General features: G+C 55.8%; 38 protein-coding genes. 12 read left to right on the top strand and 26 right to left on the bottom strand.

The window, feature by feature from the left end; genetic code table 11:
- Both OSO_RS0125790 and OSO_RS48565 read right to left on the bottom strand, forming a co-directional pair.
- The coding region (locus OSO_RS0125790) for a transposase family protein (RefSeq protein WP_010585931.1) at positions 1–408 on the bottom strand (408 nt) is incomplete at its 3' end.
- A gap of 351 nt (positions 409–759) precedes the next feature.
- Positions 760–1,377, bottom strand: a complete 618-nt coding sequence (locus OSO_RS48565; RefSeq protein WP_010585930.1) for a hypothetical protein — start codon at positions 1,375–1,377, stop codon at positions 760–762.
- A 212-nt stretch (positions 1,378–1,589) separates the two neighbouring features.
- Here OSO_RS48565 and OSO_RS0125775 point away from each other — a divergent pair, with 212 nt between their 5' ends.
- Positions 1,590–2,228, top strand: coding sequence for a flavin reductase family protein (locus OSO_RS0125775; RefSeq protein ID WP_010585929.1), 639 nt, complete (start codon positions 1,590–1,592; stop codon positions 2,226–2,228).
- A 402-nt stretch (positions 2,229–2,630) separates the two neighbouring features.
- Here OSO_RS0125775 and OSO_RS0125765 read toward each other — a convergent pair whose 3' ends face one another.
- Positions 2,631–4,409 (bottom strand): arylsulfatase, encoded by a 1,779-nt coding sequence (locus OSO_RS0125765; protein WP_010585928.1) that lies wholly within the window; start codon positions 4,407–4,409, stop codon positions 2,631–2,633.
- A 386-nt stretch (positions 4,410–4,795) separates the two neighbouring features.
- Here OSO_RS0125765 and OSO_RS0125755 point away from each other — a divergent pair, with 386 nt between their 5' ends.
- On the top strand, positions 4,796–5,203 hold the full coding sequence (locus OSO_RS0125755) for a hypothetical protein (protein ID WP_010585926.1): 408 nt from the start codon (positions 4,796–4,798) through the stop codon (positions 5,201–5,203).
- A gap of 144 nt (positions 5,204–5,347) precedes the next feature.
- A complete protein-coding gene (locus OSO_RS0125750) occupies positions 5,348–6,634 on the top strand; it encodes a hypothetical protein (protein WP_010585925.1) in 1,287 nt (428 codons plus the stop codon).
- A gap of 99 nt (positions 6,635–6,733) precedes the next feature.
- Here OSO_RS0125750 and OSO_RS0125745 read toward each other — a convergent pair whose 3' ends face one another.
- Positions 6,734–7,978 carry an MFS transporter gene (locus tag OSO_RS0125745; protein WP_390511169.1) on the bottom strand — a complete coding sequence of 415 codons (1,245 nt, stop codon included), beginning with the start codon at positions 7,976–7,978 and terminating at the stop codon, positions 6,734–6,736.
- Positions 7,979–8,024: 46 nt separating this feature from the next.
- Positions 8,025–8,855, bottom strand: coding sequence for an aldo/keto reductase (locus tag OSO_RS0125740; protein ID WP_010585923.1), 831 nt, complete (start codon positions 8,853–8,855; stop codon positions 8,025–8,027).
- A gap of 312 nt (positions 8,856–9,167) precedes the next feature.
- Here OSO_RS0125740 and OSO_RS0125735 point away from each other — a divergent pair, with 312 nt between their 5' ends.
- Together OSO_RS0125735 and OSO_RS0125725 are read left to right on the top strand one after the other, a co-directional pair.
- The gene (locus OSO_RS0125735) at positions 9,168–10,289 is read left to right on the top strand and encodes a GntR family transcriptional regulator (RefSeq protein WP_010585922.1); all 1,122 of its coding nucleotides are present in this window, start codon (positions 9,168–9,170) and stop codon (positions 10,287–10,289) included.
- Between the two features lie 317 nt (positions 10,290–10,606).
- Positions 10,607–11,134, top strand: a complete 528-nt coding sequence (locus OSO_RS0125725; RefSeq protein WP_010585920.1) for a C39 family peptidase — start codon at positions 10,607–10,609, stop codon at positions 11,132–11,134.
- Between the two features lie 260 nt (positions 11,135–11,394).
- Here OSO_RS0125725 and OSO_RS48560 read toward each other — a convergent pair whose 3' ends face one another.
- Positions 11,395–12,162, bottom strand: coding sequence for a hypothetical protein (locus OSO_RS48560; protein ID WP_010585919.1), 768 nt, complete (start codon positions 12,160–12,162; stop codon positions 11,395–11,397).
- A 249-nt stretch (positions 12,163–12,411) separates the two neighbouring features.
- Here OSO_RS48560 and OSO_RS0125715 point away from each other — a divergent pair, with 249 nt between their 5' ends.
- Positions 12,412–14,460 (top strand): HEAT repeat domain-containing protein, encoded by a 2,049-nt coding sequence (locus OSO_RS0125715; protein ID WP_010585918.1) that lies wholly within the window; start codon positions 12,412–12,414, stop codon positions 14,458–14,460.
- Positions 14,461–14,621: 161 nt separating this feature from the next.
- Complete coding sequence (locus OSO_RS0125710; RefSeq protein WP_237729336.1) at positions 14,622–15,107, top strand: hypothetical protein; 486 nt, start codon at positions 14,622–14,624, stop codon at positions 15,105–15,107.
- Positions 15,108–15,168: 61 nt separating this feature from the next.
- Here the strand turns inward: OSO_RS0125710 and OSO_RS0125705 are convergent, their stop codons facing one another.
- The 13 genes from OSO_RS0125705 to nhaR form a co-directional block, all read right to left on the bottom strand.
- On the bottom strand, positions 15,169–17,304 hold the full coding sequence (locus tag OSO_RS0125705; RefSeq protein WP_010585916.1) for a penicillin acylase family protein: 2,136 nt from the start codon (positions 17,302–17,304) through the stop codon (positions 15,169–15,171).
- A gap of 255 nt (positions 17,305–17,559) precedes the next feature.
- A complete protein-coding gene (cheB, locus tag OSO_RS0125700) occupies positions 17,560–18,603 on the bottom strand; it encodes a chemotaxis-specific protein-glutamate methyltransferase CheB (protein ID WP_010585915.1) in 1,044 nt (347 codons plus the stop codon).
- Between the two features lie 13 nt (positions 18,604–18,616).
- Entirely contained in the window at positions 18,617–18,982 is a 366-nt protein-coding gene (locus tag OSO_RS0125695) for a response regulator (protein ID WP_202799975.1), read from the bottom strand.
- A 54-nt stretch (positions 18,983–19,036) separates the two neighbouring features.
- Entirely contained in the window at positions 19,037–19,534 is a 498-nt protein-coding gene (locus OSO_RS0125690; RefSeq protein ID WP_010585913.1) for a chemotaxis protein CheD, read from the bottom strand.
- An 18-nt stretch (positions 19,535–19,552) separates the two neighbouring features.
- The gene (locus tag OSO_RS0125685) at positions 19,553–20,185 is read right to left on the bottom strand and encodes a CheC, inhibitor of MCP methylation (RefSeq protein WP_010585912.1); all 633 of its coding nucleotides are present in this window, start codon (positions 20,183–20,185) and stop codon (positions 19,553–19,555) included.
- A 51-nt stretch (positions 20,186–20,236) separates the two neighbouring features.
- Positions 20,237–22,588: a chemotaxis protein CheA gene (locus OSO_RS0125680; RefSeq protein WP_010585911.1), complete on the bottom strand. Its 2,352-nt coding sequence runs from the start codon at positions 22,586–22,588 to the stop codon at positions 20,237–20,239.
- A gap of 107 nt (positions 22,589–22,695) precedes the next feature.
- Positions 22,696–23,523 (bottom strand): CheR family methyltransferase, encoded by an 828-nt coding sequence (locus OSO_RS0125675; RefSeq protein WP_010585910.1) that lies wholly within the window; start codon positions 23,521–23,523, stop codon positions 22,696–22,698.
- A gap of 76 nt (positions 23,524–23,599) precedes the next feature.
- Entirely contained in the window at positions 23,600–25,342 is a 1,743-nt protein-coding gene (locus tag OSO_RS45125) for a methyl-accepting chemotaxis protein (RefSeq protein ID WP_010585909.1), read from the bottom strand.
- 167 nt (positions 25,343–25,509) lie between these two features.
- On the bottom strand, positions 25,510–26,046 hold the full coding sequence (locus OSO_RS0125665) for a chemotaxis protein CheW (protein WP_010585908.1): 537 nt from the start codon (positions 26,044–26,046) through the stop codon (positions 25,510–25,512).
- A gap of 184 nt (positions 26,047–26,230) precedes the next feature.
- Positions 26,231–28,057: a serine/threonine-protein kinase gene (locus tag OSO_RS48555; protein WP_162130562.1), complete on the bottom strand. Its 1,827-nt coding sequence runs from the start codon at positions 28,055–28,057 to the stop codon at positions 26,231–26,233.
- A gap of 783 nt (positions 28,058–28,840) precedes the next feature.
- Entirely contained in the window at positions 28,841–29,575 is a 735-nt protein-coding gene (locus OSO_RS0125650) for an alpha/beta fold hydrolase domain-containing protein (protein ID WP_157605453.1), read from the bottom strand.
- A 92-nt stretch (positions 29,576–29,667) separates the two neighbouring features.
- Positions 29,668–30,966 (bottom strand): aspartyl protease family protein, encoded by a 1,299-nt coding sequence (locus OSO_RS0125645; RefSeq protein WP_010585905.1) that lies wholly within the window; start codon positions 30,964–30,966, stop codon positions 29,668–29,670.
- 301 nt (positions 30,967–31,267) lie between these two features.
- Positions 31,268–32,167, bottom strand: a complete 900-nt coding sequence (gene nhaR / locus OSO_RS0125635; protein ID WP_010585904.1) for a transcriptional activator NhaR — start codon at positions 32,165–32,167, stop codon at positions 31,268–31,270.
- Positions 32,168–32,472: 305 nt separating this feature from the next.
- Between nhaR and OSO_RS0125625 the strand changes: the two genes are divergently transcribed.
- The 3 genes from OSO_RS0125625 to OSO_RS0125610 all read left to right on the top strand — a co-directional run bounded on the left by OSO_RS0125625 (position 32,473) and on the right by OSO_RS0125610 (position 35,447).
- Complete coding sequence (locus OSO_RS0125625; RefSeq protein WP_010585903.1) at positions 32,473–32,892, top strand: hypothetical protein; 420 nt, start codon at positions 32,473–32,475, stop codon at positions 32,890–32,892.
- A 229-nt stretch (positions 32,893–33,121) separates the two neighbouring features.
- Positions 33,122–34,567 (top strand): cation:proton antiporter, encoded by a 1,446-nt coding sequence (locus OSO_RS0125620; protein WP_010585902.1) that lies wholly within the window; start codon positions 33,122–33,124, stop codon positions 34,565–34,567.
- Positions 34,568–35,258: 691 nt separating this feature from the next.
- Positions 35,259–35,447 carry a hypothetical protein gene (locus tag OSO_RS0125610; protein WP_010585901.1) on the top strand — a complete coding sequence of 63 codons (189 nt, stop codon included), beginning with the start codon at positions 35,259–35,261 and terminating at the stop codon, positions 35,445–35,447.
- A gap of 318 nt (positions 35,448–35,765) precedes the next feature.
- Here the strand turns inward: OSO_RS0125610 and OSO_RS0125600 are convergent, their stop codons facing one another.
- From OSO_RS0125600 to OSO_RS0125570, 6 genes are all read right to left on the bottom strand, one after another.
- Entirely contained in the window at positions 35,766–36,914 is a 1,149-nt protein-coding gene (locus tag OSO_RS0125600; RefSeq protein ID WP_010585900.1) for a sensor histidine kinase, read from the bottom strand.
- A gap of 410 nt (positions 36,915–37,324) precedes the next feature.
- Positions 37,325–39,529, bottom strand: coding sequence for a tetratricopeptide repeat protein (locus OSO_RS52325; protein ID WP_261340394.1), 2,205 nt, complete (start codon positions 39,527–39,529; stop codon positions 37,325–37,327).
- 91 nt (positions 39,530–39,620) lie between these two features.
- On the bottom strand, positions 39,621–40,718 hold the full coding sequence (locus OSO_RS45105) for an SgcJ/EcaC family oxidoreductase (RefSeq protein ID WP_010585897.1): 1,098 nt from the start codon (positions 40,716–40,718) through the stop codon (positions 39,621–39,623).
- Between the two features lie 238 nt (positions 40,719–40,956).
- Entirely contained in the window at positions 40,957–41,826 is an 870-nt protein-coding gene (ypfJ, locus tag OSO_RS0125585; RefSeq protein WP_010585896.1) for a KPN_02809 family neutral zinc metallopeptidase, read from the bottom strand.
- Between the two features lie 134 nt (positions 41,827–41,960).
- Positions 41,961–44,258, bottom strand: a complete 2,298-nt coding sequence (locus OSO_RS45100; protein ID WP_010585895.1) for a hybrid sensor histidine kinase/response regulator — start codon at positions 44,256–44,258, stop codon at positions 41,961–41,963.
- Positions 44,259–44,367: 109 nt separating this feature from the next.
- Entirely contained in the window at positions 44,368–45,171 is an 804-nt protein-coding gene (locus OSO_RS0125570; RefSeq protein WP_010585894.1) for a BtpA/SgcQ family protein, read from the bottom strand.
- A gap of 226 nt (positions 45,172–45,397) precedes the next feature.
- On the opposite strand from OSO_RS0125570, the gene OSO_RS0125565 reads away from it, so the two are divergent.
- Complete coding sequence (locus OSO_RS0125565) at positions 45,398–47,104, top strand: alpha-keto acid decarboxylase family protein (RefSeq protein ID WP_010585893.1); 1,707 nt, start codon at positions 45,398–45,400, stop codon at positions 47,102–47,104.
- A gap of 154 nt (positions 47,105–47,258) precedes the next feature.
- On the opposite strand, the gene OSO_RS0125560 is transcribed toward OSO_RS0125565, so the two are convergent.
- A complete protein-coding gene (locus tag OSO_RS0125560) occupies positions 47,259–47,663 on the bottom strand; it encodes an iron-sulfur cluster assembly scaffold protein (RefSeq protein WP_010585892.1) in 405 nt (134 codons plus the stop codon).
- Between the two features lie 493 nt (positions 47,664–48,156).
- Between OSO_RS0125560 and OSO_RS0125550 the strand changes: the two genes are divergently transcribed.
- Entirely contained in the window at positions 48,157–48,501 is a 345-nt protein-coding gene (locus OSO_RS0125550) for a hypothetical protein (protein ID WP_010585890.1), read from the top strand.
- Positions 48,502–48,521 lie beyond the last annotated feature (20 nt).

Genomic DNA, 48,521 nt, shown 5'->3' with positions numbered 1-48,521 from the left:
TCGCAAGATGCCCATCGCGCCTTTCACATTTTGAGTCGCCAACAACACCTCAACCGCAAAACGCTCAAACAGGATCGTGAAGCGACTGCCTTTCTGGGCCCAGGGTACGTTCACCTGTTTCACTCCGTGCGTCGGGCAATCGACGCGCGGGATGCTCGCGTGAAGAATGGTCTTGAACTGGCAGCTATCCAGATGCCGCCACTGACGCTCGGCCGTGTGGTCGTAACAAGGCAATGACTGATCGCACTCGGGGCAACAAAACTTCGTGCCTCCAGGATGCTCAACGAAGACATCGACCTGCTGTTGCTCAAGACTCAACGACACCTCAGAAACGGTCCAAGGACTCTTCAGCCCAAGAATCTGCTGATACAATTCCCGATCCTGCACCGCCGCACTCCCAGAAATCATGCAAATATATCAAACCCACAGAATTTCCGGATGGACCAGAAAATGCCACTTGCTGCGTATGTCGATAACGTCGCTGCTCGCGTTAGGATTGAATCGATTCAGTTCTCTGAACTTCTGGAGCACTGATCGATTTTCGATTTGCCAAGACATTTCAAAGCGCGATTCGAACTGGATCATCTGTTGCCGACGTCACCGTTTAACGGTTGGGGCTGACGCGTTTTCATCGCAGAAGACGTGTGACACCGCGTGGGGCTGTTTCAGCCTTGTCACACCTTGCCGATGAAAATGCGACTTCCCGAACTTAAAAGGGCCATGAATGCATGAGCGCCTGTTCCTCATTTCAATAGGCTTTCAGCCTAACGATTCGATCTCCAACGCGTCGATCGCGTCCGGCGCAAGAATTCGTAAAGGACCGACTCCCGCTGGTTTGAGTTGGGCAAGCCATTTGTCCACTCGTAGGCTTGGGAAGTGTGCTTTGATGATTCTTTCAAGCTTGTCCGACTGAGCTTTATGCGCGTCTCGCTCGGGGTCTCGCTTCGGCATCGGTTTGGGGTACCCTTCCGGTTTGAGGAACGTCTTGTACGCTCCACATTCGCGATGTTCGATGATGATGACTCGCTTGATCGTGTTGTGCAGTTTCAAGGCAATCTGCAAATGTTCAAGGAAGACCTGCTGCCAGTGCAGTCTCGGCAACAGAGGCTTGCACTGACACTCAGGTGCCTTCGGTTCGGGGAGATGAGCGTCACTGAAGTCGAGTGTGGCCCCTAGTGCAGCACCGGCGAGTATGAAGTGGTCGTACTTCCCGGCAAGGCCCATCCTGGACATCTTCTCTGCGATCAGTGTGAAAAACCTGAAGTCAATGCAGGTGAGTAAGAGCACTTCGGCGTGCTCATGCGATTTATCGACTTTGATCGATCGGAGGGATTTCTCGAACGCCGACGATCCGAGACTGGGTTTGTTGATGGCCATCGCTGCGCTTTCTCCTGTGGTTGAATTCGGTGAGCCGATGGAAGGATATCGCATTTTTCAACCCGGCCCGTGCCAAGTCCGTCGCGGACGTTATCAGGAACCGGCACGATTGATGAGCGTTAGGCCCACTCGCGTTGTGTCTCGCTCACCGTCATGCTTTCATTTGAGAGACTGCCCCGGTATTGAACCCAAGCCAAGTTCAGGATGACAACGTGTATTTCGATTTTGCCGAGCTCGATCCAAAAGAGCGATGCAAGCTACTGGTTTCAACCATCACTCCTCGGCCAATTGCCTGGGTGGTTAGTCAGGACGCTCAAGGTGTCTTGAATGCGGCACCGTTTTCGTTCTTTAACGCGTTTGCGGGGGACCCGCCGGTCGTAGGGATTGGAGTCGGCAGCCACAAGTCTGGACGCCCCAAAGACACCAGGGTGAACATTCAGCAGACCAATCAGTTCGTGGTGAATCTCGTTTCGGAAAGCAATGCGAGCGCGATGAACGTCACCGCGATCGAGTTCGACTATGGGGTGAATGAGCTGGAACAGGCGTCTTTAACAACGTTGGCCTCAACCCACATCAAGCCGCCGCGAATCGCCGAGAGTCCTGTCGCTTTCGAATGTGAATTGCTGCAAATTGTGGAACTCGGTCCTTCGAGCGGTTTGATCCTTGGTCGCGTGTTGGCAATGCACATTCGCGATGACATGCTGATTGATGCGAATAAGCATTACGTGGACACTCCAAAACTGAAGTTGATCGGAAGGATGCATGGAGCGGGTTGGTATGCCAAAACGTCGGACCTGTTCCAAATGGATCGAATTCCCGTCGATCAATGGACGAGCGAACATGGAGGATAGTACCGCAAATATACGAGTCACCTCATGAGGATCTGATGGGTGACGCTGCGGTGATCAGAGTGTTGGATCGGTCGTGCCTGGGCTGTCGCTCATTTGAGTTTGGCAGTCACCTTTCCGATCGTGCCTGTGAATTTGAAGGCAACTGATACGGGAAATCGACAGCTGATCCCAAGTCTTCGCCAATACTTAATCCTTCGGCGCGTCCAAATTGAATGGGGATTGTTTTTTCGAGATGCGTGTCGGCAATCGATGGCGGCGCGCACATGATGTCCCCTGCTCCCTCAATGGGAGGCAGGCCGTATCCGTCGCTTTCGCGTGGCCTGCAATGACATCGTCATTCATCAATGTGCGCCGACGCCTCGAGCGGAAAGGGGCTCTTGAAGTGCCCATGATTTTCCGTTGCTACTTGCCCGCACTGTGAGCCGAAATTGCCTTCTCGATCTGTTCCTTCACCGCATCCAGATTGAAACTCGCTCCCTTTTGCATCGGTGGGAACTCGATCGCGGTTTGAGCCAGCTTTGCGACTTGTTGCTGGACATAAACGAATCGCCAGAACTGAAACTTGAACCATTCGAAGTATTCAATCGACCCTGTGAAGCCTGTGCGCTCGAAGGGGTCCAGCCGCAGATTGGTGAGAATGGGAACATCGACTTTCACGGTTCCCCCGAACCATCCGCTTGGCTGATCGATGAATCGATATTTGAAGTCATCGATTCGAACGGCGCCTAAGGTTCCTTCTGCGAAATAGTAGATCTCGTGGCGAGCCGAAGGGGTTTTTCCCGTGAGCAGATCCAATTGGTTGTAGCCATCAAGGTGAACCTTATAAGTCGCATCCCCGAGCTTCTTGCCTTCCTTCAATTCATCGACGATTTTCGGATTGCCCGCCGCTGCCACAAACGTTGGCAACCAGTCCATTCCCGAAATGATTCCATTCTCGACCTTCCCTGCAGGAATGTGATTCGGCCAGCGGACCATGGCCGGCGCACGGAAGCCGCCTTCCATGACGGTCCCTTTGCCTCCCGCGAACGGAGTTTGTCCACCATCCGGCCAGGTGAAGTTTTCTGTGCCGTTGTCAGTAGTAAACATCACGATCGTGTTGTCTTCCATTCCTTCGTCTTTGAGCTTTTTCATCATCGAGCCGACGATGTCGTCTAACTGAGCCATTCCCGCTTCGACGGTGGCCCAGCCATTCTGCGGTGTCCGCATGTTTTCGTATTTTTCAGACAAATGCGTGACGATATGAATGCGTGTGGGGTTCAACCAGACGAAGAACGGTTTTTCGTCCTTCTTCGCTTTGTCGATAAACTTCAACGTGTGTTCAAGGATTTCATCGTCGACCGTTTCCATCCGCTTTGGTGGGAGGGTGCCGGCGTCTTCAATCTTTTGTTTGCCGATCTTGCCCCATCGAGGTTGTTCTGTTGCATCGTCCTTGTCAGTCGCCCAACTGTGAAGCATGTTTCGAGGTCCAACGGAATCCCGCAGTTCTGGCGGGTAGTTCTTGTGAAATGGATCTTCCATCGCATCGAGGTGATAGAGGTATCCAAAGAACTCATCGAACCCATGTACCGTGGGCAGAAACTCGTTGCGATCACCGAGGTGATTCTTGCCAAATTGTCCCGTGGCGTAGCCCAGTGATTTCAAGATCGTCGCAATCGTTGGGGCTTGCGCGGGCAGGCCGATGGCCGAGCCCGCTTGACCCACGGTGGTCATCCCTGTCCGCTTGGGAAGTTGGCCCGTAATGAAGTTGGCGCGACCCGCAGTGCAACTTGCTTCCGCATAGTAGTCCGTAAACAACATCCCTTGTGCCGCCAGCTTGTCCAGGTTCGGCGTTCGTCCCGCCATCATTCCTCGATGGTATGCGCCGATATTCCAGATGCCGACGTCATCACCCATGATGACCAGGATATTGGGCTTTTTGCTTGAACCCGTTGGCGTTTGCGCGTTGGCTAGAGCGAGGACGCGTTCGTTCTGCGGCTTCGAGGTGAAACAGAACGGATTCGCGACGGGGACTTCCGGTATTGCGGCGGGAACATTCACTCGCTTGGGACTCGCAACCGCGGACGGTGTGACCGCCGCCGATGCGATTTGCACAGGAGCGGACTGAATCGCCGAGGCGAAGTGTCCCAGAATCGTACCAGCGACGACCGTGCCGATTGCCGATAGGGTCTGACGAATGTTCATGTTGACTCTTTTCGATAGAGACGTGGGAAAATCACGCCAGCATTTGTGGGCGCCGTCGTCACTTCGTTCGCGGTCGTGTTGTCACGAAGGGAAACAAACGGACAAGAAGACGAGGACCGGTATGATCTGTGTGCGAGTCGGTTGGAACTCAGCATTCCAAAGCTGGTCTTGATTGCAATCTGTCTGAAATGACGTCGATATGAATGATCGATTTTCATGAATGTCGCGCGTTGGACGATACCGCTCGACTTGGTCGATATCCAGTACGATGCGATAGTATTCTCGTCGAAAAAAGAGATACGTGATTTTGCGCAAATACACGTCGTTGCTTTTTCGTCGATTGCGAGTGTCTGCCGAAGTTCACCGAATCTGAAAGTGAAGGACAGATGAGCGTGCCACCCAAAGACAGTCGCTTTCGATCGATGATTGCCTTTCACACCGTGACATCGGTGACGGAACTCGTCGCAGGCGCTTCATTGCTGTGCCTGCCCTCTACTGCGCTACGGGCTCTGGTTGGAGTACTGATCGACGCTCCGATTCCGTTGACGGTCGCTCGAGTCGCGGGGGCTGGGCTGTTGTCGTTGGGCATCGCTTGCTGGTTAGCGCGAGACGATGTCAAAAGCTGCTCCGCAAAGGGGCTCGTGGCTGCCATGCTGGTTTACGACCTTCTTGTTCCCGCGATTCTCGCCTATGCCGGACTTGGGGCCGGCCTGAAAGGAGTGGCCTTGTGGCCTGCCGTTGTGCTTCATCTGGCGATGTCCGCCTGGGCCATTGTTTGCTTGAATCGTCGTTGATGCCACCAGGATCTGACTGGGCAGGACGAATGATCAATCCGGGTTCGTAATGACTGCCTCTTGAAGTTCATAGTGAAGTCTTGTCTACTGACTTCAAGTCACGACTCGTGACGTGCGGCATTTCCTGTTTTGAAAAGAGTGATCATGAAGCGGCAATCTTTTGGTGTTGCGGCGGCGATTGTGTTGTGTCTCGCGGTCACCGTAGCGTCGGGCGAACCGCGCGGGAAAGGTGCGGAAAAGCAGAACAAGGGCGGTGAGAGGCAGGGCAAAGAAGGGGAAAAACAAGGCAAGGGAAATGAGCCACATCACAAAGGTGGCGAGACGCCGAGTCATGAAAACAAAGGCGGTGGTAAGTCGCCGGGCGGTGCGTGGTCGGATGGCAAGAGCGCTTCCACGAATCAAGGAAAGGAAGCGGCGGAAAAGAATCGATCCTCGCAACCAGGAGGAACTGAAGGGGTCGCAGCAGAACGTGCGTCCGGCAAGAATAAGCCATCACAAGCATCCGGCGCGGAGGGCGCTGCGGCGGGTGCCGCGGCTGCCAATCGAAATAAGCCAGCGGCGACCGGGGCAGAAGGAGCCGCCGCTGGCGCCGCCGTTTCGAATCGGAACAAGCCTGCGGCTTCGGGAGCGCAAGGGGCGGCCCTTGGGGCGGCGGCTGCAAACCGCAATCAGCCTGCAGCATCAGGTTTGGAAGGAGCTGCGGCGGGAGCGACGATCGCAAACCGCAATCAAACGTCAGGTGCGGCTGCTGCGACAGCAGGATATGCCGCCGTTGCAAACTCATTTGATCACCCGAATCTCTACAACCAACAATGGCACTCGGATCATCCCGGCGCATGGCGAGCATCCGGTTGGCCGGCGGGGGCGGCATGGACAGCCACGAGCATGGCGGGAGTCGCTGCCTATTGTGGATACGCCAACACGACGCCCGTTTCCTACGGATACGGAGACAACGTCACCTATCAGAATGGCAATGTCTTCGTGGATGGCCGAGACGTCGGTACCGGCGAGGTTTACAGTCAGCAAGCCGCTGATCTTGCGATGACAGGTCAGAACGCGGTCAGCGATCCGACAGAGGAATGGCTGCCGCTTGGAGTGTTTGCTCTTGTTCGAAGTGAAGAACAACATCCGCAGTTGACGCTGCAGTTTGCTATCAACAAGCAGGGGATTTTGCAGGGCAACTATACCGATCTTCTCACGGACCACGCTCAGCCGATTCATGGTGCCGTCGAAAAAGAATCCCAGCGCGCCGCGTGGACGGTGGGAAATAACCAACACTTCTTCATGGAAGCGGGCCTAAGCAATCTGACGAGCGGCGAAGCACCGGCTCTCATTCACAAGTATGGAAAGACGGAAAAGTGGGTTCTTGTTCGCCTTCCGAAACCGGATTCCGCTGATGACGCCGTCGCGAATTCCAATTCACCCAACTAGCGGAGATTCAAGCTGGAATTGATATGCCGAGAAACTCGCGTCCCGCAGGCCAGCGAGCCTGCGGGCGAGACTCGCGAATCTGTCCGTCGTCTCGTCCGCTCATTCCAGCGACGCCGCGGTGGCCGAACTTACTGACAGAATGGTCGTGCTCTCATTTGAATCCAGAGGGGGCTGTTTCTTGAGTGCCGCTGAAATCAAAAAAATGGCCATTCCAACGAGGGCCATCACGGCTCCGACCCAACCCGTGGCAGCCCAGCCATAGCCCGCCGTGATGACGACTCCACCAAGCCAGGCGCCGAGTGCGTTGGCGATATTGAATGCCGAGTGATTCAACGCGGCGGCAAGCGTCTGGGCGTCGTCGGCAACGTCCATTAAGCGGATCTGGAGGGCGGGAACCAGGGCCACACCATGCCCGATCAGCAGGATATTGAGCAAGGCCAGCCAGAGATAATGCGCACTGAACGAGAACAATCCAATCACGACGATGTTCCAGATCAGGGCTCCGCCAATCGTGAGCATCAGTGCTCGATCGGCAAGTTGCGAACCGAGTAGATTGCCAGAGATCATGCCAATTCCGAACAGGGCCAGCACAGCCGGCATCCAGGACTCGGGCAATCCGGCGACCTGGACCATGGTCGGTGTGATGTAGCTGAAAACGCAAAAGAGCCCGCCGAATCCCACAGAGCCAATTCCGAGGGTCAGCAGAACTTGAGGCTTTCGGAGAGCACCCAGTTCACGTAGTGGTGTGGCGTTGCGGTCAGCGGGACGGCGCGGAACGGTCGACCAGATCGCACTGGCTGCCGCGGCACCAATCAGCGCCACGAACGTGAAGGCGGAACGCCATCCCCAGGATTGGCCCAGCCATGTTGCCAGCGGCACTCCGAGAACGGTAGCAATCGTCAATCCAAGCATCATTCGGCCGACGGCTTGTCCTCGTTGTTCCGGTGCCACGAGCGACGCAGCGACGAGTGATGCGACGCCGAAATAGGCTCCGTGCGGCATTCCCGTCAGGAAACGGAAGACCGTTAGCCAAACAAAATCCGTCGCCCAGGCGCTCGCCAGGTTTCCCAGTGCGAACCATGACATCAAGACCGTGAGCAATAAATGTCTGGGCCAACGGGCCCCAAAAACCGAGATCAATGGTGCGCCGACGACCACGCCGACCGCGTAGGCGCTAATGGAATATCCCGCTTCGGGGACTGAGACGTGCATCTGTTCTGCCACATTCGGCAGAAGACCCATAATCACGAACTCGCCCGTGCCGATCCCAAAACCGCCGATCCCCATGGCGATCTCTGCCCACCCGGAGCGGCTGATCGGACTTGAGATCACTCTGCTTTCCATCACCGACACCATGCCATTGCCTTACATTTTGAAGTTCGACAGGTCTTTATTCTTCCGTGAAGCTGGTCGGGTCTTCGCCCAGGCGATGATTTGCCTCCAGCGTTGCGAGCGCCGCGAGATCGTCTTGATCAAGCGAGAAATCGAAGATCGCGATGTTCTGTTGGATGCGTTGGGAATTCTGCGACTTGGGAATCGGCAAGAGTCCCAACTGCAAATGCCAGCGCAATACGATTTGAGCGGTGGTTCGATCGTGCTTACGCGCCAGGGTTTGAATGGCGGATTGGTTCAGTTCTTCCCCCTGCCCCAACGGACTCCAAGACTGCACAAGAATCCCTTTCTGAACTAGCCATTGACGCAGGTTCAGCTGCGAGTAGTTGGGATGCAGTTCGATCTGATTGACTGCGGGCAGTACGCCGGTGGCCTGCTGCAAGTGATCGATATGCTCGGGGAGAAAATTCGAGACACCGATCGAGCGAACGAGACCCTCTTCCTTCAACCGAATGAATGCCTTCCAAGATTCGACGTACAGGTTCACTGTCGGTTGCGGCCAATGGATCAGGTACAGATCGAGATAGTCTGTACCTAGTCGTTTCAGGCTTGTATCAAAGCCACGTAAGGTGTTGTCGTAGCCATGCGCGGATCCACGCAGCTTCGTTGTCAGCACAATGTCCTGTCGAGGTATTCCGCTGTCACGGACGCCTCGTCCCACTCCGACCTCATTGCCGTAGCGAGCGGCAGTATCAATCAACCGATATCCGGCTTGAAGTGCGGCATCGACGGCAATTGTCGCCTGATCGTCGTCGAGCGGCCATGTGCCAAAACCGATCAGTGGCAGTTGGTGGCCGTCGTTCAAGAGGCGTCTTTGAGGCGTGGTCATCGGAGAGTCTCGTTACAAGCCAAGGGAGCTGAATGGACGAGGACACGCAGCATGAGCGTGCCTTCTTGGGACAAAAGGTTGGCGTCAACGGCTCCTGAATGGCCCGCAGAACAAATTGGTTCCTGCAGGCGGGCATTTCGGGATCGCAAACCAGTCCCATGTCATTCTGCTGGCCTGTGAGTCAGCGACTGGGATGGCTTCGTCTGTCCATCGACAGTATAGGCAGGTAGACTGCAGATGTGTTGACATCTACCGCAAAGTTGTCAGATAAAGTTGTCATGTCAATTCGCCCACTTGTCTAGGCAGCAGCCCATGGTTTCGGAACCCAAGTACCGACAGATTTCGCGTGAACTGCTGGAAGAGATCGCCGCCGGGCGGTACGGTCCGGCGGGGAAGCTGCCCAGCGAAGGACAACTGGTCAAACGTTTTCGAGTGTCCCGTCCCACGGCTGCACGAGCGCTGCGCGAACTTCAAGAGCAAGGTCTCTTGGAGCGTCGTGTCGGTTCGGGGACATTTCTATCCGCTCCTCACGTGGCGTCAAAATCAGAACGGCCTCAACTTGGGCTTTTGATCCCTGGTTTGGGGAAAACCGAAATCTTCGAAGTGATTTGTGGCGAACTTGCCAGCCTCACACGCGGCGACGAGATCGGGCTTGTGTGGTGCGGAACGCCGTCGCCTCAGCAGACTGATGAAGAACGCATTCACGACGCAGAGTCGCTGTGTGAGCAGTTTATTCAGAAACGCGTCGGTGGCGTCTTCTTCGCCCCATTCGAACATACTTCGGGAATGGAAGAGGTGAACCGTCGATTGGCAGAGCGACTGCAACAGGCGGGGATTGCCGTTCTTCTCCTGGATCGCGACATCACGGCGTTTCCTCATCGAAGTGATTTCGATTTGGTGAGCGTCGACAACTTCGCTGCCTCCTATCAGTTGACGGAGCATCTGCTGAAACTTGGTTGTAAGGAACTCGTGTTTGTGGCTCCTCCGTTCTCGGCTCCGACGGTGAATTCACGAATTGCGGGATCACGTGAGGCACTGCTCGACTATGGACTTCCGATTCCGAAGAAGTTCGTGCGTCTGGGAGATCCAGATGATCCGCAACTGGTGAAGAGTTTGATGGCCGGCCATAAATTGGACGCGGTGCTTTGTTCAAGCGACCGCGTGGCGGCCGTGCTGATCCAATCGTTTGAGCGAGCCAATTTGCGCGTTCCAAAGGAACTCCGCGTTGTTGGATTTGATGACATCAAGTACGCCACGCTCCTTTCGCCGCCACTCACGACCATGCATCAACCTTGCCGCGAAATCGCGATGACGGCATTTCGTGCGTTACTCGACCGCATGCAGAATCCCTCGTTGCCGCCACGCGGCTTCGTACTGCCGGCCAGGCTGGTTGTTCGTGAATCGTGCGGTGCCTACCTGATGCATGGGCGGTAGCCGGCCGACTTGCTGGATCATCCAATGATGAACGATTCTTCAGAATCTGATTTTCAAGATTCTGATTCGAATTCACGCAACTTTCGTAAACGAGATCGGACAATCACAGTAGAGAAGTCGCGTCTTTTTGACAGACCCGAAACGATCTCTTCTGTCACTCGGTTTGAGACGATTCCGATTCCGATTCGACATCGTCGTTCGAGGTTTGTCGCACAATTGGAGACCGCTTCTCTGTCGCCATGAGCAATTCGACGCAGCATTTCAACTCGTGAAAATTGCGAGGATCTTTTATTGTCGGTGTTCAAGGAGAACGCATCGTGGCAAGCGATATCAATCACACAATCAATCTTTTAGGCATGGCTCAGGAGAATTTCGCGACGTGCTGGTATTCGTCGTACCGGATTGCGCTTGCCGCGGCGGGCAAAGGGTCTGTCGATGTTGATGCAGTCTTGAAGGGAGCCACCATTGATGTCGACGAAGCCAAGGCCAATGGGCTGAAAGATACAGACTTTCCGAAGGCGGCCAATGCGCTCTCCTTCACGAAATTCAGCGGTACAGACTACAATCAAAAAGCCGCTTGGTACGATGTCGGGCTGTCGGATGGTGCCGAGGCATTTCTTGAAGTGCTGCGGCGCGGTCCGCTCTGGGTTTCGCGCGCAGGTTCGAAGAGCAAGCACATCGTCGTCGCCCACGGATATAGTTCCAGTGGCGACAAGCTCTGGTATGCGAATCCTTGGGCGCCGGGTGAGAATGATGCCAAGCAGAAATGGATGGAAATCAACAGCTTTGTGTTTGGGATCACGAACGACTCTGCCGCCGTCCAGCTGCATTCGTCTTATAGTTGATGCAAGTTGCTTTTCGACGACCTTGCGCAGTTCTTCGCCAGTACCTGACATTTGCGGCAACTGGCGATGTCTCCCCAATACTCCACTGCACGCGTGGGGGGAGCCTTGGATTTTCGTTCGATCATAGCTTCGCGGACTGCGTACCGCGTGCGACGAAAAAGACATTCGGGTTTTGTGAATTCGACTCCCGCGTGTCCGATTCGTTTAGGGAGAGCGACGTCGGATTCTGCCGTGTCCGAAATCTGGCGTATGTCGGAGGATCAATTCACAGAATACTGTCCTTCGGCCGCCATGCTGGTCAGGAATTTTTGAGATTCGATGTATTCCTGCGAACTCATTTCTCGAATATTCGTTCGGACCTTTTCTTTGAATGCACGTGCTGAGGCGTCGATCTGGGCGGCGAGATCCGGCGTGCTGCTGGTGTGTGCGCGTACGACGAACAAATCTTCGAGTGCTTTGCGATCCGCGTCAAATGTTGACGAGGTCAACGCTGTAGGCCAATGAATCGTTCCTGTCGCTGCATCGAGTTGGCTGCTGGTGAGACGAGCGGGTGGTGGCAAGGGATGTTCTGCGGCATAAACGCGACGACGAGCGCTCTCTGCCATGGCAGCTTGTTGCTCTTGAGCCTTCTGCGCTTGAGAGATTCGCTTGCGCTCGAGATAAACCTGATTCCACTTCTGCTGATTGTCGAGGTACACACTACGTGCTTGCTCGTAGTTGATCATGGCCTGTGACTGCTGCTTGTTATATTCGCCCTGAGCGCGAATCGTGTCGGCGATCGCCTGCTGCTCGAGTGAGACGGACGAGCCGAATCCGCTGCCGTAGCCATAGTTGCCGAGGCCGTACCCTCCGTAACCGTAGTACGGCCCCACCCCGCCGCCATATCCCAATCCATAACCGAGTCCGACGCCGTATCCGACACCGACCCCACGTCCGCCATACCATCGATCGTATGCCTGAGTGGACGTCGACCAGCACAGGGCCGATGCGGCGAACGCGACAACCGCGACGATAGCTTGCCTGTTCATCTCTGTACCTCGATGACACATTAATGGATTGGATGACACACCGGTGAAGCTGTCTCGCGAAGGATTGCTCGCAAACGAAAAGTCACCCTGGACTTGGGATCAAACTTGTTCTTGACCCGAGCAAACTGAACGCGTGACAGTGGCGATAACATAATTTTGATTGTTAGAATCAAAAGCGATTTCCCACTTACGCTTGTATCCATCCCATCACCAAGTTTCAAGTTTCGGTGACGCTTCAAGGACCCCGAGATGCAACTCCGAGCAATCATTTCCGTCACTTTGATTTGCCTCATGACCAGTCTGGCGACCGCTGCGGACTCTCCGCTCGTATCCCTGAAGAATCAGCTTCGCGAAGGTTCGTCGGCCGAACGAGTCGCGGCGACCCAGAAGCTGGGCGAGATGGGGCTACGAGCCGCTTCCGCCGTGCCTGCGCTGCTCACCTCGCTGGAGAGTGAAGACTTGCCGCTGCAGCACGTGACTTTGATGGCCCTCGGACAAATCAATTCGGAAGCCGATTTGGTTGTTCCAGCACTGATCCGAATGCTGAGTGACAAGTCGCCGCTCCTTCGGCATGGTGCGATTGAAAGTCTGAGAATGTACGGCGTCGATGCACGTCCGGCGTTGCCTCAATTGAGGAAGTTGATGGAGGACAGTGATGCCTTCGTGAAAATCGAGGCCGCACGCGCCGTTGTTGATATTTCGTCCGAGCCGATTGAAAAGCTCGAGCCTGCCAGTGCTGTTCTCATTTCGGGGCTGTCACACGTCAGTCCCGGCATCAATCAAGTCGCGGCTCAAGGACTCATTTCGGCCGGTAAGTCGGCCGTGCCTGCCGTGCAGAAGTTGCTTTCTGGTTCGAACCCTGCCATCACCAATCATGCGTGTGACGTCTTGGGAATGATTGGTCCAGATTCTGCCGAGGCCGTCGATCGCTTGCTAGTGCTGGCAGAATCGAAAGATCCGGATGCGAGCTGGCATGCGATTCGTGCTCTCGGGGCGATCGGTGCCAAGCCCGACCAGGTGGTGCCTATCCTGACGAAGCAGCTTCAGAACGAAGTGCCAGTGGTTCGAATGCATTCGGCCCACGCACTTGGCGCCATGGGAGCCGCGGCAGCGCCGGCTGTACCCAGCTTGATCACGGCACTAAAGGACAAAGACGAATCTGTGCGACGTGCGGCGGTTTCAAGTCTGGGACGAATCGGTCCTGCGGCTGAAAAGGCCGTCCCCGCATTGATCACCGCGCTGGATGACGCATCTGGCTCCGTAACACTCGACGTGGCGATGGCACTTGGTCGAATTGGAAAGCCCGCCGTTCCAGCACTCATCGAAAAGCTGAAAACGCCTGGATATCAACAGTTGATTGCGGGCGTTTTAGAGGACGTGGGGCCCAACGCAAGCGCAGCGGTTCCTGCATTGACGGGACTTGTCTCTGCGGGCAATCCAGAACTGAGTCGTGAAGCGATCATGGCACTTGCGGCGATTGGTCCCGCAGCCTCGTCCGCAGTCCCCGAGTTGTCTAAGGTGTTGAAAGATCCGAAGTCCACCGTTGCACCTGCTGCCGCGTTTGCGCTCGGAAGAATCGGAGCCAAGCAGGCCTGTCCGGCGCTGCGTGAATCGCTCAATGCACCGAACAATCCGATGCTGCGGCTGGCCAGCGTATGGGCTCTGTTGCAACTCGAGCCAAACAATGAAGAGTACATCAAAATTGGAGTCCCCCGATTGGCCGAGGCTCTTTCGAGCGATCGTCCGAGGGTTCGTCGTGAAGCCGCAACGACACTGGGACGCATTGGCCAGAAGGCGCAAAGTGCTGTACCTGCTTTGCGAAAATCGCTGAAGGACGAGGATCCCGAAGTTCGGATGGAATCCCTGGTCGCACTTGCCGAGATCGGTCCTGATTGTGCTGTCGCGCTCGACGATATCGTCACTTTGCTCAATGAAGGCGATCCGGCGTTTGTGCCCGTTGCCATCTATGCCTGTGGCCAGATCGGCGTCGCTGCGAAGTCCGCCGTTCCGCTGCTGAAGCGACTTCTGCAAAGTCGCGATCCGGTCCAGAAGACCGTTGCGGCCTGGGCGCTTGTCAAAATCGATCCAAATCCAGAGACCATCAAGACGGCGATTCCACTGCTGGTCACGGCGCTACAGACGTCAGGTCGGGTCGATACGCGCGTCGTTGCTGCCCGAACTTTGGGTGAAATCGGGGCAGGCTCGACTGAAGCCCGCGAGGCCCTGGTGACCGCGAAGAAAGATGAGAACGAATCGGTACGGAAGGCCGCTGACGAGGCGATTGCCAAACTGAAGTGAGGTGAATCGACGTCAGCCGAAGCGTGCACTTTGGGCACCTATGGCATCAATGGGCCTGCTTAGTAGTGACGATGTCGGTTGATGCGATCGTAGGCTGTTCACCACCGTGAAGGATGCTTACGTTGTTCAGTCTTCCTGCAAGAATCGCATTGATCGTTGCGATGACTGCGTATGGGCTCTTTGGTGTATTGCGAGGCGAGCAGACCGGGGCTCTCATACTCGTCGGAGCAGTGATTCTGGTCGTTGGCTATTTTCGTTATGGAGCGATCAGTCCAGCGTTTTTCGCAGTTCAGAGTGGCGATATTGATGCCGCTCGTCGACACCTGGCGTCCATTCGGTTTCCACAGTTACTCAATTCTCAATCTCAAGCGTACTACCATTGGACAAAGGCCGTCGTCGATTCTCAGGACGGTGGAGATTTGACGACGGCTGAAGCCGAGATGCGTCTTGCCGTAAACGGCAAATTTCGTACATCCAATGATCAATGTCTTGCAACCGCCACGCTTGCCGAGATCGTTGGCCTGCGAAATGATCGATCGCAGGCAGTGCAGATTCTTGGCGATGCAGAGCGTATTGCTCACCGTCCAGCCACAACGCAATTCTTGGAAACCGTGCGGGCGAAATTGATGAATCACGCGTCAAGCTGACACGTGCGTCGATGGCATTCTTGAAGTCTTTGCAATGCCATCGACGTGCGATGATGATTGTCTATTTTGCCACGGCTTTGATCGCGAGCGTGCGGGTGGATTCGAGGTTCTGCACGAGTTCCTTTTCCGTCCACCAGGTCGGTTTCATCTGTAACTTCGAGTACAGCTTCTCTGCCTGATCGGCGTAGTGCGGCGACTTGGGGTTGCCGCTTTGGCCCCACGGAGTACACGTGAGAGACTGAATTCCATCTGGGTGAAAGAACATCAGGATGACGGCCATGGAACCGCTGTTGGCAATGAATTTTCCAGGATGGGTTGGGTTATCCTTCGAGCGAACATCGAACAGAGTTTCCGAGAAGTTGAGCTCTTTGGGGCCAGACTGAAAGTCGGCTCCTGCGGCGGGGAAGAGTTGTTCGTCGCGGCCGACCTGGTGGATGTCGCCCCAGGCGACGTCCCATTTGCCGTACTTCGTCTGCATGTCGTCGATCGTCTTCTGCAGAACATTCAGCACGACTTCTTGCTGTGTTGCGTCGAAGTGACCACCGTCTTGAAGTTGTTCGATGTTGGCCTCGGTCCCGACCTTGAGCCGCCAGAACTTGTAGAGGGAAGTGGCCGTGGCTTCCGAAGTAAAGTATCCATTCCAGTCGAGAATCGCTTTGACGGCTGCGGCGAACTGAGGGTTTTGCATTTTCTGTTTACCGACAGCGTCGATGGCCAGCTTCAGTTCTGTTTGCCAGCGCTGGGCGTGAACGTCGAAAATGTCCATCGTGTAGGCAATCGCCTTTTCGCGCGTGACGGCATGGTCGGCTTCAAGCAGCGAGCGGATACGCAGGCTGCGTGGATTCTCGGTATCCCATGAAACGTGGTAGATGTAGTCGCGATATTTGTCCGCCGTGAATGGCGAGTCCTTCATCATGTTGAGCGGACTGATATTGCAGTTCTGCATGTATCCTTGGGGGGGATTGAAAATGTGTACGAGATCTTCAACAGGATGAATCCCCTTCCAGGCGGTTTTCGACGTGTTTCCAGGAACGGGGCGCTTCCAGTCGTAGCCTTCAGGCCGAATCGGCGTGACGCCGCAACGGACAAAACCGATATCGCCTTTGATATCCGCGAACATGATGTTCTGGGGATTGAACTCTCCCTTGCCGACGGCCTGGAAGAATTCCTGACAGTTTTTGGACATCACCATCTGATACCCCTGCTCCATCATGCCCGACATTTCAAGCAGGGGAGCCGCGCCGACCAGAGCCGTTCCCTGCTTCAGGTCGGGGGCCGAAAGGACGGGGCCGAGATGTGTGTAGAGGGCGGGCTTTTCGACGGTTGCCCCGCCCTTGACTGGGATCGAAAACAATTGCTGAGAAACCGGCTTCCATTCGCCGTCGTATTCGTATTCGAGTTGTTTTTTATCGGGGTTCGCGCGGATGGTCATTTCGTAGACATCCGCCGTGTCGGGACCACCTGTCGTCAGTGCCCAGCCGACACGTTGATTGTGTCCAATCGCAAGAATCGGCGATCCGATCAGAAAGAATCCGTTCATATGCATTTCGCCAGCGTGAACGCGGGCCTCATACAGAACTGACATACCTTCCCAGGTGAGGTGCGGATCAGATAGCAGGATCGGCACATGATCGGCGGATCGAGAAGGCGCGACCGCCCATTCATTCGAACCCATCGGAGGGCGCTTCGAGTTCGGGACTTGGTTCTTCTCATCATCGATTGTGCCGAGTGGCCAGCGGAGGATCATGGCCCGGCCGATCGTCAGGATTTTCCAGGGTTCCAGTTTGACCGCAAACTCGGGGACCGCCTCGGGGTGTTCATCGACGTATGCTTGGATCCCGGCGGTGAAGTTTTCAACCAGAGTCCGAATATTGGCAGGCATGGTCTTGAGTGAGTTCTGGGCAATGTCGTTGTTTCGACAAAGCCGCATGATGTAGTCCTGCTCGAGATAGTTGGAGCCGAAGGCCTCGGCCATGGTTCCCGTGCCGGTTCTAATCGACGTGTAAATGTCATGCAGTCGATCTTCGGCCTGAGCGTAGCCTAGTCCGTAAGCGCCCTCGGACGCCGTTTCCGCGTAGACATGAGGGACCCCCCACTTGTCGCGATGGACGGTCACCTTTCGATCCGCTGCATGGGCGAAATTTGACGTGAGCGAATAAAACGTAATGATCGATAGAAACAGACGAAAAAAGCGCATCCAGACAGTCCTCGGCCCGAGTACGAAATGAAGTTCGATCTGAGAAGATCAATTTCAGCGAGCGGATATTGGCATCCGACAGAAGCAGAAGTTGGTGAAACCTACCAAACCTGCAGCTGATGCTCCAGCGCCGACAAGAGTCATTCGTCGAACCATGGCTTTCAAGCGGAATTGGCTCGTCCCTACTGATTCGCACAGCCAGAGTCATTCAGATGACGTGCTGGCGGGTGCTCGCGAAGAGTGAACAAGCCTGACTTAGCGAATGGCGAGCATCCGTTCGATGGCTTTAGCGACTCGTGGCAGTTCAACGATCTGGTCGGCGACGCCCGCCTGAATCACGGCTTTGGGCATGCCATAGACTGTGCATCCCGTCGCATGCTGGGCGAGAACGCGGCCGCCGCGGGAGTGGACGAGTTCGCAGCCTGCGGTTCCGTCGCGTCCCATGCCTGTCAGGATCACGGCCAGCAGATGCCCCTCGTATAGTTCCACTGCGGACCGCAAGGTGAAGTCAACTGCGGGGCGGCACCGATGTTCGCGCGGCGCTTCTGACAGTTTCACAAGGACACTATCACCGGCGCGATGGCTGAGTTCAAGATGGCGGTCGCCGCGGGCGAGTACCACTTGACCCGGGCGAACGCGCAATCCATCTTCCGCTTCGAGTACCTCAAGTTCACTGGCCTGATTCAAGCGGGATGCCAATGAGGCCGTAAAGCCCTCGGGCATGTGTTGGACGATGAACACCGGAGCCGGCAGGTTGGCGGGAAGGTCAGGGATGACGCGGGCCAATGCATCGGGGCCGCCGGTCGAACAGCCGATCACGACGGCTTTCACGCGAACCGCAGGATGTGGTGTTGACGTCGTCTGGTCGGTATTGGCCGCGTTTTCTGCAGGGGCGGTCTCTCGGACTGCCGAGATCCTTTCTTCGAGGGCCGCGCGAAGTGCCGCTTTGTTCGCGACGGGATCGCCACTTGAAGGCTTAAGGATGAAGTCGAAGGCCCCTTCGATCAAGGCATCGGTCGTGACTTGAGCCCCGGCCGTCGTCCAACGGCTGATCATCACGACCTTCGCACTGACACGTCTTCGTTTTAGTTCTCGCAAGACGTCGATTCCACTGACGTCCGGCATTTCAACGTCCAGGGTCACGAGATCCGGGCGCAGTTCAGTGATCTTGTCGATGGCGGTTTTTCCATCGGCAACGCTCGCGACGACTTCACAATGTGGAATTTCTGCCAGCAAGTTCCGCAGCATTGTGCGGAACAGGGCCGAGTCATCCACGACCACTACGCGAAACGAATCCATGTCTCACGCCCCTTTACATGTCTCGATGAAACCGTTCGAAGAAGGCCTGTAGCTGCTCGGGATCGAACGGTTTCACAATGAAGTCCACGGCACCGGCGGTGATGCATTCTCGCAGCTTTTCTTTTTGATTTACCGCACTCACCATGACGACGTTTGCGGCGGGATGGCTTGAACGGATGGCTTTGAGAGCGGATAGGCCGTCCATTTCGGGCATGACCATATCAAGCGTCACCATGTCGGGATGATGCTCGTCGAACAGTCGCACGGCTTCGGCGCCGTTCGGGGCTTCCGCTACGACGGTCCACCCGGCCTTGGTCGCGATCTCGCGAATTTTCATCCGCATGATCAAGGCGTCGTCAACGATCATTAAACGCTTCATAATGTCTCGCACGTTTTGCGATGGAATGGACCGAATGAACAAAATTGGACGCGCTCACAGTTCGACGGGTGGGCAGCCGACAATTTCGACGATAACGCTGCCAGTCTGCACATCATAGGCGACGCGACGCCCCTGTTGCCCGCCACAATGTCGGCCGACAACCGGAATTCTTGCATCCTTTAACAGTCGCTCTACCATGGTCAGGTTTTGATCTCCGATACCGGCCATTTTGGTGGTTGCGAACATGTTCGCGCCGCCTGCAATTTTTGCGGTCAGGTTTCCGGGCTTGCCCCCCGCTCGTTGGATGAGACGAAGCAGTTCTGGCAACGCGGTATCTGCGAATTTTCCTGGCAGTCGAGTTTCACCGTTTGATGTCGGCAGGACGATATGGGCAAGACCACCGACACATTGTTTTCGATCATGAAGAACTAATCCGATACATGATCCAAGTAGCGTTCGAAGCGTGCCTGTTCCTTGGATGACGTCCAGTTCGCCGATCCCAATTTTTCGTTCGGTGCCGTCACGATCATCATGAGCGGGAATGTCGGGCATCGCGTCTTTCCGGGCCAATCATGACAGGTCTGTGAGGATTTCTGAGAGTCGCTGTAGTGACGCGGGATCGGGGATCAGCAGGAACGTCCAGCGAAGTGCCTGGCCCTGCAGGTCGAATCGTGTTCGGGCAAAGACCACGTCGCCGTTGGCGACCGCCTGGTCCATGAATGCGGTTTCCAACAGACTTTCTGCGAAATCGCGCAGGAACATCGGCGGCGAAGGGATTAACTCAACTTGATTGTGACTTCGTTGCGACAGGTCATTGGAGATTCCATTGAGGTATGCACTGCCCGCAATGTTCATCGTTTCCAAGACACACGAGCTTTCGACTTCACCCCATTCGTTGGCAGTTCCCGCCGTGCGCCCTGTCAAGATATCGGAAAGCGCCAGTCCGCTAGGATCGTCGAAGGCTAGCAGCATATGACCCGTCAGTGTGCCCTGCATTTCCATCAGGCACATACAGACGGGGCTGTCTCCTTCACCGAGTACCCCGATTGCGACGTCGAGTGGACACTGATTGACGGAGTCGATCGCCATGGTCATGGTCGAGTTCAACCATTTCACCAAGGCGGCCGACGCTTCGGCCGCGCCCTGATGAAAGGCCTTGGTCAACTGTGCAATTTGTCGATCATTAAATGTCTGAGATTGCATGGTCTGGCAAACGACTCCTTTCTTTTGGCGTGAAGTCCGCGTGAAGGGCGATCAGACGGCACCTGTGAGCGTTCGTTCCGCCGCGAGGTCAATGAGCGCCGCCGAATCAATCATCAGGCAGACGGCGCCATCTCCCAAAATGCTGGCACCTGACAATCCACGGACGGGCTGAAAATTCTCTGTCAGGGACTTGATGACCAGATCGGCTCGACCCACCAGTGAATCGACGGTCAGTCCCAGTGTTTTTCCACGGGCATGAATCACGACGACATTTGCCGTGCGAGTGGTGCTCGTCGTTGACAATTCCGGCGAGTTGCTCGTCGTGCCCCACTTGAAGATCCCCTTCATGCTGACCAAGGAAATCAGCTCACCTCGAACATCAATGGTGACGTGACGGTGGACCACATGAATCTGATCGCGCGGGATGGAAACAATCTCGCGGACATCGTCGAGCGGGATCGAAAAGTAATCGTTCTGATAACGCATCATCAAGCTGTGGATGATCGCGAGGGTTAGCGGCAATCGAATCGTGAACGTGGTTCCGACTCCTGGTGTGGATGCGACTTCGATCGTACCGCTGAGTTCAGAGATGGTGCTGCGGACAATATCCATGCCGACCCCGCGTCCCGAGATTTCCGTCACCGATTCGGCGGTGCTGAAACCTGGATGCCAGATGTGGCTGATCGTCTGCGCTTCGGTCATCTCATTCACTTGGGCCGCCGTCGCGAGACCTCGCTCGATAATCCGGGTGCGAATCCGGTCGGTATTGATTCCGGCTCCATCGTCACGGACCGTGATCCAAACGCTGTTCCCGCGGTGGGCGGCTTCGAGAACGATCGTCCCGACCACTGGCTTTCCGGCGGCCCGACGCTGCTCAGGGCCTTCCATACCGTGATCGATGGAATTCCGAACAAGATGCAGCAAGGGATCGCCGAGCGCGTCGATCATTCGCTTGTCGAGTTCCGTTTTTTCTCCTTGGATGATCAACTGCACCTGTTTGCGGCGTTCCGTGGACAAATCGCGAATGACCCGTTTGAAGCGGTTGAACAACGGGCCGACGGGGACCATGCGCGTATTCAGTACGCCTCGCTGCAGATTCTTGGAAACGCGCGTGAGTTGATCGACGGCGTCACTGATGTCCGCAAAGTGACGATGTCCCTCGGCCCAAAGAATTGATTGCCGGTCGAGCGCTTCCAGATCCTCGTCGAGGCCCTGTGTGATCTGCATCCAAACGTCGTCCTTGTCGAACGATTGTTGGCGTGATTGACGAAGGCTCTCGAATCGTTCTCGAAGTCGATCCGTTAACTCGCGTGACTTCTTAAAGACGGCGCTATTTCGGAACAGTGGACTCATGTCACTGGCGATTTGCGAGAAGCGGGCGTTTGCAACGACAAGTTCGCCCGTGAGGTTCATGAGGCGATCAAGACGGCCAATATCGACTCGGAGGGTTTCGCTGGACTGGATTTTCGCGTCGGGGGCTTCTGTCTCGGACTTGCCGGGAGTTACATCGGAAGCAATGGCAGACGCGTCAGGAGGTGCGGAGGACTCTGGTGGGGCAGGTGTCGTTGCTTCGGCAGTGAAGGGACGCTCTGGTGGTGGCTCGACGATCGTCGTCGGTCCTGATGGAACTGGTCCTGATGGAACCAGCAGCTTCATATTCAGCTCGTTGCCTTGAATCTCGATGGCTTCAACCCCGTCGACGTTGGCGATCTTGCGGACTTCGTCGATCTTTCGATCGGTCACGAGCGTCAAGGAGAACAGCGGGAGTTCGTCGAAGCTATGCGCATCATCGATTGGTGGCTCGCACGAGATGATTTCGCCGATAGAGGACAGTCGCGCGACGATCAGTCGCGCCTTGAGGTCCGCCAGTTGCAGGCCGGGGCGAAACCGAACAACCAGATGCAGGCCGCCGGAGATCGTCATGACGGGCATCGTCGTCATGACGACGGCGGGTGTTTCTGGATTTGAGGATCTGTGTCGTTCGTGTTCCTGAAGCTGATTCAGCAGTTCGGTAGGGTCGCCCTGGTTGAGATCATCGCTTCGCAAGCGTCCCAGAAACAGGCGAAAGTAGTCGACGCATTTGAGGACGAGCGTGGTTGTTTCCCGATCCAGGATCGCCTGTCCCGATCGATAGCGTTCGAAACGATCTTCGAGTTCGTGGGCAAAATTCCCCACGATTTCGAAGCCCAGCATCCCGGAGGATCCTTTCAAAGAGTGCAGCATGCGAAATGCTTTGTGCAGCGCTTCGTCGTGGTGCGGGTTCCCTTCAAGTTTCAGGATCGCTTCGACCAGACCGTCGAGCTCTTCTTCTGATTCGTCGATATAGACTTGAAGGTACTGGGCCATGTCGTCCGAGAAGGGCGAGCCAGAGTCCGACGTCGGTGGCGGGTTGTCATTGGTCATACTGTCGCCAGCGTTTTCGTGAAATAGGGGGCAGGCACCTTGGACGTCACAATGTCCTGGCATGTTTGAAGCGGGTTGGAGCGAGTCTCCGTTGTTTCAACAGGCTGCTACGCTTTCTGATAAAGGAACGTGGATCGCTTCTGGAGCATGCCGAGCATGTCAAAGATTCCCTCTGAGGGTCCCACCACCAGATACCCTCCTGGGGCCAGTGAGTGGACGAGATGGTTAATGACGATTTGCTTGGATTCCCGACTGAAATAGATCAAGACGTTTCGAATGAAGATACAGTCGTACGCCTTTTGAGGATTGGGCTCCATCAAATTGTGATTCGAGACGGTGACGAGTTGCTTCAGTGAAGATTTCGCTTCCCAGCACGATGATCCGGCTTCGTGATGAAAGTATCTTGCTCGAAGTTTTTCTGGGACTTCCGTGGCAACATCGGGCCCAAAGAGCCCGGCGCGGGCTTTTGCAAGTACCGTTTCGCTAATGTCAGTTCCGTGAATCTCGATCTTCCAGTCAGTCAGCTTGTGGCGGTTCTCAGCCAGGCACATCGCGATCGTGTAGGGTTCTTCGCCGCTGCTACAGGCGGCCGACCAGATACGGATACTTTGGGGGTGCGTCCCCAGGCGCGCTCGTTCGCGTAGCTCGTCGACGAACGTTGTGCCGAGCCATTCGAAATGTTTCTCGGTCCGGAAGAACGACGTTTCATTCGTGGTCACGACATTCAGGAACTCTTCACGTTCATCGCGCCCGGCCGGCGAACGCAGCAGCTTCAGATAGGCCTGGAAGTCAACGGCTCCAGTTCCTTTCAATCGTCGGCGAATCCGATTGCTGAGCAACGTCACCTTGTTCTCCGGCACGCGAATCCCACAGAGTTGAAAGATTAACGCCTGAAACTGTTCAAATTCCTGCGCCGTCAGTTGCGAAGCATCCACAGCCGCCCTGCCCTTTTTAATTGAGACTCCGTTTACGCCATTCGCATGGTGTGGAAAAGTGCCGGACTGATGGGTATCAGACTTTGAATCTCTTCACCAAGTCTCGCATGGTGGAGGCTTGAGCACCCAGTTCTTCGGCGCTCGCGGCCAATTCTTCCGAGCTGGCCGCATTTGATTCTGTCGTTTTTCCCACGGAATGAATGGCCGATTGAACCTCTTTCGCACTCTCGGCCTGTACCTCCGTGGACTCGGCGATACGGGTGATTCCGCCCGCTGTTTGTTCGACTGCCTGGACAATCGCATGCAACGAATGCCCCACTTTCTCGGACAGTTGAGCTCCTTCAGAGACGCGTCGTGTCGACTCTTTGATGAGCTGCGTGATTTCTTTGGCGGCCAGGCTGGAACGTTCCGCCAGTTTCCGAACTTCGTCGGCAACGACGGCGAATCCCAATCCATGTTCTCCGGCGCGTGCGGCTTCAATTGCGGCGTTGAGTGCCAGCAGATTTGTCTGGCTGGCAATCTCGCTGATCACCTGGATGATGTCATTGATCTGCTCGCTCGATTTCTGGATCAGTTTCATCGCGGCGATCGCTTCGGTGACGGACGAACCGCCGGACTGAGCCAGGCCCGTCGTCGAGCCCGCCTGCTGTTTGGCAATGGCGGCACTTTCAGAGATGACCTGGATCGATCTGAGCAGATCTTCGACCGAAGCGGACATCTGTTCGACCGAGGCAGCCTGTGTTTGCGCGGATTCGCTGAGGTTTTGTGAACTCTCGGCTATGGCCTGCGCGCCTTCATTCTGCTGGTCCGCAGACTCAATGACCTGGCTGATCAATTCCCGTAGATCAATGCTCATCCGGCGAACACTGGCGGCCAATCGACTGAGGTCGTCATTGCCGGCGTCCTCGACGTTTTGGGTCAGATCACCATTGGCGATCGCTTCGACTACGGTCGTCAGTAACGTCACGCGTTTTCGCAGGTCTTCCGCAGCGGCGCGCTGTTCGGTCTGGATTCGCAGCGTTTCGTTCTGGGCCAGCACGGCGCTGGTAATATCGGTTGCGAATTTGACGACCTTCAGAATTTTGCCATGCGCGTCGGCGATCGGATTGTACGCGGCTCTGATCCAGACTTCGCGGCCTCCCTTGGCAATCCGTTTGAAGTCATCCGCGATATGTTCGCCGCGTTGCAGTTTCGCCCAGAAATCGCGGTAGTCGCTGGTTTGCGCGAACTGATGATCGACAAACATGCGGTGATGGTGGCCGCGAATTTCGTCGAGCGAATAGCCCATCGCGTTTAGAAAATTGTCATTCGCCGTGATGACGGTGCCATCGGGAAGGAATTGGATGATGAGATTGGTGCGGCCGATGGCTTCCATTTGTGCCGCATAATCGGCTTGCTGCATCTCGAGTATTTTCTTCTCGGTGATGCGATCCCAATTGACCATGGGGCCGAAGTAATTTCCTTCGGAGTCATACAAGGCGGTCACGTTCAGGTCGAGGATTTCGGGGCCAAGCTGAATTTCGGCATGATGTGGAAGATTCTTGGGATTCGAGAGCAGCCTGCGTTGGCTTTCGGGATTGGCGTGAAAGACGTCGATCGACTTACCTATGAGTTGATCGACCGGAAACGGCAACAAATGTTGCAGTTCAGTCAGCGTCTTCACTGATGCTGGATTCATGTAGACGAGATTGAGGTCTCGATCGGCGACGATGACGCGAATGGATGCGTTTTTGACGAGTTGTTCAAAATCCAGGGTCTGTCGCGCGGCGGCCGCGCGACCTCGGCTGCGTGTGGGGCGGGCCGGTTTGTCCAAAGCCATTACAGGCTCCTCAGAAGTGAAGTCGACGGTGTGTATGGAGTTTATGCACAACCAATGATTGGTCGGATGCAGGTTGTCGAAACGGGGGTTTCATTGAGATCTATGGATTTGTTTTGTTCATGAATACATTCGGGAAGGATCATTTTTTCATGGATGACGTCACTGACCTACTCTTTAAGGTCGAATGACACCCCACGACTCGCGATCTGTCGCACTTGTTCCATCTTCGCGGGATCGAGCAGTTCGTCGATTTCGAGCAGGACCACCAGTCGGGTATCGAGCTTGGCGAAGCCGGCGATATAGGCCGTTCCCTCTGATTTGACAATCTCGGGCGCGGGTTGAATTTGTTCAGGTGTGATGCGAATGACCTGCGTGACCGCATCGACCGTGCAACCGATTGTCTTTGTCCCGACGTTGGCGACAATGGTTCGCGTTTCTTCGTCTTTCTCTTTCGGCTCCAGATCAAAAAGCCGGCGGAGATTGATAATTGGGATGATGGTTCCCCTCAGATTGCTTACGCCTTCGATGTAGTCGGGAACCTGAGGCATACGTGTGACGCGATCGGGAATTAGGATTTCCTGAATTTGCTCAATTCGAAATGCATATTCTTGATCCGCCAGACGAAAACCGACGAACTGCATCGACGACTTTGCTTTCGCGCGGGAAACGGCTGGCGTCGAACTGGATTCTGCCTGGTCTGCCACCGGTCGAAACCCTTGTCAAATGAAGTCCGTGTCGAAGCGAGAATGTCTCCCATGACGTCAGGGAACACGTTCTTTCCTGACATCAGATCAAGAGTATTAGAGAGGCTACGTCATGCTCATGGTCTGAGACGACCTGTGTCAATGTGCTTTAACACGGTTCGGGGCGACATCTGTTCTTATCGAGTCAGGACCGGCACGCTTGGAATAAACAGACTAGGCGCTGTGCAGTGAGTTCGCGTTGACAAATAGCAACAACACCCTGTCGCTGGATTGCGCGAAGGAGAAGTTTCCCGTGATCAACTTGTACGGTCGCCACGACCGGCGCCAATTTCGCGGATTTTGCGATGCATGCGGCAATTCCGGCACCGCTGTCAGGCGAATCGGATCGCCGAAGCTGCAAGATTAAATCTGGCGGTGAGTCTGATGCGGTCAATTCTTGAGATGACATCCGGACGTCCACATCCAGCAGATTTAGATCGCGAATCAGGTCGGCGAGTGTGTCGGGAATCCGTCCAGAATCCAAAACGATCTGCAATCGTACTGACAGCGGATCGATTGGCACTGTCAGCGGTCCAGTGGTCATGATGCTGGGACCCGTTGCGTGCACCACACTCAAGATTTCGTCGGGGCGCACTTTTTTGGGAGCCAGGACAAGACTGGCGACCTGACCGATTGCCGCGAGATCTTCGATGGTTGAATCGTTTGAATTCAGCACGAACGTCGAGTGCCGAAATTGTGGCTGCTGGCAAAGTTCATGTAGAAAATCGATTCCACGCCCGTCTGGCAATTGCATCGACGTGATCAACAAGTCCGGTACGGATTGCATCACGGCCTTGCGGCCGGCCTCGATGTCCGGGACGACTTGTGTGGCACGAGGGCAGACTTGTTCGAAGACGTTCCGCAGCATCAGCCCCTGCAGTTTCGAGGGCTCAACGATCAAGACGGTTTTCAATGGGCGGTCGACGATTTCCGAATTACTGCCCGAAACCGTCGTAGCTGCCGGCATCCCGTTGAGAAGTGCTTCGAGATCGGTTACGAGTTGCGTGCAAGTTTGATAACGGTCAGCGGGGTTCTTCGCCATGGCTTTGGCGACAATTCGATCGCATTCCGCGGGTGTCGATGGTGCAAACTCCGTTGGAATTGGCGGAGGCTTGGTCATGTGGGCCGTCATGACCTGTACGATCGAGCGACAGTCATGATAGGGGAATCGTGCCGTCAACAGGCGGAAGAGTGTGGCTCCGAGGCTGTAGATGTCGGTCCGGGCATCAATCTCTTCGGCTTCGAATTGTTCGGGACTCATGTACTGCGGAGTCCCCAGGATCTGCCCCGCTTTCGTGACGGCAGAATGGGGATGGTTTGAAGCATCCAGAAGTTTTGAAAGGCCGAAATCCACAACTTTGACGAGACCGTCTTTCGTGAGCATCAGATTTTCGGGTTTGATATCGCGATGGATCATTCCCGATTCATGTGCGGCCGCCAAGCCACTTGCAGCCTGAGCGATCATGCGGCAGGCTTCGTCCCAAGGCAAACGGCCAGCATCGCCGACGCGATCCGCAATACTGCCGCCGGACAGCAGTTCCATCACAAGATAGTACTGGCCATTCCATTGATCGATGTCATAGATCGACACGACGTTCGGATGATTGAGCCGCCCGATGGCTCGTGCTTCACCCAGAAATCGCTGCAGTGCCGTGGGAGAGCTGCTCAGATCGCCCGAGAGAACTTTCAGTGCCACTTCGCGTTCGATGAGCGGATCAAAGGCCAGATAGACCGCCCCCATGCCACCTGATCCGAGTTGTGAGCGGATCTCGTATTTTCCAACGTTTTGCCCGATCACGACGCTTACCCCGGGGGTGTCACTTTCCGTCGTGAGGCCGACCACCGTTTTCGAGTCTCGATCGGATTCTGTTGACTCAGAACCCGTACCAATGAACGTTTCCGCGCTCAGGGTGGACTCGGCATCATCCGCGTCGGGCGGTTCCGATCGCGATGTGGAATCAATAGGAATCACGAGAGTCTCGATCGAAAAGCAATAAAGATGGCCCATTGGAACGGTTGTCTGACTGACAGCACGCGCGCCGTGTCGTCGCAATCCCTTGCAAGCAATTGAAAAATACGGGCACAAGCACCTCCACTGAGCGACTTCAAGGCGCTTGTCCGTTTTGGCGGGACTGGGCTCCGTCTTTCAATCATTTGCAGAGTGAGTAAGCTGATTTGACTAGCTTCCTCACTGAATCCATCGGCTTGAGCACCGATGCCGATGGGATTCGAGGCAAGAGAAAATCGATCCACGCGCTACACTACCGATGTTGGGGTAACGGATCAATCAGTGATTCTGGATTGCCGTTGGAGAATCATCGCAGAGGCCAGCCATGATTTGTCCGACGCTTTTTCAACACGCGTCTTAATTGGGGGCGTCCTGCGTGGAAATGCGCAATTCCCGCTGTCTTCCCCTTGGCTGGCGTGAATCGATCACTTCCCTGGGACCGGTATCCTGCACTGCTTTGTGGTGGCAGGATACCGGTCCGACATCGTTCTGAGAGCTCATTCCCGTGAGAGTCGCTTTTTTGATGAACATAATTTACGGCGGGTTGGGAATGCTTCGCTTGGCAATGCTTTTTACACCCCGGGAATGTGCCTGCGTGGCCCTGATCATGATTCTGTTCGAGGAAAAACAAAATCATAAGGAGCGTTACCAAACGGAGCTTGGTAACGAGGAATGTCTCTGTCGTTTCCAAGAGTTTGGAAGGTCTGCCGATGGCTGGGAAATCTGCCGCGTTCGTCCGTTTCGCCGTCAGTCAGTCGTGTTTCGCGCGAGCAGAATCGGGGCTAGTTCGCGTCGAGCAAAGCGGGGGCTCATGGGGCCGTAGTGATTGCTGAAGTTTCCGTCGAGAGCCATGGAGAAATCGTATGGACGTTGGAAGAGTTTTTGATGGTAGAGCTGAAAGTCATAGGGGTTGTTCGGGACGTGGAATCCGGTCGCACCGGCTGCGGGGCCGTAGTGGCGATCGATGGTGCCGAAGAGTGTCGTGCCAGCGACGAGCAACGGTGCGTCGCCGATTTGTGATGAATAGTTCCAAATGCCGCGACGGACTTTGCAGAGCGCGGATCTGAGGTCGTAGTCGGGTGAGATTGCCGCCGCCAGAAGAATGGCGGAATCAACCTGACGATCGGCGGGTAAGGCGTCGAGTGTCAGAAGCACCATTCCACCGCCCCCCGAGTGCCCGATCAGATTGACCGGGCAGCCTGGATGGGCGTCCTGAAAATGGACAATCTTGCTGGCAATCAGTGTCGCCTGCGCGCGGTTTCGACTCTCGGACATGAGGTGATAAAGCATGAGCGCCGGAGTGCCGGTTGTCCAATCGACGATCTCGATCTCGGACTCGACGCCACCCCGTTTGAGGCCGCGTACGAATGATGCATGGCCCAGGTGCGCGCTTTCAATTCCCGTCAGAACGAGTGTCAGTCCCTGAGGATGCGAATCGGTCAAATGGAGATTCATCAGACGCGCGCAACCAAGACTCGGCATCACGCAAATCAATGCAGTGATGAGACTCAGCCCGATGCGCGTTCGAGGCACGAGCGTGGTGTTCACGATGAATTCTTACTGCATCGCACGATTCAGTCCTCTTCGAGCACCAGTTCGGTGGAAATTTCCCGGCCTTTACGGAGCAGGCGGAAGGAGACTTTGCGACCGGGCTCGTACGTGAGAAGTTGCCGCATTGCGAACTGGTCGAATTCCGTTGCCGATTTGCCGTCGATTCGCACCAGAACGTCGCTCGGTTGGATTTCCGCCCTGGCAGCGGGGCTCGTTGGCTTGACCGATTCCACAGTCACGTTGCCACTGATCCAGCGCAAGGACATCCCGCAACTGGCATGTGGTTCTGGTTTCGCATGATCAGCGCCGGTTCGCAGGTAGACGGCTCGATCAGGGAAATCGAAAGTCACTCGGTAGCGAGAGAGATACCGCAGTCCGATGGAACTCGGACCCACGCGGGACATTCTCAATCCTTCGTGGTGAATCGGACCAATTGCAAGGTGATCGAGATATCCGCGTCCCCCTTGAACCGGTCCTGCGACGGTGACACTCGAAAAGGGGCCGCCTGCTCGCAGATGTTGTTTCTCGACGAGCCGATCGAACAGTTCCGGATTCAGAGAATTTCCTTGTGCTCCAGTATCGATCAGAAATCGTTCTGGGTGTATGTCGCCAACCGATCCTGTCAGATAAGGAACTCCACTTTCGAAAAAACCGAGTGCAAGCCGGGTTCCTAGCCTTGATCGCGGCTGCAGCAACGAGTCCATGAAGGTGAGCGTTCCACGGTCAAAATCAATCGTCAGGCGTTGAGAACGCAGGATGTCCATGCCCAGCACGCCATCGATTTGCTTGCTGGAGGCCTGACGCAGATCGGTGAGATCAACACAAACCACGTTCAGGTCCGATTTGAGTGACTGTCCATTAAGAGAGATTTTCGGCCAATGAAATGTTTCAACGTTTGTGATCCCGGCAGGCGTCTGCAATCGCTGGCGTCCCACCGTGGTGCCAAGTGTATCGCGTAAGCTCAGATCGAAACCGGTACGGCACGCGCCTGTATCCAACAGGAACTGGAGAACTCGTCCTTCCATTTCGATTGGTAACAGGATCATGCGTCCATCTTTTCCGACGGCGAATTCTCCGGACAAGCTAGGCATGTCGTCCGCGGCGAACGGGTCGGCAGTCCAGCCGATCGTGCTGATGGCCAACACGCAGAGGGCAACCAAGGCGAGCGTGCCTGACCGATGAAATGGGATCAACCTCTTGAAGAGATGGCTCAATCTCGAATCACCGCAATCCGGGACTTTCGCCTGGACATCGCGCAGGGCGACGCATTTGTCACGCGAAGCGTCTGATCCTGTCGATTCCATGACTGCCCATTGACACATCGGTTTTTTGCTTCTTGCAGCGTTATCTGGCCACCGAAACATTGCAGGATCTTCGCGTTGCGCTTGTCGCGGAGATTCTTACCAGACGTACCGCGACCCGTGTCGCCATGCCCGGCGAACGGTTTTTCTCATGAACGATTTGTTTCCGCAACGGCAATTTTCATCCGGCCTGCGAGACGTTTGCAGGGGGGGTAAGACATTTTTCGGGGTGTTTCAGGCATGAAGTGCGGGTCGAGAAACTCAGAGCACGTAGACCCACGAGTGAAACTCGTCTACCTGTCTGGACAGCGTGGCGGCGCCACTATTCGAACAGTCGTTGGCGTGCCGCATCGGTAATGGCGACCACTGCGGGATGCTTGAGTCGTTTTTCGACGGAAATGGCAAAGAATCGTTCTTTGATCGAGTCGACTCGTCCCAGCAACTCGACGCGGTGTTGCTGCTGAATGCTTTGTTCAACGACAGTCGGAACCGCAAACACACCCGCTCCGCCCGAGCCGAAGACCTCGAACAGGTCGCAGTCCCCGAATTCCCCCCGGACCATCGGCCTAATTTCCAAGGCGTCGAACCACTGATCGAGCGAGCGACGCAGGGAACTGCCTTCCATTGGCAGCAGGAACGGCGCGCCGTTCAGCGATTGGGGGAAGCCGCGCCGATACTTCGCCGCCAGGTCGGCACTGGCCATGAATGAGACCGCACATTCGCCGAGTAGATGATTGAACGCACGCACGTTGACGAATGGACTCGCAGGAACGTCTGACAATACGACATCCAGTTCATTGATCGCCAATCGCGCCAAAAGTTTTTCAGTCTTGTCATCATGGCACACGAGCTGAACGGGCTCGGGCAGGTTCAGTACCGGCTCAAGCAGACGGTACACAATCATTCCCGGCAAGACGTCGGCGACGCCGACCACCAATTTGCGCGTACGGCCCGAGGGGCGGCCACTGAGCGTTTCTTGCAGTTCACGGCTGAGTGAGAAAATCTCTTCGGCGTAGCGGAAGACGGTCTGGCCGGTCTCGGTTAGGACCAGATGTCGGCCCGATCGTTCGAAGAGCTTTGCACCGGCGGCTTTCTCGAGTGACCGGAGTTGAGCGCTGATTGTCGGCTGTGTCAGAAACAGAATCTTGCACGCCTTCGCGATCGTGCCTTCACGGGCGACAGTCCAGAAGTAGAACAGATGCTGGAAGTTGAGTTGATTCATGTCATTTACAATACATAGATTTTATCTATGAATCAATCGGTTTATATCGATTTGTCGCGATCGTCGAGCCTCGCCTACGATGTGGCATGTAAAAAGGGCAAACGAGGTTTTCCCAGCGATCACCGGGCTGAGAAGCTCGGTTGACGTTGTTACGTATCGCGCGATTGAGAGGAGCACGCTTCCGTGGTGCTCGCGCGGTGTGCCTCGATTGGCTTGTGCAAGCCCGCCTTGAGTGAATGAGACAGTCGTGCCGCAGGCGCCTTCCGTGCATGTTGCGGCCACAGACAGGATGAAGGAGCTTCGATATGGCATTCAAAAAAAATAGCCTTGCTGTTGCCGAGAAACCAATCGAAACACGAATCGACCTCGGCAGAAAGGAGGCTTCTTCCGCAACGGAGAGCGCGGCACGCCCGATTACGTCGCTCAGCCTGATCTTCTATCGGATGGTCTGGTGTTTCGCGGGACCGGCACTTCTGGCATTGTCGCTGGCGAGAATTGCGACGACGAACGATGGTTGGGTGGCGTCGACCGACATCGGGTTTGTGGTGATTCTGGCGGGTACCGTGGCGGCGCGATGGCTGGGGTTTATGTCAGGAGAACGCGCAAATACCGTGGGCGAAATCACGACGAAGGAGCAACTGCATCGGTACACTTTGGTTTGGCTTGTTGGCGGCTCCATGGCATGGATCGTGGCGAACGTCATCGGCGGTCGGATTCCGAGTTGACGTTGCCGGTGGCGCGGCACAATTGTGTAGCGAGAATTCCGATATACGATTGTGGGGGAAGTGCACCGCTTCAAAAACCGCCTTCGTGTGTGGCTCTGGGTTAAACGAAGACTCGCAGGAATTCGAAAGCTGTCACGAATTCTGACTCGTGTCGATTGGTAGATAGAGCGTCACAATTGTGAACGGTCATCGAGTTCAGCGATCGTTGAGAAAGCTGCGGATAAAAATAATGAGACAACGCGTCCGACGTCGAATTCTGCTGCCGGGCCTGTTGCTCGCCGTGACATGGATGCTGATGTTCTTCGTCACTCAACCACGTGTTCACGCCGATTCGTCTGCTGTCGCAGACGCCCTGGCTGTGGAAAGTCATGCAGGTGAAACGCAACATCCGGCCGGTCATCATGACCCGGTCACGCCCGTGCTGCTAGGACTGTCGATCGTGTTGTTTGCGGCGAAAGCCGGTGGTGCCATTGCGGTCCGTCTGAGGCAGCCGGCCGTGCTTGGTGAACTACTGGTCGGGGTATTGTTGGGAAATCTTTTACTCGCCGGTTTTGACGGGGTCGAATTCCTTCGTCCGGCAAGCCCTGCGGATCATGGGACACAGGTGACCGGCCTTGTCGCGTTGACGCTCGACATGCTAGCGCGGATTGGTGTGATCTTGCTTCTGTTTGAAGTGGGGCTGGAATCCAGTGTTCGCGACATGGTCAAGGTTGGCTGGTCGTCACTCCTGGTTGCGATCTTGGGCGTGGTTGCACCGTTCAGTCTTGGCTGGTTTGTCGGCCAGTGGATGCTGCCGAATCATTCGTGGCACGTGCATCTGTTTCTGGGAGCGACTCTTTCCGCGACGAGTGTGGGGATCACTGCGCGCGTCTTTAAGGATCTCGGCAAGAGTGATACTGATGTCGCCAAGATCGTGCTTGGGGCAGCGGTCATTGATGACGTTTTGGGTCTTGTGCTGCTGGCGGTCGTTCAGGCCGTCATTATCCATGGAACCGCGGATTTGGTCGACGTCGCGTGGATTGTGGGGAAGGCGCTGGTCTTTTTGATCGGCAGTGTCGTCCTTGGCGACTGGCTGAGCCCCTACCTGTTCCGGGTTGCCGCCAAGCTGAATGTGCATGGCATGCTGATGGTTTCGGGCCTGTTGTTCTGTTTTGGATTGTCCTGGGCGGCGAGCCTGATGGGGCTGGCTCCGATTGTCGGTGCATTTGCGGCAGGGATGATTCTTGATGAGAAACACTATGCCGCGCTGCGGACGCAGGATCAGCGTTCACTGGAAGACTGGGTCTTGCCCGTCACGACGCTGCTGGTTCCGATCTTCTTCGTGATGATGGGTTTTCAGGTAGATTTACGGAGTTTCCGTGACCCGCAAGTTCTGATTCTGGCGGCTGGAATTACCGTCGCGGCGATCATTGGGAAACAGTTCTGCTCTCTCGGAGCCATCGGCCGCGGAATTGACCGTCTGAGTATTGGGTTCGGAATGATTCCCCGTGGTGAGGTGGGGCTGATCTTTGCGGCCATTGGTCAAGGTCTGGTCTCGAATGGAAAACCTGTGATTGAGGCGTCGGTTTATTCTGCGGTCGTCGTGATGGTCATGGTGACCACCTTTGTCACGCCTCCGTTGCTCAACTGGTCATTGCAGCGTAAGTCGGCCCCGGTTCCGACCGCCATTTCGTGATCGGGATCGAGTGGTTTGTTGCGAATGAAAAATTGGAGGCTTTCAATCCGGGCGACACGATGCGTTGTCACGTCCGTTGTGTCTCATTGAGGAATAATGAATTCTTTGACGATCCATTAGTGAGACACTTACAAACGTGATGATGACACATGTGGTACAGAGACGTAATAAATGTTCTGCACACAGTACGTTGTGATTGTACGGATAAGATTTGAGCGCGAAGGTGCTCGTTGATTTAATCGCCGAGCGTTGGCGGTGACGACGACGATTCTTCTCAATCCCAAGCTCCGCCTGATTGAAGTGACGGGACAGGCACCTTGCGGATGCACTCCCCTTCACTTCAATGGACCGTAACGCTTCTCAGTTGCCTAACAGCCTGTTGAAGTAAGTTTGGCAGGCACCGTGGCGTTGATGATGTCATGGCGTTTTTTAAGCTGGCATGAGCCAGTCCCCGTTACTTCAACAGGCTACGAAGTCTCGATGACCGAGCGACACATGCCTTGATACGAACCGCAGGGGCCGTCCGTCACATGTTTGAAGTACGGTCGACAGTCAACGGCAATGAAATTTCCGCTACATATGGGTAGAATCGTGGGTTCTCTTATAAACCTATCAAAATCGATCGTCATTTGTCTCAACGGCTCAGTCCGTTGAGTCAGTCCTTATATCGACTGAACTCGGAGAAATACCCATGTTTCAAACTTGGTTACGAGCTCAGCGGCCGTTATGGCTGGTGATTCCCCTGATTGTCATCGGTATCGCTCTTGAGTTGCATGTGGCACGGCGAAAGGCTGCGTCACGACCGAAGGCGGAAGTGACCGATGGTCAATATGATTCACGTCGAAATGAAGGCGAACTTCTGCAAATCGTCCGCGAGTAGCACCGGGGATGAGCCGCCTGTTGAAATCAGGGAGAGGGACAATCACTTTCGTGTTGACGCTGTCATGGCGTTTTTGAATTCTGGCGGAGCCCGTCTTCGTTATTTCAAACGAGTGTCTTGGGATCCGCAAATCTTCTGGCGGTGGCTGAAGGGCTTTGCCGAAACCCAGGGGCCTCCAGTGATTCGCTTGTCCAGCGTTGGCCCCCGATCCGTATTTTGGGCCCCGACATTTCCTGCACGTCCCGTGTGAACCCTCAATTGATGATCACCGGTCGCAGAGAGCCTTGAGGGTGCTTCGTCTCGCGACGGCTGACCGGATCAGGTAGAAGGCGAAGTCGACGGGCGTGTGTTCGTACGGTTTGGCAACGAGAAGCGAAAAATGGTGCCTGTCCCGTGTTGGCTTTCGACCGTGACGCTTCCATCGTGCGCTTCGATAAATGTTTTGACGATGGCCAGCCCCAATCCGAGTCCTTCTTCATTGTCAGGATCGGACACGCCTTTGTCGAAAACCTGGTCGAGTGTCTCGACGGGGATCCCCGACCCATTGTCGCTGATCTGGCATTCGACGGTCTCTTCCTGGGGCTGTTCACGTGCTATGACAATGACCTCACCTTGTGGCGCGTATTTGATTGCGTTGGCCAGCAAATTCTGAAAGACGCGATGTAAGAGGCTCGCGTCGGCATAAACGACCAGATTTGGCGGGACCTGATTGGTGAGCTTCGTACCTGACGTATCCGACATGGGGCGAAGATCGTGAATGAGCGATTCGACGAGCGGCCACAAGTCGAATTCCCGCCGCTCGACTTTAATTCCGCTGCTCGACTCGAGGTGGGCATTTTCCTCGAGAACTTTGCCGATCAACTTTTCGAGGTGCTCAACGTTGCGGCGCAGCGAGGTCAGCATCTGAATCGACTCGACGCTGGACGAGTCTTTGGGAATGGTCATTTCAAGAACCTTCCCGGCAAGGGAAATCGCGTTCAGCGGCGTGCGCAAATCGTGCGTCACAAACGAGAGGTACTCGTTGCGTCGTTGTTGTTCTTCGTGTGATCGTCGCGTCGCATACGCTTGAAGCGCACAACCGATGGCATGGTCGAAGAACCCGTTCATTAAGTGGAACGGCTGTCCTTGCAGACTGATGCCATTTTCGTCGGCGACATCATGGATGCACGCACGCAGGATATTGTATTCCGCAACGACTTCTTCGATGTCAAAATCGTCCTGGAGTCGTTGGAGGCCGTGTGCAGGCGAACTTCCCTTGGGCAACTCTTCCGGATTCGTCTGGTCGGCACGTGTTCGAAGGGTTGCGACGAATTCGTCGAGAAGCATCGGAATGTGATCGTTGAGAGCCTGGAGATCGAGGGGGCCCGCGGAGGGAAGTCGTCGCATTTGACGTCGCCACCGTTCGAGCAACGCAGGGCGTTGTTGTTGGATGAGCGTTGCCAGAAGGCTGAACAGGTTCGTCGTCATTATGCCTCTTTATCAAACTGGGTTTGCCGAGGCCTGAAAGAGCAGTTGCGAGCGTACAGAATTCTCGTTGGCGGAATGCGGGAGTGCAAGACCGACATCGCTACCGTCCGTGTCCACTACCGAATGGCTGGGGGCCGATCTGCGTGATTGTAGAAGCGGCTGGAGGGGAGGCTCTACGGGCACTTTCTGCAAGGAAATGCGGCGATCAAAAACTGGGCCCTTCGAGTCTCTGTGGTGAAATTCTAAATCCTTGACGAATTGTCACCACGAAGCAACAGAGAGGAAGACGCGCCGGTGGACTGAGATAGAACGGCTGTGTGTCATTTGTCTTGATCATGACGATGAAGCACAGGCAAACAAAACAGCACGTTGATTTGCCCTGTGGCGTTCAACGTGCCGTTTGTCGTTTGTTATTTTTTGAAGTCGAGTCCTGTGTCGTCCGGTGGACCTCCGTAGAGTTTGAAATTGAAGCCGTTGTCGGCCAATGTGACGAGGCCGGGCATCTGCTGCCCGTCGCTGCGTTCGAGGACAAGGATCGCTCCGTCGACGGAATACTTGCCGCCAAATTCCTGCTTCTTCGTTCCTTGCGAGAAGCCCCAGGTGAACTTGGAATCGGACGTCAGATCGAGTGTGAATGTCGTGCCATCAGGACGCTGGGCGTTCCAGTTGCCGACAATCTTCGTGGCGTCGATGTCCAGAGGGGGGTGAGGCTCTTCTTCTGATGGCGTTGCCGTTTCGGGGGATGTCTTGGGGTCCGGTGGCTGCGGCGTCGGTGTGGCAGCCGCTTCGGTCGTGCCAGTTTCCGCAGCAGGGTCACCGCCGAGGAGCTTCAGAAGTTGAGCTGAAAGCTGGTCAGCCGGTTGGAGTTTGACGACCTCTTGGTACTGTTTTCTGGCCGAATCGGAGTAGCCACAGGTCAGATAATGATAGGCGAGAACAAATCGCGCATCGGCCGAACTGGAGTTGTCTTTGACGAACTGTTCGAGAGTTCGAAGCTGGTCTGTATACGTTGCGACGTTGGAGTACATGCCACTGAGCGTCGTCCAATCCCAGCCTGGACCGGCCGACAGCACGGCGTAGAGCGTGCCCGCCGCCTGCTTGTAATCCTTGGTCGCAAAGAAAACCAACGCACGAAATTCGTGCAGCGCGGCATCTTTTGGCAGCGCCTTGATCGCGAGATCGATCTCGGTGGCTGCGTCGGCATAGTTGCCATTTTTGAAGGCCTCGCGAGCAAGATCCATGTGCGACGTTCCTTCCTGCACTTCTGGGGAAGGAGCCGCTGCGGTGGTGTCGGCGACCGTCGTATCGGCGACGGTGGTTCCGGCATCGACCGGAGTTGCGGTTGCCAAAAGGCTTGAATCCGCTGGCTGATTGATCACGGTGATCGGTTGGGAATAGTCATAGTAAGCGCTAGAACTGCCCCCGCCGACATAGTAGGGATTGCTGTATGAGGCGTAACCTGAGCTGTACATGATCGAGCCCAGCGTCCAGGCGCCCAATCCCCAGGCGACGGGACTGGCATACCAGGGGCGACCCCAATAGCCACCGTATCCGCCGTTCCAGTATCCGCCCCAGCCACGGTTCATGTAACCGTGGCCGTAGCCGTGCGCCCAGCCGTTCCAGTATCCGCCGCCTGGACGGTTCCAATTTCCGTTCCAGTTTCCATGTTGCCAGTTGTTGTAGTAGGGGCGAGTCGTCGCGTGGTTAAAGTTGTTTTGATGAATGTTGATGTTATTGAAGTTGTTATTGTTGTTGCCGATGTGGCCAAAGTTATTGTTGTTGCCGAAATTGGGACGATTGCCCCCAGCCCCAGGGCGGATGCCATTTCCTGGACGAAACTGTTCGCCCCCTCCGCCTGCTCCAGGTCGGTTCGCCCATCCTGGCCGATTCTGTTGGCCGCCCCCGCCGCCACCAGGTCTGTTTCCGCCTCCGGGTCGCAATTGTTCTCCTCCACCGCCGCCACCGGGTCGGATTCCCGTTCCCGGTCGAAACTGTTCACCGCCGCCGCCCGCACCGGGGCGCGAGGCGATGCCTCCGGGTAGTACCGAAGGACGATTGCCCCCACCGATTTGTGGCCGATTGCCGATGCCTGCATTGCCACCTCCGAAGTTGGGACGCGAGGAACCGCCGCCGATCGGATGGCTGAATGAGGGGCTGTGGTTGGGGATGTTTCCGAGATTAGGGCGTCCCCCTCCGCCGCCCCCCGAAGCACCTCCAAAATTCGGGCGGGGCCCGCCTCCAGCGCCTGGTCCACCTCCGAGGTTCGGACGTGCTCCTCCGCCGACCCCGGCACCGCCCCCAAAATTCGGACGTGCCCCTCCGCCGACTCCGGCACCGCCCCCAAAATTCGGACGTGCACCGCCTCCAGCGCCTGGTCCACCTCCGAGGTTTGGACGTGCTCCTCCGCCACCACCACCACCACCACCAAAGTTGGGTCGAGCTCCCCCGCCGCCTCCGAAACTCGGCCGGGCACCGCCACCCCCGCCGGCGCCAGCTCGTCCCCCACCGCCACCCCCACCAGCTGCGCGGCCACCGAAACCTCGCGCCATAACGTCTCCAGGCAGGCAGAAAAGCGTTGAGACAAGCAGAACGGAGAGCCAGTTGATTGTCTTCATCGCAGTATCCTTCAGAGATCGTGTATGGGCGTGCAATGTGTGCGAAGGAGAATTGATTCAATTGGGAAGCGGACGAAGCCGGTCGTTTCGTCTATTCCGCGGGATGGGGTGGGCGGCGTTTGACAACGATTTCGTCGATATCCTCCTGACGCTCACCATTGATCACCCGGTCATACGATCGCCAGCCGACGGTGTCTTCATCGATCAGGCGGTAGACAATCATGGCCGAGGCGGTTTCGCCCTTGGCGGTGGCACCTTGCGATGTCACGATCCATTCGTCGCCGTTGCTCAGCCACAGGCCTTCGGCATGACCACCGTGCGAATCGAAGACCCACGATTTGAATTGTTTTCTGACGGCATCCCAGCCAATGCGCATGGTGCCTGACATGGCGATTTCGCCTTCGACCTGGACTTGGAATTCCTGCATCAGAAAGTTGTCATTGTCGTGCCAGTTGCAAACGTTATGGACGATCGTCGTGTCGCTTTCTTCGATCCATTCGCCGACAAGCCAGGCGAGTTCCTGCAGGTGGTGATGGGGCGTCAGTTCGGGAGCGTCCGAGTCCCAATCGCGGACGCAGCCCAGTTGCCACTTTCCGTCAGTCTTGACGTGAATCGCGACGTACCCGGTCACCGATTCGGGATCGTTTGGCGAGGTGTACGATCGAGTCACACCTTCTTCAATGGCTAAGCTGGGGGTGAGAACACGAATGGATTCGATCTCGACCTGCATCGACGATTCAGGGTTTGCTTCGAAAACACTGGCAAAGGCCTGTTCGATCGCATCGCGTCCCCGTACCACCTGTGCGTCTTCGTCGATCATTTCGGCCTTTGTGGCGAACAGCGTCGCGAGTCCTTTTGCATCATGTTCGTTGTAGAACTTCGCGAAAGCTTCGGCGCTGGTGCGAATGGACTTCTCGTCCAGCGCTTCTGCGGAATCCGGGTCTGCCGATTGGGGTGTGGGTTTTGTCGTGGCAGGATTGAGGGGGGCGTTTTTCTTGTTGCCTGCATCGTCGGGCTTCTTCGTTTGAGCAGCACCGGGTTGAGGAACGGGTGTCGTCGGTTTCTTTCCTACAGTTGGCGTATTTTTGACGTTATTCGACGGTTTCTCGCCATTCTGGGCATGGACGAGAATGCCGCAGAACAGTGCGGCACCGATCGCAGCGGCAACGATCCCGGATTTAAAACGCATGGCAGACCTTACTCGGAAATGAATTGAACGTGCAGAGAGAGTGACAGCGTTCGACTTGCATTTCGGCGGATTATATCGGTGCCGAACGGTGAAGGCGAACATCTTGTAATATTGAAAGTGCGTGTCTCACGAATCGTTCTTGTCACTGCACGCGGTCGATTTCGTGACGCCTTCGAAATGGAGAGCGGTCACCTACAAAGTCGCCTGTGATGACGGTCTAGCCTGGGACAACGTTCTGCTAAAGGTCGTTGTCATCCAGTTCGAAGAGCTCTTTGAGTTTGTTAAGGTCGCCTGTTTCAAAGCCACGACGGAACCATTTGACGCGCTGGGCGGACGTTCCATGCGTATATTTTTCAGGTGAGGTGAAACCGGTTGCTTGTTTCTGCAGGCGGTCGTCGCCGATGGCATTCGCCGATTGAATGGCCGATTCGATGTCTCCATTTTCGATAAAACGAAACTTCTGCTGTCCGTAGTGTGCCCAGACACCCGCCAGGTAGTCGGCCTGAAGCTCAAGCCGTACGGACCATCGATTCGCTTCTGTTTTTGATGACGTTTGTCGTTTTTCGTCGACAATCCGGCTATAGCCGAGCAGGTTTTGAACATGATGGCCCACCTCGTGCGTAATGACATACGCCTGAGAGAATTCGGCTGCCGAGCCACCCAGGCGATCACTGAGTTCTGCAAAAAACGTGGGATCAAGGTAAACCGTTCGATCGGCGGGACAATAGAAGGGACCGACGGCGGACGGTGCGACGCCGCAGCGGGTCTCGACCTGGCGCGAGAACAGCACCATTCGCGGCGGTTCGTATTGTTCACCGGCCTTGCGAAAGAGCTCGCCCCAGACATCTTCGGTGTAGCCCAGAATCGTGGCGGCGAATTTGCGGCTGCGTGCCTCTTCAGGCGATTCGGTTTCGTCGACGGCGACGTTACCGGGGGCCCCCCCTTGCTGCTGATTGTTCAGGAGTTTTTGGATCTGGTTCGGATCGAATCCCAAAAGCAGACCGATGATCAGGATGATCAGACCGCCTCCCCCAATGGCCATGGTTTTGGGGGCCATCTTTCGTCGATCTTCCAGATTGTCGCTTTCGCGGCCACCTTCCCATTTCATTGTTGAGCGCCCTTCCGATAGCGGTGAATAGTGTCAGAGATGGATCGTCGGAAAGATCATGCGCTCTACGTGAGGGACCTGTCCATCCCGCGCACGCTGGAACCTGTTGAACGTCGAGCGGAAAAGGTCTGCCATCACCGGTTTCTCAGGTCGGCGAGCAGTCGATCCAAAACACCGGGCTCGGGCGGTTTGACGAGGTGATGGTGGAAGCCCGCGTCGGCGGTGCGGCGGCGGTCTTCTGCCTGGCCCCAACCGGTCAGCGCGACCAAAAGAGTGTTTTTCAATTCTGGAACCATTCGCAGGCGGCGCGAGACTTCGTATCCGTCCATACCAGGCATTCCCAGATCAAGCAGCACCAGATCGGGAGTGTACGACTGCACCAATTCGAGAGCCTCGGCACCACTATAGGCGACGCGCACTTCGTGTCCCTTGAACTGCAAGAGCATGGCGAGACTGCGGGCGGCATCTTTATTGTCATCGATAACAAGCAATTTGTGTCCTGAGGCACCCAGGACTTGCGGCGTGAATTTCGGTTCGGTGGCCTGGCTATTTTCAGGCGGGCCGAGGGGCAGGGGGAGGCGGACCACGAACTCGCTGCCTTGAGCAAGTCCCGCGCTATGGGCTTCGACCGACCCACCGTGAAGCTCGACCAGATTTTTGACCAGGGTCAAACCGATCCCCAAACCACCCTGGGCTTTAGTTGAACTTTGATCGGCCTGGACGAACAACTCGAAAATCTGTGGCAACATGTCCGAGGCGATGCCGATACCGTTGTCGACGACGCTGAGCACGGCCTGCTCCCCTTCCCTCCTGGCACTTACCCGAATCGTTCCGTTTGGTGCAGAGTACTTCGCCGAGTTGGTCAGAAGATTGCCGATTACTTGCGTCAATCGCACGGGGTCCGCAGACAGGGGCAACGATTCTGACGGGAGTGAGGTTTCCAAGTGATGATGTTGAGCGTCGATCAGGGGCTTGGCCGTTTCGATAGCACGGGTGACGATCGTGGCCAGTTCGACACGTTCCAGGCGAAGCTCAATCTTGCCTCGCATCACGCGCGAGACATCCAGCAGATCGTCTACAAGCCGCACGAGATGTTGGGTCTGACGTTCCATCACCTCGAGCGTCTGTTGTGTCGTTTCGGCTTCGATCGACGGTATCTTGAGAATCTGCAGTGAATTGGCGATCGGAGCCAGCGGATTGCGCAGTTCGTGAGCGAGTGTTGCCAGAAACTCATCTTTCCGACGATCGGCATCACGGAGTTCCGCTTCAACCTGTTTCAAGCGGCTGATATCCAGATTAATCCCGACCCACGACGTCAGTTCACCTTGTTCGTTTCGCACTGGGACGCCGCGCGAAAGAACGGAGTGCCACTTGCCGTCGACGCCTTTGACGCGGAGCTCACGATCCCAACGATGTCCGTACCGAACGCATTCCTGCCATGCGGCGATCATTGTGTCGGCATCGTCAGGGTGCAGAATGGTACCTGGTCCGTCGTGAGAATATTCTTCCTGCGTCAAACCGACGAGGCGGAGAAATGACTCGCTGATATACGTGTTGCGTCCAGTGGCATCGCAGACCCAGACGCCGTAGTCAATCGATTCGCCGATGGCACGATAGCGGCGTTCATTCTCCAGCACCGCGGCATGCCCTCGCTGCCGTTCGGTGACGTCGCGGAAAATCAGGACACTGCCGATGATGTTTCCCGTTGCGTCGCGGATGGGGGCGGCGGAATCATCGATGGGGCGTTCGGTACCGTCGCGCGAGATCAAAAGGGTGTGATTTGCCAATGCAGTAATGTCACCATCGGCAAGTGACTGCAGGGCTGGATTCGGTACTGGTTGACGGGTGGTCTCGTGGACGATGTGAAAGACCTCAGACAGTGGTCGTCCCGCGGCCTGGGGGGATTGCCAACCGACCAGCTTTTCGGCGACAGGATTAAGGAATGTGACTCGCCCTTCCCTGTCGGTGCGGATGACTCCATCGCCAATGCTCGCGAGCGTCGTCATCAGTTCATCGGCCCGTGCCCGTTCTGCCAACTGGGCACGTCGACGCGCCTGAACCTCATCTTCGAGCAGACGCTGTCGTTCTTCGATGCGACGCCAGGCACGCTGTAGAAGTTCTCCAATGGCACTCAGTCCGGCGCCGAGGAAGACAAAAGACGAAAGTCGAAACAATTCGATGGGTTTGGTTGCGGCTCGAACAATGTAAGGCGGTGAAAACAGGAACAGCGCACACAGCAGGCCGCAGGTCGTCGCAACAACGCCCCCTTTCCAGCCACCAATGACGCTCGCGACGAAGATCATGCCCAGAAAGAGCAATGATGTCAGCATGCCACTGAATGAGTCGGGAAGGCTCCATTGAGTCATAACGAGCAGAACGCACCCGACCAGGCAAATGGCTGTCAAGTTGGTCTTACGTCGTGGTGGCCACATTGGTGAGTTTCCGCGGCGTCGAACCGATGACGACGCACTGCTGATTTCAACAGGGGGGAACTCTGATGGTAGAGGACTCGGCTTTCGACCGCCATCTTGGACGCGGGAATCATCGAGGCGTACGAATGGCTTCGACCAACTGTCTCACACGATCGAGTTCCACCGGATTTGTGGCGATTCCGTCTTGCTTCAGGCTGGTTCCCACAATCAATCCGTCCGCGATCGATTTGAGCCGCGGAACGCCGTCAACGGTCACACCGCTGCCGACGAGGACGGGAGTGGAACCGGCGGCCAGCTTGACATCACGCAAAGTCATTTCTTCGATCGGTTGCCCTGTTGCCGTGCCCGAGACAATCAACGCATCACATTTTCCGCGTTCGATCAGATCGCGAACTTCGTCTCGAAGCGGTCGCTGTGCGAGTGCCGCAGAGTGCTTGACGTCCACATCGGCCCAGATCTTGACGGAGCCGGCGCGCAGGTTCGCCCGGTCTCGCAACAGGTCATGCGCAATGCCGTGAAGAAGACCCTGATCTGCCACGCGGGTCCCACATAGGACATTGACACGAATAAAAGAGGCTCCCGAGGCGACGGCCACCGCGAGTGCACTCAGGCCGTCATTCCGTAAGACATTGATTCCCAGGGGAACATCGAATCGCCACATCAGGTCGCTCGCCAGCGAGGTCATGGCCGCGACAGTGATCGCGGGAACGCGACCAGGATAGAACGGCGAGTCGCCGAAGTTCTCGAGCATCAGCCCGTCAACACCGCCCTCCAGTAAGGTTTCCGCGTCGCGTAGAATGGAGTGTCGGATGGCGGCAAAGTCGCCTTGAAAATCCGATGATCCGGGCAGTGGCGGCGCGTGTAACATTCCGATCAGGGGGCAGTCCTGTGGATTCCATTCGGGGTGGAGCATCGGTTGCGGTCTCGTTGGAAAGGGGCTTGCGGACTTGGGCAATCGGATCAATACTTCGGCGTGAAAACTTGAGTGTGATTTCAGTCCCCCACTACAAGTGTACAGGCGAAGTGCTGGGTGGCCGATCCCAGCTTTCTTGTAACGCTGAAAACAATCTGCAGCGGCTCGGATAAAATGCATTCACGTGGCGACCTCGGAACTCAAAAAACTCCGTTGAGGGAACAACATGGCTCGCAAATCCACGACATTGAAGGCAGTGAACGGCAAAACGTCGACAGCAAAAATCGCGACTTCGGTGAAATCTGAGTTGACGATCGGCAGCTACCTGATTCAGCGGCTGCAGGATTATGGTTTGACCGACATTTTCGGAATCCCGGGTGACTTCGTTCTCCAATTCTATGGCATGCTGGAAGAAAGTCCGATCAAAGTCGTCGGCTGCACTCGTGAAGATTGCGCCGGGTATGCGGCCGACGGCTATGCCCGGATCCATGGGCTGGGAGCGGTTTGCGTGACGTACTGTGTCGGGGGGCTCAGTCTGTGCAATTCGATCGCCGGGGCGTTTGCGGAAAAATCGCCCGTGATCGTGATCAGCGGTGCACCGGGGATGGACGAGCGGCGTGCAAACCCATTGCTGCATCATCGTGTTCGCGACTTCAACACACAGCGTGAAGTGTTTGAAAAGATCACTGTGGCCAGTGCGGCTCTCGAAGATCCTTTGACGGCATTCCGAGAGATCGACCGTTGTCTGGAGGCGGCGGTCCGATTCCGTCGTCCCGTCTATCTCGAACTGCCGCGGGATCGAGTTCACACCAAGTGTCCGTATCCGCATGTGGCCAAGACCGAATCGTTTACGAGCGATAAAGACTCGCTGAACGAAGCGCTGGCGGAAGCCCGCGATGTGATCAATGCCGCGAAGAAACCGGTGATTATCGCCGGGGTGGAAATGCACCGGTTCAGCCTGGCGGATGACGTCGTCAAACTGGCGGAAAAGAACTCGATTCCGATGTGTGCGACGCTGCTTGGCAAATCAGTCGTCAGTGAAAAGCATCCTCTTTACCTTGGGATCTATGAAGGCGCAATGTGTCGAGACAGCCTGCGGCGTTACGTTGAGGACAGCGATTGCCTGATCATGCTAGGGGCGTTTCTGACCGATATCGACATGGGCATTTTCACGGCGAATCTTGATCCTCGAAAATGTATCGATGCGACGTCTGAGCACATGCGGATTTCGCACCATCACTTCCATGACATCCTGATCACCGATTTCGTGAAAGGTCTGGGAAAGCTCGACTTGAAAGTGGCGAAGCGGCCGATGCTGGCCCGTCCGAAGGGAGCGGACGCGAAGTTTGTCTTGCGTCCTGACGACAAGGTCACGAATGCGCGTCTGTTTGCCCGCATCAACGATTTGCTGGATGAGACGATGGTCGTTGTTGCCGATGTCGGCGACTGCCTGTTTGGGGCTGCGGATCTGACCATTTACAAGAAGACCGAGTTCCTGAGCCCGGCGTATTACACTTCGATGGGGTTTGCCGTACCGGCTTCGATTGGTGTCAGTGTGGCGGCACCCGATCGTCGGCCGATTGTGCTGGTCGGCGATGGAGCTTTCCAGATGACGTGCATGGAACTGTCGACGGCTGTTCGGCATGGCTTCAACCCCATTGTGATCGTGTTGAATAATAAGGGGTATACGACCGAGCGGTTCTTGCAAGATGGGCCGTTCAATGACATTCTGAACTGGAACTATCACCGCATGCCGGATTTGCTAGGTGGCGGTTGGGGGTTTGAGGTGCATACGGAGGGCGAACTCGATCAGGCGCTGAACGCCGCGATCGCCAACCAGGACGCCTTCAGTATTCTAAATGTTCACCTCGAACCAGATGACATCAGTCAGGCGCTTAAGCGGTTGGCAGAAGGATTGTCGCAGCGGCTTTAAGGGGGATCGGAACCTGCATGTCCGTTGGAAGGCGACAGAGCCCAAACGGACAGGGGGCAAATTTTGCCGCCGCATTGGCGTCAAGGGAGACGCGGAGAAATCGAAGAAGTGAATTGGGTACCGTGATGGTATTGGATGCTGAATGTTGCGGTGGTCACTTCGGCGAGGTGACTGCCGCGTTTTCCTGGTCGAGGGAATAGAGCATGGTCTTCAAGACCTTGAAGCCAAGCAGGCCGCACTTCTGGCGACTGGCCGTTAAGCGGACCTTGAGTAGATCGAGCATATCCTGCGCTTGGAATTCTCGCAGTTCATCCAGAGATTTACCTTCGATCGTTTCGCACAGAATTGATGCCGCCGCCTGACTGATGGCGCAGCCTTTCCCATTGAAGAAAGCTTCTTTCACCGTTTTTTGATCATCAATTGAGAGCTCAATCGTCACCTGATCGCCACAGATCGGATTTCGATCCGAATGACTGCATGTGGGACAGTCCAGATGTCCCTTGTGATAAGGCGATTCAAAATGATCAAGAATGTGGTCGTCGTAAAGCTCGTCCGTCACTGTCAGGTTCCAGAAAAAGAGGCGCAGACGCGATTGTCGGGCGCTAGGCGATTTTCAGCAGGCCATGACGTTCGAAACGCATCGCCCACGTTCCCTTATCTTAGGTCGTCAGGCCATTGATTCCAAGGTGCGGAACGGGAATGACATCGGTGAAGTCGCGCGGGCAACGAGATCTCGCGGGAGGCATTATCGCTTCGAAGACGGCTGGCGCTGCGTTCGATTTCTGGTCCTGTCAAGCACACATTTTGGACTTCTTCACAAAACAAACGACCGCTTGGCTGGCAGAAAATCAAGGGTTGTTCGCCCTTCTGGATTCGGGTACCTTAGAGTTCAAATCAATGGACATTGTAGTGCGAAGTATCTGTCCCGACCGGGACGCACTCGCTTTGTTTGGGTTCATGGGCGTGCTGCCGACGTTTGATCGAATTGCGATAGGATCGCGAACATTCGGACTGAATTCGACGTCAGGTCAGCCATTGTAGAGGAGATGATTGTGGCATCCGTTCGAGCTGAAGGTGTTGCGGAAGCGCTGTGGGAGTTGAAACGACTGGATAAGTTGGCGACGTTCACGGAGATCGCGACACGGGCAGGCTTTAAGCCCGGTGCCGGAGGACGCACTTTGATGACCTGTCTGACGGCAGTGCAACGTGATTGGCCCCACCTGCACTGGTGGCGGGCGATCCCCGATGATGGCATGTTGGTGAAAGAATCAGATCACGCGAAGCAACTGGTCTCCAGCGGATACGAATTGTCGGAATCGAGCGCCAAAAAAGACATGGTGACCATCGTCACTCTGCAAGAATCCTTGTTCTCGTGGGAAGCGCACGCAGTCGCCTAGTGACAGCAGCCACGCTGTCC

The sequence above is a fragment of the Schlesneria paludicola DSM 18645 genome (assembly GCF_000255655.1).
In the GTDB taxonomy this organism is placed as follows: Bacteria; Planctomycetota; Planctomycetia; order Planctomycetales; family Planctomycetaceae; genus Schlesneria; species Schlesneria paludicola.
This window is presented reverse-complemented; position numbering and strand designations above follow the sequence as displayed.

Coding starts and splice junctions, on each gene's coding strand:
- OSO_RS48565 (WP_010585930.1), bottom strand. CDS start 1,377: ATGGCCATCAACAAACCCAGTCTCGGATCGTCGGCGTTCGAGAAATCC.
- OSO_RS0125765 (WP_010585928.1), bottom strand. CDS start 4,409: ATGAACATTCGTCAGACCCTATCGGCAATCGGCACGGTCGTCGCTGGT.
- OSO_RS0125755 (WP_010585926.1), top strand. CDS start 4,796: ATGAGCGTGCCACCCAAAGACAGTCGCTTTCGATCGATGATTGCCTTT.
- OSO_RS0125750 (WP_010585925.1), top strand. CDS start 5,348: ATGAAGCGGCAATCTTTTGGTGTTGCGGCGGCGATTGTGTTGTGTCTC.
- OSO_RS0125745 (WP_390511169.1), bottom strand. CDS start 7,978: ATGGAAAGCAGAGTGATCTCAAGTCCGATCAGCCGCTCCGGGTGGGCA.
- OSO_RS0125740 (WP_010585923.1), bottom strand. CDS start 8,855: ATGACCACGCCTCAAAGACGCCTCTTGAACGACGGCCACCAACTGCCA.
- OSO_RS0125735 (WP_010585922.1), top strand. CDS start 9,168: ATGGTTTCGGAACCCAAGTACCGACAGATTTCGCGTGAACTGCTGGAA.
- OSO_RS48560 (WP_010585919.1), bottom strand. CDS start 12,162: ATGAACAGGCAAGCTATCGTCGCGGTTGTCGCGTTCGCCGCATCGGCC.
- OSO_RS0125715 (WP_010585918.1), top strand. CDS start 12,412: ATGCAACTCCGAGCAATCATTTCCGTCACTTTGATTTGCCTCATGACC.
- OSO_RS0125710 (WP_237729336.1), top strand. CDS start 14,622: ATGACTGCGTATGGGCTCTTTGGTGTATTGCGAGGCGAGCAGACCGGG.
- OSO_RS0125705 (WP_010585916.1), bottom strand. CDS start 17,304: ATGCGCTTTTTTCGTCTGTTTCTATCGATCATTACGTTTTATTCGCTC.
- cheB (WP_010585915.1), bottom strand. CDS start 18,603: ATGGATTCGTTTCGCGTAGTGGTCGTGGATGACTCGGCCCTGTTCCGC.
- OSO_RS0125695 (WP_202799975.1), bottom strand. CDS start 18,982: ATGAAGCGTTTAATGATCGTTGACGACGCCTTGATCATGCGGATGAAA.
- OSO_RS0125690 (WP_010585913.1), bottom strand. CDS start 19,534: ATGCCCGACATTCCCGCTCATGATGATCGTGACGGCACCGAACGAAAA.
- OSO_RS0125685 (WP_010585912.1), bottom strand. CDS start 20,185: ATGCAATCTCAGACATTTAATGATCGACAAATTGCACAGTTGACCAAG.
- OSO_RS0125680 (WP_010585911.1), bottom strand. CDS start 22,588: ATGACCAATGACAACCCGCCACCGACGTCGGACTCTGGCTCGCCCTTC.
- OSO_RS45125 (WP_010585909.1), bottom strand. CDS start 25,342: ATGGCTTTGGACAAACCGGCCCGCCCCACACGCAGCCGAGGTCGCGCG.
- OSO_RS0125650 (WP_157605453.1), bottom strand. CDS start 29,575: ATGCCGAGTCTTGGTTGCGCGCGTCTGATGAATCTCCATTTGACCGAT.
- OSO_RS0125645 (WP_010585905.1), bottom strand. CDS start 30,966: ATGTGTCAATGGGCAGTCATGGAATCGACAGGATCAGACGCTTCGCGT.
- nhaR (WP_010585904.1), bottom strand. CDS start 32,167: ATGAATCAACTCAACTTCCAGCATCTGTTCTACTTCTGGACTGTCGCC.
- OSO_RS0125625 (WP_010585903.1), top strand. CDS start 32,473: ATGGCATTCAAAAAAAATAGCCTTGCTGTTGCCGAGAAACCAATCGAA.
- OSO_RS0125620 (WP_010585902.1), top strand. CDS start 33,122: ATGAGACAACGCGTCCGACGTCGAATTCTGCTGCCGGGCCTGTTGCTC.
- OSO_RS0125610 (WP_010585901.1), top strand. CDS start 35,259: ATGTTTCAAACTTGGTTACGAGCTCAGCGGCCGTTATGGCTGGTGATT.
- OSO_RS0125600 (WP_010585900.1), bottom strand. CDS start 36,914: ATGACGACGAACCTGTTCAGCCTTCTGGCAACGCTCATCCAACAACAA.
- OSO_RS52325 (WP_261340394.1), bottom strand. CDS start 39,529: ATGAAGACAATCAACTGGCTCTCCGTTCTGCTTGTCTCAACGCTTTTC.
- OSO_RS45105 (WP_010585897.1), bottom strand. CDS start 40,718: ATGCGTTTTAAATCCGGGATCGTTGCCGCTGCGATCGGTGCCGCACTG.
- ypfJ (WP_010585896.1), bottom strand. CDS start 41,826: ATGAAATGGGAAGGTGGCCGCGAAAGCGACAATCTGGAAGATCGACGA.
- OSO_RS45100 (WP_010585895.1), bottom strand. CDS start 44,258: ATGTGGCCACCACGACGTAAGACCAACTTGACAGCCATTTGCCTGGTC.
- OSO_RS0125570 (WP_010585894.1), bottom strand. CDS start 45,171: ATGCTCCACCCCGAATGGAATCCACAGGACTGCCCCCTGATCGGAATG.
- OSO_RS0125565 (WP_010585893.1), top strand. CDS start 45,398: ATGGCTCGCAAATCCACGACATTGAAGGCAGTGAACGGCAAAACGTCG.